Annotated in this window: 53 protein-coding genes (2 of these 53 cut by a window edge); 29 read left to right on the top strand and 24 right to left on the bottom strand. The window is 46.6% G+C overall.

Going from position 1 to position 57,671, the window contains the following annotated elements; all coding sequences use genetic code 11:
• Both DESPODRAFT_RS09015 and DESPODRAFT_RS09010 read left to right on the top strand, forming a co-directional pair.
• On the top strand, positions 1–801 hold the 3' portion of the coding sequence (locus tag DESPODRAFT_RS09015; protein ID WP_004072967.1) for an indole-3-glycerol phosphate synthase TrpC. Its footprint begins 3 nt before the window's first position; only the last 801 of its 804 coding nucleotides appear in the window; its start codon lies off the left edge, out of view; it ends in the stop codon at positions 799–801.
• 5 nt (positions 802–806) lie between these two features.
• Positions 807–1,484 (top strand): phosphoribosylanthranilate isomerase, encoded by a 678-nt coding sequence (locus DESPODRAFT_RS09010; protein ID WP_004072966.1) that lies wholly within the window; start codon positions 807–809, stop codon positions 1,482–1,484.
• Here DESPODRAFT_RS09010 and DESPODRAFT_RS09005 read toward each other — a convergent pair.
• From DESPODRAFT_RS09005 to DESPODRAFT_RS21020, 5 genes are all read right to left on the bottom strand, one after another.
• Positions 1,477–2,205, bottom strand: coding sequence for a LysM peptidoglycan-binding domain-containing protein (locus DESPODRAFT_RS09005; RefSeq protein ID WP_004072965.1), 729 nt, complete (start codon positions 2,203–2,205; stop codon positions 1,477–1,479). The two genes, DESPODRAFT_RS09010 and DESPODRAFT_RS09005, sit on opposite strands and share 8 nt — an antisense overlap.
• A 114-nt stretch (positions 2,206–2,319) precedes the next feature.
• Positions 2,320–2,790 (bottom strand): hypothetical protein, encoded by a 471-nt coding sequence (locus DESPODRAFT_RS09000; RefSeq protein ID WP_040015915.1) that lies wholly within the window; start codon positions 2,788–2,790, stop codon positions 2,320–2,322.
• A gap of 13 nt (positions 2,791–2,803) precedes the next feature.
• Complete coding sequence (locus DESPODRAFT_RS08995; protein ID WP_004072963.1) at positions 2,804–3,994, bottom strand: YkgJ family cysteine cluster protein; 1,191 nt, start codon at positions 3,992–3,994, stop codon at positions 2,804–2,806.
• 321 nt (positions 3,995–4,315) lie between these two features.
• Positions 4,316–5,170 (bottom strand): IS1380 family transposase, encoded by an 855-nt coding sequence (locus tag DESPODRAFT_RS21025; RefSeq protein ID WP_052314677.1) that lies wholly within the window; start codon positions 5,168–5,170, stop codon positions 4,316–4,318.
• Positions 5,155–5,676: a hypothetical protein gene (locus DESPODRAFT_RS21020; protein ID WP_052314674.1), complete on the bottom strand. Its 522-nt coding sequence runs from the start codon at positions 5,674–5,676 to the stop codon at positions 5,155–5,157. The genes DESPODRAFT_RS21025 and DESPODRAFT_RS21020 overlap by 16 nt, the downstream gene beginning before the upstream one ends.
• 282 nt (positions 5,677–5,958) lie before the next feature.
• On the opposite strand from DESPODRAFT_RS21020, the gene DESPODRAFT_RS08985 reads away from it, so the two are divergent.
• On the top strand, positions 5,959–6,822 hold the full coding sequence (locus DESPODRAFT_RS08985) for a formylglycine-generating enzyme family protein (protein WP_004072962.1): 864 nt from the start codon (positions 5,959–5,961) through the stop codon (positions 6,820–6,822).
• A gap of 173 nt (positions 6,823–6,995) precedes the next feature.
• Here DESPODRAFT_RS08985 and DESPODRAFT_RS08980 read toward each other — a convergent pair whose 3' ends face one another.
• Complete coding sequence (locus DESPODRAFT_RS08980; protein ID WP_004072961.1) at positions 6,996–7,328, bottom strand: hypothetical protein; 333 nt, start codon at positions 7,326–7,328, stop codon at positions 6,996–6,998.
• Between the two features lie 23 nt (positions 7,329–7,351).
• A complete protein-coding gene (locus DESPODRAFT_RS08975) occupies positions 7,352–7,630 on the bottom strand; it encodes an FtsB family cell division protein (protein WP_245532047.1) in 279 nt (92 codons plus the stop codon).
• Between the two features lie 385 nt (positions 7,631–8,015).
• On the opposite strand from DESPODRAFT_RS08975, the gene rpsT reads away from it, so the two are divergent.
• Positions 8,016–8,267, top strand: coding sequence for a 30S ribosomal protein S20 (rpsT, locus tag DESPODRAFT_RS08965; RefSeq protein ID WP_004072958.1), 252 nt, complete (start codon positions 8,016–8,018; stop codon positions 8,265–8,267).
• 95 nt (positions 8,268–8,362) lie between these two features.
• Here rpsT and lptE read toward each other — a convergent pair whose 3' ends face one another.
• Both lptE and leuS read right to left on the bottom strand, forming a co-directional pair.
• A complete protein-coding gene (gene lptE / locus DESPODRAFT_RS08960) occupies positions 8,363–8,875 on the bottom strand; it encodes an LPS assembly lipoprotein LptE (protein ID WP_004072957.1) in 513 nt (170 codons plus the stop codon).
• A gap of 3 nt (positions 8,876–8,878) precedes the next feature.
• Positions 8,879–11,479 carry a leucine--tRNA ligase gene (leuS, locus tag DESPODRAFT_RS08955; protein WP_004072956.1) on the bottom strand — a complete coding sequence of 867 codons (2,601 nt, stop codon included), beginning with the start codon at positions 11,477–11,479 and terminating at the stop codon, positions 8,879–8,881.
• 283 nt (positions 11,480–11,762) lie between these two features.
• Between leuS and DESPODRAFT_RS08950 the strand changes: the two genes are divergently transcribed.
• The 7 genes from DESPODRAFT_RS08950 to DESPODRAFT_RS08915 are packed head-to-tail and all read left to right on the top strand — an operon-like array spanning position 11,763 to position 23,460.
• Complete coding sequence (locus DESPODRAFT_RS08950) at positions 11,763–12,269, top strand: BrxE family protein (protein WP_004072955.1); 507 nt, start codon at positions 11,763–11,765, stop codon at positions 12,267–12,269.
• The gene (locus tag DESPODRAFT_RS08945) at positions 12,266–13,054 is read left to right on the top strand and encodes a BrxA family protein (protein WP_004072954.1); all 789 of its coding nucleotides are present in this window, start codon (positions 12,266–12,268) and stop codon (positions 13,052–13,054) included. Before DESPODRAFT_RS08950 ends, DESPODRAFT_RS08945 begins: the two co-directional genes overlap by 4 nt.
• Positions 13,035–13,607, top strand: a complete 573-nt coding sequence (locus tag DESPODRAFT_RS08940) for a BREX protein BrxB domain-containing protein (protein ID WP_004072953.1) — start codon at positions 13,035–13,037, stop codon at positions 13,605–13,607. The genes DESPODRAFT_RS08945 and DESPODRAFT_RS08940 overlap by 20 nt, the downstream gene beginning before the upstream one ends.
• Before the next feature lie 23 nt (positions 13,608–13,630).
• Positions 13,631–20,317 (top strand): BREX-1 system adenine-specific DNA-methyltransferase PglX, encoded by a 6,687-nt coding sequence (pglX, locus tag DESPODRAFT_RS19975; RefSeq protein WP_004072952.1) that lies wholly within the window; start codon positions 13,631–13,633, stop codon positions 20,315–20,317.
• A 16-nt stretch (positions 20,318–20,333) separates the two neighbouring features.
• Positions 20,334–21,575 (top strand): AAA family ATPase, encoded by a 1,242-nt coding sequence (locus DESPODRAFT_RS08925; protein ID WP_004072951.1) that lies wholly within the window; start codon positions 20,334–20,336, stop codon positions 21,573–21,575.
• Positions 21,575–22,201 carry a DUF4276 family protein gene (locus DESPODRAFT_RS08920; protein WP_004072950.1) on the top strand — a complete coding sequence of 209 codons (627 nt, stop codon included), beginning with the start codon at positions 21,575–21,577 and terminating at the stop codon, positions 22,199–22,201. Before DESPODRAFT_RS08925 ends, DESPODRAFT_RS08920 begins: the two co-directional genes overlap by 1 nt.
• Positions 22,198–23,460 carry a hypothetical protein gene (locus DESPODRAFT_RS08915; RefSeq protein WP_052314681.1) on the top strand — a complete coding sequence of 421 codons (1,263 nt, stop codon included), beginning with the start codon at positions 22,198–22,200 and terminating at the stop codon, positions 23,458–23,460. The genes DESPODRAFT_RS08920 and DESPODRAFT_RS08915 overlap by 4 nt, the downstream gene beginning before the upstream one ends.
• On the opposite strand, the gene DESPODRAFT_RS21015 is transcribed toward DESPODRAFT_RS08915, so the two are convergent.
• Entirely contained in the window at positions 23,365–23,970 is a 606-nt protein-coding gene (locus DESPODRAFT_RS21015) for an IS630 family transposase (protein ID WP_040016018.1), read from the bottom strand. The two genes, DESPODRAFT_RS08915 and DESPODRAFT_RS21015, sit on opposite strands and share 96 nt — an antisense overlap.
• Positions 23,883–24,377, bottom strand: coding sequence for a helix-turn-helix domain-containing protein (locus DESPODRAFT_RS21010; protein WP_040015913.1), 495 nt, complete (start codon positions 24,375–24,377; stop codon positions 23,883–23,885). Before DESPODRAFT_RS21010 ends, DESPODRAFT_RS21015 begins: the two co-directional genes overlap by 88 nt.
• Before the next feature lie 103 nt (positions 24,378–24,480).
• On the opposite strand from DESPODRAFT_RS21010, the gene DESPODRAFT_RS08900 reads away from it, so the two are divergent.
• The 9 genes from DESPODRAFT_RS08900 to DESPODRAFT_RS08860 all read left to right on the top strand — a co-directional run bounded on the left by DESPODRAFT_RS08900 (position 24,481) and on the right by DESPODRAFT_RS08860 (position 33,783).
• Positions 24,481–25,854, top strand: coding sequence for a PglZ domain-containing protein (locus DESPODRAFT_RS08900; RefSeq protein WP_052314680.1), 1,374 nt, complete (start codon positions 24,481–24,483; stop codon positions 25,852–25,854).
• Positions 25,855–25,857: 3 nt separating this feature from the next.
• Positions 25,858–27,972 carry a BREX system Lon protease-like protein BrxL gene (brxL, locus tag DESPODRAFT_RS08895; protein WP_004072948.1) on the top strand — a complete coding sequence of 705 codons (2,115 nt, stop codon included), beginning with the start codon at positions 25,858–25,860 and terminating at the stop codon, positions 27,970–27,972.
• A gap of 206 nt (positions 27,973–28,178) precedes the next feature.
• Positions 28,179–28,658 (top strand): 30S ribosomal protein S6, encoded by a 480-nt coding sequence (gene rpsF / locus DESPODRAFT_RS08890; RefSeq protein ID WP_004072947.1) that lies wholly within the window; start codon positions 28,179–28,181, stop codon positions 28,656–28,658.
• A gap of 23 nt (positions 28,659–28,681) precedes the next feature.
• Positions 28,682–28,939, top strand: coding sequence for a 30S ribosomal protein S18 (gene rpsR / locus DESPODRAFT_RS08885; RefSeq protein ID WP_004072946.1), 258 nt, complete (start codon positions 28,682–28,684; stop codon positions 28,937–28,939).
• Between the two features lie 31 nt (positions 28,940–28,970).
• Positions 28,971–29,903, top strand: a complete 933-nt coding sequence (locus tag DESPODRAFT_RS08880; RefSeq protein WP_004072945.1) for a DUF2232 domain-containing protein — start codon at positions 28,971–28,973, stop codon at positions 29,901–29,903.
• Positions 29,904–29,949: 46 nt separating this feature from the next.
• On the top strand, positions 29,950–30,408 hold the full coding sequence (rplI, locus tag DESPODRAFT_RS08875; RefSeq protein ID WP_004072944.1) for a 50S ribosomal protein L9: 459 nt from the start codon (positions 29,950–29,952) through the stop codon (positions 30,406–30,408).
• Positions 30,409–30,485: 77 nt separating this feature from the next.
• Positions 30,486–31,865 (top strand): replicative DNA helicase, encoded by a 1,380-nt coding sequence (gene dnaB / locus DESPODRAFT_RS08870; RefSeq protein ID WP_004072943.1) that lies wholly within the window; start codon positions 30,486–30,488, stop codon positions 31,863–31,865.
• 1 nt (position 31,866) lies between these two features.
• The gene (hflX, locus tag DESPODRAFT_RS08865) at positions 31,867–33,483 is read left to right on the top strand and encodes a GTPase HflX (RefSeq protein WP_004072942.1); all 1,617 of its coding nucleotides are present in this window, start codon (positions 31,867–31,869) and stop codon (positions 33,481–33,483) included.
• Between the two features lie 81 nt (positions 33,484–33,564).
• Complete coding sequence (locus DESPODRAFT_RS08860) at positions 33,565–33,783, top strand: hypothetical protein (protein ID WP_004072941.1); 219 nt, start codon at positions 33,565–33,567, stop codon at positions 33,781–33,783.
• 12 nt (positions 33,784–33,795) lie between these two features.
• On the opposite strand, the gene dnaA is transcribed toward DESPODRAFT_RS08860, so the two are convergent.
• Positions 33,796–35,214: a chromosomal replication initiator protein DnaA gene (gene dnaA / locus DESPODRAFT_RS08855; protein WP_004072940.1), complete on the bottom strand. Its 1,419-nt coding sequence runs from the start codon at positions 35,212–35,214 to the stop codon at positions 33,796–33,798.
• A 484-nt stretch (positions 35,215–35,698) separates the two neighbouring features.
• On the opposite strand from dnaA, the gene pdxA reads away from it, so the two are divergent.
• Positions 35,699–36,733: a 4-hydroxythreonine-4-phosphate dehydrogenase PdxA gene (gene pdxA / locus DESPODRAFT_RS08845; protein ID WP_004072939.1), complete on the top strand. Its 1,035-nt coding sequence runs from the start codon at positions 35,699–35,701 to the stop codon at positions 36,731–36,733.
• Positions 36,723–39,548, top strand: coding sequence for an excinuclease ABC subunit UvrA (gene uvrA, locus DESPODRAFT_RS08840; RefSeq protein ID WP_004072938.1), 2,826 nt, complete (start codon positions 36,723–36,725; stop codon positions 39,546–39,548). The genes pdxA and uvrA overlap by 11 nt, the downstream gene beginning before the upstream one ends.
• Here uvrA and DESPODRAFT_RS08835 read toward each other — a convergent pair.
• On the bottom strand, positions 39,545–40,102 hold the full coding sequence (locus DESPODRAFT_RS08835; RefSeq protein WP_004072937.1) for a type I restriction enzyme HsdR N-terminal domain-containing protein: 558 nt from the start codon (positions 40,100–40,102) through the stop codon (positions 39,545–39,547). The genes uvrA and DESPODRAFT_RS08835 overlap by 4 nt on opposite strands.
• 344 nt (positions 40,103–40,446) lie before the next feature.
• On the opposite strand from DESPODRAFT_RS08835, the gene DESPODRAFT_RS08830 reads away from it, so the two are divergent.
• Positions 40,447–41,682 carry a DUF4388 domain-containing protein gene (locus DESPODRAFT_RS08830; protein WP_004072936.1) on the top strand — a complete coding sequence of 412 codons (1,236 nt, stop codon included), beginning with the start codon at positions 40,447–40,449 and terminating at the stop codon, positions 41,680–41,682.
• 102 nt (positions 41,683–41,784) lie between these two features.
• Here DESPODRAFT_RS08830 and DESPODRAFT_RS08825 read toward each other — a convergent pair whose 3' ends face one another.
• From DESPODRAFT_RS08825 to DESPODRAFT_RS08800, 6 genes are all read right to left on the bottom strand, one after another.
• Complete coding sequence (locus tag DESPODRAFT_RS08825; RefSeq protein ID WP_040016276.1) at positions 41,785–42,060, bottom strand: hypothetical protein; 276 nt, start codon at positions 42,058–42,060, stop codon at positions 41,785–41,787.
• 74 nt (positions 42,061–42,134) lie between these two features.
• Positions 42,135–42,527 carry a hypothetical protein gene (locus DESPODRAFT_RS08820; RefSeq protein ID WP_004072934.1) on the bottom strand — a complete coding sequence of 131 codons (393 nt, stop codon included), beginning with the start codon at positions 42,525–42,527 and terminating at the stop codon, positions 42,135–42,137.
• Complete coding sequence (locus DESPODRAFT_RS08815) at positions 42,524–43,015, bottom strand: hypothetical protein (protein ID WP_004072933.1); 492 nt, start codon at positions 43,013–43,015, stop codon at positions 42,524–42,526. Before DESPODRAFT_RS08815 ends, DESPODRAFT_RS08820 begins: the two co-directional genes overlap by 4 nt.
• Before the next feature lie 15 nt (positions 43,016–43,030).
• Positions 43,031–44,878, bottom strand: coding sequence for a hypothetical protein (locus tag DESPODRAFT_RS08810; protein ID WP_004072932.1), 1,848 nt, complete (start codon positions 44,876–44,878; stop codon positions 43,031–43,033).
• An 11-nt stretch (positions 44,879–44,889) separates the two neighbouring features.
• Positions 44,890–45,495 carry a GTP-binding protein gene (locus DESPODRAFT_RS08805; RefSeq protein ID WP_004072931.1) on the bottom strand — a complete coding sequence of 202 codons (606 nt, stop codon included), beginning with the start codon at positions 45,493–45,495 and terminating at the stop codon, positions 44,890–44,892.
• 60 nt (positions 45,496–45,555) lie between these two features.
• Positions 45,556–45,936 (bottom strand): roadblock/LC7 domain-containing protein, encoded by a 381-nt coding sequence (locus DESPODRAFT_RS08800; RefSeq protein WP_004072930.1) that lies wholly within the window; start codon positions 45,934–45,936, stop codon positions 45,556–45,558.
• Positions 45,937–46,130: 194 nt separating this feature from the next.
• On the opposite strand from DESPODRAFT_RS08800, the gene yihG reads away from it, so the two are divergent.
• The 6 genes from yihG (at position 46,131) to DESPODRAFT_RS08770 (ending at position 52,906) form a co-directional block, all read left to right on the top strand.
• Positions 46,131–47,045 (top strand): 1-acylglycerol-3-phosphate O-acyltransferase, YihG family, encoded by a 915-nt coding sequence (gene yihG / locus DESPODRAFT_RS08795; protein WP_004072929.1) that lies wholly within the window; start codon positions 46,131–46,133, stop codon positions 47,043–47,045.
• Positions 47,046–47,374: 329 nt separating this feature from the next.
• Complete coding sequence (locus DESPODRAFT_RS08790; RefSeq protein WP_004072928.1) at positions 47,375–49,129, top strand: acetate--CoA ligase; 1,755 nt, start codon at positions 47,375–47,377, stop codon at positions 49,127–49,129.
• 237 nt (positions 49,130–49,366) lie between these two features.
• Positions 49,367–50,503 (top strand): cyclopropane fatty acyl phospholipid synthase, encoded by a 1,137-nt coding sequence (gene cfa / locus DESPODRAFT_RS08785; protein ID WP_004072927.1) that lies wholly within the window; start codon positions 49,367–49,369, stop codon positions 50,501–50,503.
• Between the two features lie 281 nt (positions 50,504–50,784).
• Positions 50,785–51,564 (top strand): DUF4198 domain-containing protein, encoded by a 780-nt coding sequence (locus tag DESPODRAFT_RS08780; protein ID WP_004072926.1) that lies wholly within the window; start codon positions 50,785–50,787, stop codon positions 51,562–51,564.
• A 25-nt stretch (positions 51,565–51,589) separates the two neighbouring features.
• Positions 51,590–52,249 carry a cobalt transporter CbiM gene (gene cbiM, locus DESPODRAFT_RS08775; RefSeq protein WP_004072925.1) on the top strand — a complete coding sequence of 220 codons (660 nt, stop codon included), beginning with the start codon at positions 51,590–51,592 and terminating at the stop codon, positions 52,247–52,249.
• A gap of 36 nt (positions 52,250–52,285) precedes the next feature.
• Complete coding sequence (locus DESPODRAFT_RS08770) at positions 52,286–52,906, top strand: NikL family nickel/cobalt ECF transporter subunit (RefSeq protein WP_004072924.1); 621 nt, start codon at positions 52,286–52,288, stop codon at positions 52,904–52,906.
• 160 nt (positions 52,907–53,066) lie between these two features.
• On the opposite strand, the gene DESPODRAFT_RS08765 is transcribed toward DESPODRAFT_RS08770, so the two are convergent.
• The 5 genes in view from DESPODRAFT_RS08765 to DESPODRAFT_RS20600 are tightly spaced (at most 53 nt apart) and all read right to left on the bottom strand, a layout consistent with a single transcriptional unit that may run on beyond the window.
• Positions 53,067–53,990 carry a formylglycine-generating enzyme family protein gene (locus tag DESPODRAFT_RS08765; RefSeq protein WP_083843557.1) on the bottom strand — a complete coding sequence of 308 codons (924 nt, stop codon included), beginning with the start codon at positions 53,988–53,990 and terminating at the stop codon, positions 53,067–53,069.
• 53 nt (positions 53,991–54,043) lie between these two features.
• A complete protein-coding gene (locus DESPODRAFT_RS08760) occupies positions 54,044–54,289 on the bottom strand; it encodes a hypothetical protein (RefSeq protein WP_004072922.1) in 246 nt (81 codons plus the stop codon).
• The gene (locus DESPODRAFT_RS08755; protein ID WP_004072921.1) at positions 54,289–55,293 is read right to left on the bottom strand and encodes an RNA-directed DNA polymerase; all 1,005 of its coding nucleotides are present in this window, start codon (positions 55,291–55,293) and stop codon (positions 54,289–54,291) included. The genes DESPODRAFT_RS08760 and DESPODRAFT_RS08755 overlap by 1 nt, the downstream gene beginning before the upstream one ends.
• Positions 55,290–55,754, bottom strand: a complete 465-nt coding sequence (locus DESPODRAFT_RS08750; RefSeq protein ID WP_040015911.1) for an HRDC domain-containing protein — start codon at positions 55,752–55,754, stop codon at positions 55,290–55,292. Before DESPODRAFT_RS08750 ends, DESPODRAFT_RS08755 begins: the two co-directional genes overlap by 4 nt.
• Positions 55,751–57,671, bottom strand: partial view of a formylglycine-generating enzyme family protein gene (locus DESPODRAFT_RS20600; protein WP_216594051.1) — the 3' portion only. 719 nt of this gene lie beyond the right edge of the window; the window shows 1,921 of its 2,640 coding nt (coding positions 720–2,640); its start codon lies off the right edge, out of view — the gene reads right to left on this strand; it ends in the stop codon at positions 55,751–55,753. Before DESPODRAFT_RS20600 ends, DESPODRAFT_RS08750 begins: the two co-directional genes overlap by 4 nt.

Here is a 57,671-nt window from a genome sequence, read left to right as displayed (position 1 = left end):
AAAGGATTTCTCAACGCTGTTGTTGATGTAAAAAAAGAAGAAATAAACCAGGCCAAAAGCAAAGTACCCTTAACCGCCATTCGCCATGATGCCGAACACACCCCTACCCCGGCTTCTTTTGCTGATGCCATGGCAGATTCAACCCGTGAAGCGATCGGTATCATTGCCGAGGTCAAAAAAGCATCCCCTTCCAAGGGAGATATCAAAATTGATCTTGACGTGGCCGCCTATGCCGGGGCCTACACCCAGGGCGGGGCAAGGGCCATATCGGTGCTTACGGAATCAAAGTACTTTAAAGGCACCTTGTCCGATCTTGAACTTGTGTGTCAAAACACAGATCTGCCCGTACTTCGAAAGGATTTTATCTTTTCCGAATACCAGATTTATGAAGCCAAAAAGGCAGGGGCGTCTGCGGTTCTTTTGATCACCACCCTGCTTGATCCCGCCCAGCAGGCAGAACTGACCCTTCTTACCCGGGAACTTGGCATGGAACCGCTGGTGGAGATTAATTCAGAATTTGAATTTGAACAGGCATACAAAGCCCAATCCCGGGTGGTGGGCATTAACAACAGAAACCTTGCGACCCTTGAGGTGGACACAAGTGTGGCAAAACGTGTGGCAAAAATTTTTCCCGATGAAATCATCCCCGTGGAGGCCTCGGGCATTTCCGGTCGCCCCGGCATTGAAGCCGGCATTGAAAACCGTATTTTCAATTTCCTTGTGGGAGAGAGCATTGTCCGTTCAAAGGATCCGGCCCGGTTTATCAAAACCCTTCTTGGCCTCAACGAAGAGGGTGATTAACGGCCATGGCTCAAATTCCCGCACCCATATGGCAGATACCCGCCCAAAGGCACCGTGTGCTTGTAAAAATATGCGGCCTGACCCTTGTGGACAATGCACTTGACTGCGTGAAAGCCGGCGCGGATATCATTGGGCTTGTTTTTTTTGAAAAAAGCCCCCGGCATGTCAGCACAGCCAAAGCCCGGGAAATTGCCCGGGCCCTTCCCAAAGGCGTGCCGGCCTGCGGGGTGTTTGTCAACGAAACCTATAATTCGATCATGCAGACCGTTTCTGCCTGCGGACTTGAAATCGTGCAGCTGCACGGCGCAGAACCACCTGATCTTGCTGAACGATTATCCGCCCAAAACCTTGTGGTAACCAAAGCTTTTTTTGCAGCAAAACCTCCTAAGCTTTGTGACACAGAAAAATATCCATCCGCTGATTTTTGTCTGGCTGAGTACGGCAAAGGGATACTTCCCGGAGGCAATGCAGAAACCTGGGATTACAACCAGGCCCTTGACATGGCAAAAAAAGTGCGTTTGATGCTGGCCGGAGGGCTTAACCCGGCAAATGTGGCGGATGCGGTTGCGAGGATACATCCCTATGCCGTAGATGTCTCTTCAGGTGTTGAAAAAACAAAGGGCATTAAGGATATTGCAAAGGTAAAAGCCTTTGTCAGGGCTGCAAAATCTGTTTCTATCTGACCAATAACTTACTGCCGATATGTATCTTATCCTCAGGTGTCAGATTATTCAGTTTGCGTACGGCTTCCACATTGGTTTTATATTTCTGGGAAATCGACCACAGAGTTTCACCCTTTTGAACCGTATGAAACTGGTTGGTCTTCTTTGGTTTGTCAGCGTTTTTCTTTGCCACCTGAACCTTTTTCTCGGACGCGGGTGCAGACTTCTTCACTTTAGGCTCGGATTTGACAATCTTTTTTGGAGGAGGCGTCGAGGCAACAACAGCCACCTTTCTTAATCGGCCTTCAAGTTTGTCCACACGTTCAATCAGAACATCAAGCTTCAGGTTGACTGCCGTTTCAATTCGAGAGATCCGTTGATCAAGGCCTGACACGGCCCGTAATGCAGCTTGGTTTTCATTCTGAGCCGAAGAGGATGCTATTTTTGCCAAAGCAATCTCAAGGGCTGAGATACGATCTTCAAAACCCGGGGCGATATGATCTTCCCCTTTAGCTGAAACAGCTTCCTGTTCAGTGCTATTTTGTGTCGATGATCCCCTGAAAAAAAAGAAAAAAACCAGGATTGTAACCACCAGGGCGGCGATAATAATCATGTTAAATTCATTTTTTTTCATCAATGAGGTGCCTCGGTCGATGGTGAACACCCCGGGTTCATTTTTTTCCTGGGTTGTCTCTTTGTCTGTGGTATAAATGTTGGATTCAGGGGTGGTTTTCTGTTTCATTTGTCGGCTCCTGGAGAAAAATATTTTAATGCCTTTTAATAGCATTTCAGTTTGTTATTTCAAGCCCAAACAATAATTTTACGTTTATATAATTTCATCGTATAAGAATACGGTTTATACATTTGGTCGGACCAAATCAGTATACAGCAAATTTTTCAGATAGTTGCCTGTCAAGTACACCTTATCGACCGGTCTGGCATACCGGATATAAAAATTGAAATCCTGGAGCCTGGCATAAAATTGTAAAAAAACGGCCTTATCGGTTTCCAGATTGACCCGGCATTTATCAAACAATTGAAAGGCACTTGCGGCATGATGAACCATGAGATAAAAGCAGGCGGCTGACAAGTACTTGCAGTTTATCTGCCTGTATAATTCCGGATAAAATCTGGAAACATAGAGGCTGCCTGAAAAAACTTCATGGGAAACAATCAGCGTTTTTGAAATCTGCTTTCCTGTATGTCTGCTGCAAAGAAAATATTCCAGACAGGTGTCGTCCCTGGAAAAGGTGAGTAAAAACCGATTGTTGAATCTTGGAATCTGCTGATTTAAAAAATTATTTTCCCCGGCGTTTACTGTGATCATTTTAAAGATCCGGCTATCCTTGTCTGGGAATCCGGCACAAATCTGAATCCCCTTTGAAACCAAATTGTTCATACCACTCACTCAACACCTTGAAATCGCTGTTCGAACATTTGTCATTGGGGGTGAAGGCGGGGTTGGCACTAAGTCGGACGTTAAAACAGTCCGCTTTCCGGCACAACTCCACAAGCATCAGTGTTCCGTTACCGCTTTGGAGAACAAAAGCCTTTAGATGATGGATATGGACGGTCCTGCTTTGGGTACCAACCTCATTCAATGCGACGGCACCAATGGGCTTTCCATAAACATTTTGAAAAACAAACGAATGGACCCGGGAATGAGTTCCTGCATATCCATACCCGGCAAGGCGACTTTTGTACTTTCCGTAAAAATAATTGATGTATTCCTGTTCTCGGGATACCGGTAATGTCTGAGCAGCTCTATCCGAATGGAGGTCAAAAGATCGACAATCACTCAATGAATCAACCTGTGATGATGCAGGTCCCAACTGGGTATTTACATTTAAAATATCTTGTCCTGAAAGCCACAACGGTAATGGATCAGTTGCTTTAAGACAGTTGAAGAGAGCCCCCGTCATTTCAAAGGGAGCTGTCTCAAGTTTCAACTGCCCGGCAATATCTGTAAAAAGCGATCTGGAGGATTCAAATACAAAATTTCTGGCAGAAGAAGATTCAATTTCATCATCAAATTTTCCCGAATTAAAAATTTTTCTGCAAAGCGATGAATCTATGCTGTTCCATGCACGGCAGATAAAAGGGCGAACCTTATAAATGCTGCACATGCCGTTTTCTAAAAAAATACAAGGCAGCTCATCCTTGATTGAGAAAAGAAGGCCAATGGATTTTCCCCGGGTCCGTTGAAGCCGCAGTTCGATTTTCTCCATGAGCAGCAGAGTCTGTTTTCCGGTAAAACATTCATTGATAAAGGACAGAATAAGCAAGGATTCAATGGGCAGCACATGTATCTGGGAATGACAGCAGTAACTGCAGCCTGGCCCGCAAGCCACATCAGGGCTTTTATTCGAACTTTCAAGGGCGTCGACAATATCATGGGCGTATGCCATGACCTCTTTTAACACGGGAAGAATCGCGTCATTTATAAAACCGTTGTAAATTTTTTCCCGAAAATGGTCTTCCAGAATATCTTTGAATGCATTTTGGCATGAATCGCCTATGATTGCTCTCATATATCCTCTCCAATGTAAGACAGAGAGGATTCTGTACCAAACCAAAAGGCTGTCTGAACTTACTTAATCCTGGATTCCCGGCATAAAATTTGCTTAGCCAACCCTTGCGCTCTGATACATAAAAATCTGCTGAGGCTTGGCCTCTGCAAACCCTGACCCAAGATCATATTTGATGACTTATTGGCCAGCAATCTTAGCTAATCCATTTTTTTACTGAACTATACTTGATTACCCATGGTCAAATCACGCCAGATAGGCACAGTTCACCATTAGCGCTCTGCGCATAACTTCTCCATCCCGATTTTTTACCCAATAATGTGCTTATCCTGGAGAACAACGTAACCGGTACAATACGTTCTCAGCCAATTGGGCAAACGGGTTGATCTTACCAAATGAAATGCTCCACCGCCGACCACTATATATTAAACGGCCAGCCATATACATTAAATCCTGCATAACTGTTCTTAACCTCCTTCGTGAGACTTTTTTTCTACGGTTGATCGGAAGATTGTTCTCATCCTGCTCCTCAAGGCTAATTTGGCCTATGATTCTAAGAATGTTATACGCCAAAAGAGCAAGATGGAGAATCAGGCTGTTGCTGCTAAAACGGCAACTGGGGAAGCGTTCTAACCCAAGATCACTTTTGATTTCTGAATGAAATTGTTCACTGGTTCCATGATCATGGTATAAATTGATGACCTCTTGGGGGCTCAGCCCGGCGATGGTAACCCAATAGGTCTCGACTTCAATTGTGGGAAAAAGCAGGGGCTCCCCTTTTTCTTCATATCGTTCAGTCACTTTGAAGACAATCGGACGTGGCAATGCCCGCCCTTTTGGGTCAACAGTTGTTTGCCCGACCCACACACTTTTGTGTCCACAGCGAATCAATCTAACGCTTTCAGTATTCTGGGCCAGGATAAGCCAACCATCCAAAGATTCTTTACGTAAATTGCGCTTAACCAAGACATCAACACCTTCGCATGTTTTTATTACTTCAAAATTATCCTGACTGTCATTTCCTGAATCAAGACGGATAAGAAGAGGTTCCTGGGTAATCTGCCTGGTTAATTTTAATATTTCTTGAATGAATTCCGGGGTGTTTTTTTGACAATGCTGGCTGCCTTCTCTAAGCTCTACATTGATTAAGTATCCTTCAGTTCCTAAATATCCGAACATTGGTGCATAGCCATCACAGCCTTTGTATGTCCTGGAAACTCCCTCTTTTTCGTTTTTGAATTGTCAAAAGGGCTAACGTCCAGATCTAAGGGAATATAATTGCCGACACTCGTCTGAACCGGTGAAATGGCGGGTGCTTTGCCTCGAATCATTTCAACTGAAGCCTCCTTGATAAGTTCATTGGCAGATTCCCCGATCAGGTCAATGCGTTCACGCAATGTTGATTGAGAAGGACAATTGCTGATTCCCAGAGATTGTGTAAAGAAAAATGGATCCTGCCTGAAAATTTCAATAGCGATATAGTCTGGCTTACCAACACAAATAAGTCCCAACATGGACGAAAGGATCTCTCCATGAGAAATATTAGGATCAACACAATGTACATCCGGTAAATTTTTGAACCGCTGGGCAAAATTAATCGACTTAAGCAATGCACCTACAGGGAGCAATCCGCTTTGACTGACAAGGTTTTCATTTCCATGTTTTACATTGATAGTGGTCGGCATCGGTCTTCACCTCCGAAGTGAATGTTTTTTTAATGCCATTGTATTAATTTTATATTAAAATTTCAATATGTTATAATTAAAAAAGCAATCTTTATGCCGCTAACTCAGGTTAATGATAATAATAAAAAGTGACGACACATTATATAATATTAAACCCGGCGTCAATATACCATTTCCATCCGAATGGATATAACCTTGAACCCCGGGTTTTAAATATGTTAATGTCAACATTATTATCCGCGGGGCATAACTCAAAACCAGACAAGCAACCAGGAACTTGTTATGAGGTTGAAATCCTTGTTCGCCATTCCGTTTTTTCTTTTGATCTTCGCACTGATTCATGCGTCTGTGCTTTCGGATGCACGTGCCCAAAACTTTTTTATCAATAAGATCGGAATGAAATTTGTTCTCATTCCGGCCGGATCCTTTATAATGGGAAGCCCTGACTCGGAAAAGGGGCGGCAAAAGGACGAAAAACAACACAAAGTGATTATCAGCAAAGGCTTTTATATGTCAGAAACCGAAGTAACCCAGGGTCAATGGGACCGCCTTGTATTTCCGAACCCGTCATCCTTTAAGCTGGGCAGTTACTATCCTGTGGATACCGTGTCATGGCATGATGCCATTGAATTTATTCGGTTTTTAAATAAGAGAGAAGGTACCCATACATACCGTTTACCCACAGAGGCGGAATGGGAATATGCCTGCCGGGCCGGCAGTCTGACGGCTTTTGCCACAGGGGATGTGACCACCTTCTCCTGCAAGGAGCCGGAAGCAGCGCTTGTTGATCATGCCTGGTACTGCTATAATTCCGGCGGGTTCTCACCGGCAGGAGATTTCAAACCCCATCCCGTCAAGCTTCTTAAGCCCAATAAATGGGGGCTTTACGACATGCACGGAAATGTTCAGGAGTGGGTCCAGGATTCCTGCAAGTGGCGCACACTGTGGAGTGCAGGCACAGGAACCATTACCCGCACCTATGTTGACGGCATTACAGATCCTTTGGAAACAAAAGGGGAACACCGGGTGGTCAGAGGTGGTGGATGGTTTCAAAATAGTAAATACCAGCGATGTGCTTACCGCACCAATTACAAGCCGGTGGCCCGGCGTAACAGCCTTGGATTCAGAATCGTCCGGGAGCAGTGAGCCGGCAAATTGAACTTCTTGAATTCTCAATTTGTTTTCCGGGCTGCGCGAACAGCCTGAAAAGATAAACCCCTGCCCCAAGCATTACAAAATCCCTGACAAGCAGCCAGACTGAGGACCAGAGACCCTTGGTGTCCCCCCCTTTGAGCATCCTAAAATATCTTGTTTACGAATCATAACCGGGCTTTAATAGCTTTGAATGTATCCACCCGTTTCTGCATGACAATAAGCTTAAGCCAGACTTCAAGCATACGAGCCATTCCAGCCTCTTTGGTGCCGGCTTGGAGCTGATCGGGCTTTAAAACATCATGGTTTGGTGCTTTTAAATTTTCTGCGGAACTTGCGGTTTTCTTTTGTGCGTCAAGGCGGGAAATGGTGTCAAGGATATTCTGAGCGTCAGGGTTCCGGCTTGTATCAATGGCCCTGTAAATTTCAAGGGCATCGTCTATATATCCCTGTTTCTCGTACAGGCGGGCCAGGGCAAGGCTTGCAAAATTACGGGTCATTTTTCAACTCCTTTGTCCGATTCTTAATTTGGGGGTTTCTCTTTGAAAACCAGTTCATCCTGGGCAGCCATTTCATGCTCATGTTTGGCCAAGTGCTTAATATATTCAATATCGGTTTTAAGTTTGTGTATCTCTTTTTCCAGCTTTGAATTTTGACTCTCGGCAATGGCAGCCTGGGCTTCAAGCTTTTCCTGCCTGGATTTAAACCGAGCATAGTCCACGACCCCTCTTGTGGAAAAGAAAAACATAAATAAAAGAATCACCGCTCCGCCCATGGCCAGGTAGAGACATATTTTTTCCATGCGGGTCATTTTTGTTTTAAAAAAATCCTTGTGAGTATTAGCATTTCCGGATTCGATGTAAGGCGGGTTCCCACCAGATAGCAGCCGGCCCCGATACTGATGCTGGCAACAATGCCTGCTGCCTGAATTATCCGGGAGGAATCCGACCAGAAGCCCCATATCCATCGAACTAAAAAAAACATTATAACAGACATGAAAACCGCTCTGCAAGCGCAAACCAGGACAGCCCTGCCCCGGACCCCAAAAGGTCCGGATGCGGCGAGCAAAATAAAATGGGCCACAGGTTTTCCTTGACATGTTTAACTCTTTTATATATCTTACCGAATTTGATATAAGTTTTACTATTTACTTTTAATTCTCTATTTTATGAAGGAGCTAGACCAAGTTGGCGAACCATAAATCAGCAAAAAAACGCGCAAAACAAAACCAGGTCAGGCGGATGAGAAACAAATCCGTAAAAACCTCCCTTAAAACCCTTGAAAAGAAACTTCGTGCAGCTAAAGAAGCTGGTGAGAATACCGAAGAACTGATGAAAAAGACCCAGTCAGCCATTCACAAGGCGGCTAAAAAAGGTATTGTTCACAAAAAAACCGCTTCAAGGAAAATCTCAAGACTGTTCAAATTTGCGAACGCATAAGTTGCGCGCTTTTGCACCATTTAAGCTCAGCCGGTCCAGATTATAAACCGGTGCCTGCCTTTTATAAGGACAGGCGCCGGTTCGTCCTGCTGCAGTTAAAAATCGTTTGTCATCCGGCTGACCAGGCGTTCGGCCACACGCTCGGCAATGAGATCAATCGCCTCCCGTTTATTGGCCTCATCATCCACGGAACTGATAGATACTTTATAAGACTCCGTGGCTGAGAAATTCTTTACTGACCAGAGAACCTTTCCTTCAGCTCCGGTCAGAACCACATCAACCACAGCCTTAACTTCCCTTTCCGTGACATCTTCCGAAGAAGATCTGGACAATGTGGAAAAAGTGATGGATTGAACCGCACCGGATATCTTTCGGGTGGCATTACCGCCCCCCACAACAATGGTATCCGTTTTTGCGGTAATTTCCCGGATCAGTTCGTTGGTAAAAGAGATCCCGGCCCTGGATTCGGTGCTCTTGTTTTCAAATACAGCCACAGAGACCCGGGTGATATCATTATCAATCAAACCACCGCCATCCAGTCCGTATCCACACCCCGGGCCGATTAGCAAAAATAAGACTAGCACCAGACATGCGATACATTTTTTCATAAATTACACCACGATATTAACAAGGGTCTGTTTTTTACGAATCACAATGATCTTACGGATCTCTTTTCCTTCGATGTACTTGACAATTCTTGAATCCCCAAGGGCGGCAGCTTTAATATCATCTTCATTTGAATCGGCACCCATGGAAAATTTTGCCCGCAATTTTCCGTTAACCTGAACCACAACAACCACCTCGTCGGTCTGCATGGAATCTTTTCTGAATTCAGGCCAGGGCTGTTCGAGAATTGAACCCTTGTTCCCCATATGGGCAAACAATTCCTCGCAGAAATGGGGAATGATGGGACTGAGCAAAAGCAGCACATTTTCAAGGCAGAACCAGATCACGGATTTGAGTTCATCATCCGCCTTTTCCAGTTCAATCGTGTACATGGCATTGACCAGCTCCATGACCGCAGCAATGGCCGTATTGAAATGAAAATTGGTTTCGATATCCGCGGTCACCTTCTGGATCGTCTGGTTGGCCTTGATATACAATTCCTTTGCCTGATCCCCCTTCAGTGAATCCGCCGGCCCTTTGTATGCATCAACACCCTGAATGGTTTCCATGCAGGTCAATGCCAGACGCCAGACACGATTGACAAAACGGTTACTGCCTTCGACACCATCCTCACTCCACTCCAAATCCCTTTCAGGGGGGGCGGCAAACAGACAGAACAACCGGGTCACGTCAGCCCCATATTTTTCCAGAAGCTCATTGGGATTGACCACGTTTTTCTTGGACTTGGACATTTTGATCACACGTCCGACATCCACATCCTTGCCACACATGGTGCAGACAAGATTGCCATCCTGTTTCTCGCCTTGCTCGGGAAAGAGGTATCCGTGCTCTGGACAAGTCATGGTCTCCTTACATACCATTCCCTGGGTCAAAAGCCGGGTAAACGGTTCTTTAAAAGGCACAAGCCCCAGGGTATTGAGAACCCGCAGAAAATACCGGGAATAGAGAAGGTGAAGCACGGCATGCTCCACCCCGCCGATATACTGATCCACGGGCATCCAGTATTCCACCGCCTTGGGGTCAAACATGCCCTTGTCATACCGGGGGGAGCAGTAGCGCAGGTAATACCAGGAAGACTCAACAAAAGTGTCCATGGTATCGGTATCCCTTTTGGCATCTTCCCTGCCGCAGGCAGGGCAGGTGGTCCTGGCAAAATAGTCCAGGGTCGGCAAAGGGGACTGGCCCTTAGCCAGCAGGTTGGCATCTTCGGGCAGGATAATGGGCAGATCCGTCTCCGGCACCGGAACCACCCCGCACGAGGGGCAGTGAATCACCGGAATGGGGGTGCCCCAGTACCGCTGACGGGAAATCCCCCAGTCACGCAGACGGAAAGAGACCGCGCGCTTACCGATGCCTGATGCTTCAAGCCAGTCCGCCATTTTCTCAATGGCTTCCTTGCTGTCCATGCCGTTAAATTGTCCGGAATTGATCATAATGCCGCGGCCGGTATAGGCCTCGGTCATGGTTGCGCCGTCAAGGATCTCTCCTTCCGGCTGCACCACCACCCGGATCTCAAGTCCGTATTTTCTGGCAAAATCAAAGTCACGCTGGTCACCTGAGGGAACGGACATAATGGCACCGGTACCATACCCCATTAAAACAAAATTGGCCGTATAGACAGGGATCTTTTCACCGGTGGCCGGATTGATACAATAGGTGCCGGTGAACACCCCTTCTTTTTCGTATTTTTCAATGCCTTCGGCAGAACGCTCCTGCCTGGACACCTTCTCAACAAAGTTATTTACAGCCGCTTCCTGGTCCGTGCCGCGGGACAGGGTCTCCACCAGGGGATGTTCCGGCGCCAGACACATGAAGGTGGCGCCGAAAATGGTGTCAGGGCGGGTGGTGAACACATTGATCACCTCGTCACTGCCCTCCACCTTAAAGTCAAGCGCTGCACCCACGCTTTTGCCGATCCAGTTTTTCTGCATGGTGGTGACATTGTCCGGCCAGCCGGGAAGTTGATCACAATGGAGAAGCAGATCTTCGGAATAATCGGTTATCTTAAAAAACCACTGCCATAATTTTTTCTGCTGAACCACCTGGGAGCAGCGCCAGCACTTGTCCTGCTCAACCTGTTCATTGGCCAGCACCGTCTGGCATTTTTCACACCAGTTAACATAGGACTCCTTGCGGTAGGCCATGCCCTTTTCAAGCATTTTTAAAAACAGCCACTGTTCCCAACGGTAGTATTCCGGCCGGCAGGTGGCAATTTCCCTGTCCCAGTCATAGGAAAACCCCATTTTCTTAAGCTGGGCGCGCATGGCCCGGATGTTGTCATAGGTCCAGGCTGCCGGATGGGTATTGTTATCAATGGCAGCATTCTCGGCGGGCATACCAAAGGCGTCCCATCCCATGGGATGAATGACATTGAAACCTCTCATGCGCTTGTAGCGGACCACCACATCTCCGATGGTGTAATTGCGCACATGCCCCATATGAATCTTTCCCGAAGGGTAGGGAAACATTTCAAGCAGATAATATTTTTCCCTGGACGAGTCTTCTTCCACTTTGAAAAGCTGAGTGTTTTTCCAGTATTCCTGCCATTTGGGCTCGACCTGGGAAGGGATGTACCGTTCCTCCATTATTTTAATTCCTTTCGAAAAATATCTATATTTATAGTTGAACCTTTTTAGATGCCACAAGAGAGGCGAAATAGCAAAGATATTTATAACAAAAACTTTAAATAAAACAATGATGCTTTTTATTTTCTATTACATGAATTATTGTTCTCGGAACCTCTCTACTTACAGTATTTTGAGGACCAAATTTATTTCTCCAACGCAAAAATTGGGGAAATCAGCATTTTGTAACAGCCTGTCGAGTCGTATACAGTATGAATAAATTTGATTTAACAAGGGATGATTAATGAAACCGGACTCAATGCAGCGTATATGTGAAACCAGGATACTGGTCGGCTTTTTAGGTGAAAAACAGCAGACATCCTGGTGGGGTTCTTCTTTTTTGTCACCATCAAGCAGAGCGTTTCTTGGGCCGATTTACCCCAATTCCATTGATGTGGCTCAATACAGCGGCGTCTGTCAGGCGGCGTCGATTGTCCATGACGAACATATAGGCATCGGTAAGCACTATCACCTTTATCGACTCCCGGATTCTATCGAACGGGCACTGTTTCAGTGCATACAGGCGCATAAAGTCATTAACAACATGTCTGACTTCCTGAAAAGCCACGACACAGCAGTTGAAAGACTTAAAGAATTGGGTGAAGATACTGTCAAAGAATCAGATGGACCTGTTACCGTGGGCCAATACGCGGATAATAAATTGGATACATTGATTCAAATATCCCGGTCGCACTATATCTCAGCCTTTCAAGGTGATTATAAAACGTTTCCTTACATGAGATGTATATGACCGGCGGTTCAAAAATAAGATATACGACACAACTTCAGGCGGGCTTGGGCCTTATTGAAGAGACAAAGTCGTTATTGTCGATTTACAAACCCGGGATGACAGTGACTGAACTCTATGATGCAGCCTTAGAGTCCGGACTGTTTCCCATGGTTTCTGCCAGGCGGTTGAAAAATATAATTGGCGAATGCTTTTCACCCAGATATCTGAAAACAGACTCAGCAAGATTTCTGAAACCGATTAGCCAAAATGCACCGGCACATGTTTTTAACCAGCATCTATTCGTGTTTACTGCGCTGGCCAACCAGATTCTTTTTAACTTCATAATAGAGATTTACTGGAACCGGTATGCCGGCGGACGAGACATGCTTTCAATTGATGATGCCAGAGATTTTGTCAGCCAGGCCGTCAATGAAGGGAAAACCCAAAAGCCCTGGTCCGAAACAACCATACGCAGAGTCTCATCTTATTTGATTGGATGCTGCGCAGATTATGGTATGTTGTCATCCAAGCGATCCCCTGTCAGGCAAATCCAATCCATCCGTCTTGAGGAATATACCCTGCTCTTTTTTTCATATTGGCTGCATTTTCAACAGATGGGTGACAATCGCATCATCAAACACGATTTATGGCAGCTGTTTGGATTGACGCCGGATGATGTTAGAGAGGAGTTGAAACGAATTTCAAAAAAAGATTGGCTGATTGTTCAGTCAGCCGCAGATGTAACACGAATCAGCTGGCGTTTTAACAGCTTGGAGGAGGTCGTTGATGTCATCACTGAAAGCTGATTTTAATGAATTGATCAAACGGATCAAAACGGGACGGGAGCTTGGGCATGCCAGTTTCGAGCCCATATTTTACCTGGTGTTCTCCCCAAAGCAAATCCTTGACGTTAAACGTCAAATGCCTGCCTGGACGGCCAAACTTAAAAATGAAGGATGGAGGGTGAACATCTTTTCCATGGCCGTTGAAATAAACAAGATCCTTGAGGCGGCACCGCTGCGAAAAATCTGGCTGGCAGCCGACACCAAAGCACCTTTGCAGTGGGACAAAACCAATAAAGCTCTGGCCAATGCCCTGGGCAACGGTACGCTGCAAAAAAAACTCGAAGCTGTGCTCGAAGACCTGGAATCAGATCCCCGGAATATCCTGTTGGTTACCGACATTGAAGCATTGCATCCTTATATGAGGATAGGCGCCATTGAAAGCCGGCTCCAGGGCAAATTCACGCTCCCCACAATATTTTTTTATCCAGGAACACGAACGGGCAAAACCCAGCTGAAATTTTTAGGATTCTATCCGGAGGACGGCAATTACAGATCGGTTCACGTTGGTGGTTGATACTCAAAATTTAGGAACCTGCCATGGAAATTAAAAATTTATTCGATACAAATAAGGACATTTACCGCACCATTGAAAAAGTAATCACCTATGGTGCTTCCCAGCAAGCCCGTCTCAAGGCTGAAATCTCAGAATACGTGGTCACCGAAAGCATTGAAGAGCAGTTTGAAAAACTGCTTGAGAAAATGCAGGCGGCAATGGAAGCAGGTGGTGAAAACGAGGTGGGTGTCTGGGTGTCCGGTTTTTATGGATCCGGTAAAAGCTCTTTTACCAAGTACCTGGGACTGGCCTTTGACGAGAACGTAACCATTGACGGCATTGCTTTTATCCAGCACCTGCAGGACCGCCTGAAAAAATCAACCACCCGGGCATTACTCAATACGATTGCCAGGCGGTTTCCCGCTGCAGTCCTGATGCTTGATCTTGCCAGCGAACAGGTGGCCGGTTCCACCATGGAAGAGGTTTCCACGGTTCTTTATTATAAAGTACTCCAGTGGGCCGGATATTCGCGCAATTTAAAGGTCGCGGCATTTGAACGAAAACTTAAAAAAGAAGATCGCTACAATGAATTTTTAGACCTGTTCAAAACGTACACCGATGGCCAGGCCTGGGTAAATTACCGCAACGACGACCTGGTAGTGGACAGCCTGATCCCGGAAATTGCCCACCAGATTTACCCATCTCTTTTTAAAACACCGGCTTCATTTTCAACAGAAACAAGCGAAGTGATTCGCTTTGAAAATGACCGTGTTGAAGAGATGCTTGAAATTGCCAGGGAAGCTACCGGCAAAGAACACATCATTTTTATCATTGATGAAGTCGGCCAGTATGTCGGATCCAAGAAGAACCTTATTCTCAATCTCGACGGGCTGGCTAAAAATTTGAAAAATATCGGTAACGGCAAAGTATGGATTATCGGAACCGCCCAGCAGACATTAACCGAGGATGATCCCAATGCCTCTTTGAATTCACCTGAGCTTTACAAGTTAAAGGACCGGTTTCCCATTCAAATTGATCTGGAGGCCAATGATATCAAAGAGATCTGCTACAGCCGCCTTTTAGGGAAATCTCCGGCCGGTGAAAATGAGCTGGGAGAGCTGTTTGATAAACACGGGCAGATGCTGCGCCATAACACAAAGCTGGTGGACGCCCGGGTATATGGCGCGGACTTCGACCGAAAAACATTTATTGATCTATATCCTTTTTTACCGGCTCACTTTGACATTCTCCTGCACCTTCTAGGGGCGCTGGCAAAAAGAACCGGAGGTATCGGGCTCAGGTCAGCCATTAAGGTGATTCAGGATATACTTGTGGAGGGGGCTGACAGCCGGACACCCGTTGCCGATCAACCGGTGGGCTGGCTTGCCACAACCGTGACCATTTATGACACCCTTGAAAAGGATATCCGCAGGGAGTTCGCCTCATACCATCAATCTGTGGGCAAAGTGGTCAACAATCGCTTCCACGACTCCATAATACACCAGGATATTGCCAAGACTGTCTGTGTCCTTCAGATCCTGGGCAATCTGCCTGTTTCCGCTGAGAACGTTGCAGGCCTGATGCATTCGGGAATCAGTGATGTTTCCTGCCTGGATCAGGTAAAAGTCGCCGTGGAAGATCTCATCAACGATCCCATTGTTCCATTTGGAGAACAGGACGGGCAGCTTTGCTTTTTCAGTGAAAAACTCAATGATATTGAACAGGAACGCGCCACCGTCCCCTTACGGCCGGTTGAGCTTCGACGGATTCAAAACGAGGCATTAAAAGAGATCTTTTCTCCGCTTCCAAGCACACAGCTGGCCGGAAGCCTGTCTGTGCAAACCGGTCTTAAAGCCCTTTCATCCAGCGGCCTGCCCGTATCCATTGCAGGAGACAGGAATACCATCCAGACCTTTATCGAGATTGTGGACCCCAAAGCGTATGATACCACCAAAATACGCCTGACTGATGAAAGCCGTCATAATTCAGCGAAACACCATATCTTTCTTGTTGGCCAATCAACACCTGAAATGGAAGAACAAATCAATCAGATTTACCGCAGCCGGGAAATTGTCAGCAAGTACCGCAGCGAACCGGATCAGGAGGTAAAAGAGTACTGCAACGGCCAGGCAAACCGGGCCAACCGCCTGATGATTGATCTGGAGCGACTGATTAAACGCAGCCTGCTCCAGGGGTCTTTTATCTTTAAAGGGGAGGTCTCTGCGGTGGAAAGTATTCATCCAGAGCTGATCGAAGCCTGCCGTAGACATCTGTCCGGGGTGGCAGAACAGGTGTTTGACCGGTATGCCGAAGCCCCTTACAGGGGCGGAACCGATCTGGCCGAAAAATTCCTGCGCCTGGGCAATCTCACCGGTGTCACCTCGCAGACCGATCCGTTAGGGCTGGTGCAGACCCAGGGCGGACGACCGTCCATCAATACCGACCATAAAGCCGTTACAAGCATCCGGGACATGATTGAACGCCAGGGTGCCATAGAGGGAAAACGGCTCATAGAAATTTTCACCGGCGCGCCCTTTGGCTGGTCCCAGGATACCCTGCGGTACCTGGTGGCGGCCATGCTGGTGGCAGGAGAGATCAAACTCAAAGTGGCAGGCCGGGAAGTAACGGTAAAGGGACAGCATGCCATTGACGCCTTGAAAACCAATAACACGTTTAAATCCGTGGGCATATCCCTGCGGGATGAACGCCCGAGCATGGAAATCCTGGCAAAGGCGGCCGACCGCCTGACAGAGCTGAGCGGGACCATTGCCGATCCTGAAACCCTGACCTTTCTGGACAACCAGGGAGAGCAAACCGCCTTAATACTGCGGGAAACCCTGACCCATTATCTTACAACCATTCCGGGCAAATCCCAAAATACAAGAACCTCTCAGACACTGGACCGCATCATCCGGGAGCAGGCATTTACGGTCCTGAACCGGTTGAGCGCGCTTCGCATGGCCGGAGCCCGGGGCTTTTTGATTGAATCCATTGCCAACGGCTACAGTTCCAAAGGATTTCAACTGTATAAAAATCTGGCAGGCACAGCCCTGGGCAAAACCGAGCAAACCGTAACTGGAGATACCTATCGCCAGTATCTGTTCAGCCTGTTTGATGAATTCAGTGGGGAGTTGCCTGTGTTGTTCGACCGATACAGCATCCAGGGGCGGTTATTTCCCCGGGAGTCAGCCCTGCTGGCCCTGCTGGAGCAGATCAACCATTTTGAGATTGAGCATCTCTGGGCCGAAGATGAGACCATTGGATGGATTTATCAGTATTTCAACTCCCAGGAAGAACGCAAAAAAATGCGGGCCGAGTCCCAGGCCCCCCGGAACAGCCGGGAACTGGCGGTGCGCAACCAGTTTTTCACCCCCCGCTATGTCGTGGAGTTTCTCACGGACAACACCCTGGGCCGAATCTGGTATGAGATGACCCAGGGGAAAACGTCTCTTGTGGGCAGTTGCCGATACCTGGTCCGCAGGCCCAATGAATTTTTTTTGGCAAAGGGTGAGGAAGCACCGGATACGGACGAAGAAGCGCATGAAAGTTTATCCCAGGAAGAACTGCTCAAGCAGCCGGTTTACATTCCGTTTCGGGCGTTGAAAGATCCCCGGAACATACGCATGCTTGATCCTGCCTGCGGCTCCATGCATTTTGGACTTTATGCCTTTGACCTGTTTGAAAAAATTTATAAAGAGGCGTGGCAGCTGGAAACGGAGTTGGGGCCGAATAAATTGGAACGGCCAAAAAAATTCAAGCCGTTGCAGGATTCCTTTGCAAATTTTGAAGAATTCCAAAAAGCCATCCCCAAACTGATTCTCGAGCATAATATTCACGGTGTGGATATTGATCCCCGCGCCGTCCAGATTGCAGGGCTTTCCCTCTGGCAGAGGGCCCACCGGGCCTGGCACCAGATGGGAATAAAACCCAGTGACCGTCCCATGATCAGAAAATCCAACATCGTTTGTGCCGAACCCATGCCCGGGGATAAAGAGATTCTTAAAGAGTTCACTTCAAAGCTGCATCCCCCCGTGTTAGGGCAATTGGTTGAAACCATTTTTGACAAGATGGAACTAGCTGGAGACGCAGGGACTTTGTTGAAAATTGAAGAGGAGATCGCCTCAACCATCAGTAGAGCCAAGGATGAATTCAATCAGGAAATTTTACGGAGTAAAGAAGAGGAAGGATTTCTTCCTGGTATGGCGCCCAAAAGGCAGTCCACCCTTTTTGATTTTGCGGAATTGCCGGATAACACCAATTTTTGGGAGACTGCTGAAAAACGAATTCTGGATGCATTGGGAAACTATGCGGATCAGGCGGAGTTTGACAAAGGGCAGAAGCGGCTTTTTGCTGAAGATACCGCTAAAGGATTTGCTTTTATCGATCTTTGCCGGAAGCGGTTTGATGTGGTGTTAATGAATCCGCCGTTCGGGGCTCCGGCAGATTCTGCCAAGGGATATTTAAAAAAAACATATGCAAATCATGTTCAAGATTTGTACTGCCTCTTCATAGAAAGAGGTATAAAAATGTCACTCTCTTCTAATGTTGGGGCAATAACATCTAGCTCTTTTTTAAAATACAATGATTATTCATCTTTTAGAGAATGTCTACTTAATAAAAATCTTATTGACGAACTTCTTGATCTTGGTTGGGGAGTGTTGGATGATGCCTATGTAAGTGCCGCAGCCTATGTTCTCTCTCAATCCGATACTAACCATTGGATCTTTACAGACTACAAGAGAATCGAAAAAAAAGAAGAGCAACTACTCTCGGATATTTTTGCGATTCACAAAGGCAACAAAAATACATATCTCTACTTTGTTGAGCACCAATTATTTCATAAAATAGATAGTTCTCCTTTTTGTTATAGTTTTCCTGCTGATTTCTTTAAATGGGTAGAAACATCAAAAAAATTAATCGATTTAACTGAAAATAATGGGATTGGGGCTGGGCCGCATAATTTCTTTTTTAGATTGCACTGGGAAGTAGATAAAGAAGATTTAAAAGTGCATGGTAGATGGCCTATGCTTCCCAATGGTGGGCAATTTTCACCATACTATCGGAGTAATAATCTCGTAATAGATTGGCGACAAAATGGTGAATTTATCAAAGAACACTTGAGGAAGAAATACCCTTATCTAAAAGGAAATGTTGGTATAAAAATCCAACGAGAGGACATGTATTTCCGAGAAGGAATTACTTACGGCAAAAAAACAGACAGATATAATGCTCAATATATGCCGAGAAATTGCATTCCATCTTTTGAAGGAATTGCTATTTATCCAAAAGATAATAATGACATTATGTGGATTTTGGCCTACTTAAACACTCGATTTGTTGCATATTATCTTAATCTCACTAGTGGATTACATAAAAATTCTATTTATTTGGATAGATTGCCACTTCCAGATCTAAATGACCCCAAAAAAAATGAATTGGCTAATAGAGGGCGTGAAATATTAAAATTAACAAAAACGTTTAATATGTTATTTGAAACTGACAAATCTTATAATCGAGAAGCCGTCATTTCCCAAATTAAAAATTTTGATAGTTTCAAGTCCTTGCTTTTATGGATTTTTCAAACAGAACTTAAAATTGCAACATTGAATGAGGAAATTGAAAATCTAACGATTGCCGACATTCCAATATCAGAAAATATTAAAAATGAAATCTATGAAGATCAAGGAAGCTTATATTTTGAGAACGCTAATGACGTAAAAAGGCAGGCATTGGGCATCCCGAAGAACTTCGGGATTTCAGACTTATTAGCTGATATGAAGTCAGAACAAAAGTTTGAATTTAGTAACTTCACGTCTAAATATTGTATTCCTGCAGAAAAAATATTCTGGCTTCAACAATACTTATTGTCGCTTGCTTTAGGGGTCTGGGTTGATAAAGAAACAAAAGGAATTTTTTCTCTTGGGGATGATACTGAAAATTCTTTAGATATTACCTTAAGCAATTTTCTTGATATGGAATTTAAAGGTTTAAAAGATTTTAAATTATTGGAGATTGATGATCGAGAATCAATCTCCAATAATTTAACTAACAATAAATTTTTTGAATACCATTATAAAGAATATAGCGCATCGAATCGAAATGCACCCATCTACTGGCCTCTCCAAACCCCATCCCGTTCCTATACTATATGGGTTTATTACCACCGCTTAACAGCGCAAACCCTATACACCTGCGTAAATGATTTTGTAGACCCAAAGCTTAAAATCCTTACAGAGGATCTGACTGATCTTCGCAACAAATCAACCCGCAACAGCACCGAAGAAAAGGAGGTGGCCAGGCTCACCGACATGAAAGTCGAGTTGAAAGATTTCAGGGATGAACTGCTGAGGCTTGCCAAATTCTGGCAACCCAATCTGAACGATGGAGTCCAGATCACGGCAGCACCCCTGTGGAAACTGTTCCAGCACAGGCAATGGCAGCAAAAATTGAAAGAGACCTGGGAAAACCTGGAAAAAGGCGAGTATGACTGGGCGCATCTGGCATGCAGCATCTGGCCGGAACGGGTGCTGGAAAAATGCCATACGGACCGAAGCCTGGCCATTGCCCATGATGTGGAAGACGATTTCTGGGAAGAGATAAAGGTGCCGGTCATACGCCGGGGCAAAGATACGGGAGAGACAAAACAGGAGTGGCATCCCAGAAAACTGTCGGGAAACCAGTTGCGGGATCTGATCCAACAGATCATTGAAACAGGTCAATCATCCCGGTAAACAGGAGATAAAATCCATGCAGAATATATCTTCAAAGAAAAAAGGCATTCCGAGGATTGAATCGGTAAAGGTACAAAACTACCGGGCGCTGAAAAATGTCACCCTGGATAAACTCACCCCCATGACCGTGCTGTTAGGCCCCAACGGCAGCGGAAAATCCACCATATTTGATCTGTTCAATTTCTTGTCCGAATGTTTTCAATATGGCCTGCGCCATGCCTGGGACCGCCGGGGCCGGGGGAAAGAGATTAAATCCAGGGGCGCTGACGGTCCGGTTGTGTTTGAGCTCAAGTACCGGGAAGCGCCGAAAACCCCCATTATTACCTATCATCTGGCCATTGACGAAGGGCAAAAAGGCCCGGAAGTGGTGGATGAGTGGCTGCAGTGGCGCAGGGGCAGCAAGGGTCAGCCCTTCCGGTTTCTGGAGTTCCACCGGGGCATAGGCAAAGCCGTCAGCGGAGAGGTTCCGGATGTGGATGATGTCCGCACCGAGTCCAACCTGCGGTCCCCGGATCTGATCGCGGTCAACACCCTGGGACAGCTGTCGGATCACCCCAGGATTGCGGCTTTGCGTGAATTTATTACGGACTGGTATGTGTCCTATCTTTCCATTGATCAAACCCGCAACCAGCCCGAAGCAGGCCCCCAGGAGAGGTTGAGCAAGACCGGGGACAATCTGCCCAATGTGATCCAGTATTTAAAGGAGCGGCATCCGGACCGGCTGGAAAAAATATTTGAGATCCTTCGCAGAAGAATCCCCCGGCTGGAGCGTGTGGATGCCGATCCCATGCCGGACGGGCGCCTGCTGCTGCAAATTAAGGATGCGCCTTTTGAAAAACCGGTGCTCTCAAAGTTTGCCTCGGACGGGACCATGAAAATGCTGGCGTACCTGACGGTGCTTTATGATCCGGAACCACCGCGTTTTGTCGGCATTGAAGAGCCGGAAAATTTTCTTCACCCCCGTTTGCTGCCGGAACTGGCCGAGGAGTGCCGGGCTGCGTCTGAAAACGCACAGTTGTTGATTACCAGCCACTCTCCGTTTCTGCTCAATGCCATGCGGGATACAGAGGTGCGTATCCTGTACCGGGATGACAGCGGTTTTACCCAGGCGGTCAGGGTGTCTGATATCCCGGGCATGCCTGAAATGATAGAAGCCGGCGGTTCCATCGGACATCTCTGGATGGAAGGGCACTTTGGTTTTGGTGATCCCCTGGTCAACTTCGGCGCGCCCAGGCCCGGAAAAAAGGGGGAAAAATAATGCTGGAGAAGCTGATCGTTTTTGTGGAGGAGTATTCCATGGAAGCGGCATTGGACATCTTACTGCCCGGCATGCTGGACGGGATCGACTATCAGATTATCCGATTCCAGTGCAAGGATGATCTGATAAAACAGCTGCCTTCACGGCTGAAAGGGTACAGCGCATGGATGCCCGAAACCTGGTCGATCCTGGTTTTGGTGGACCGGGACGATGATGATTGCATGATTTTGAAACAGCAATTGGAACAATATGCCCAAGACGCAGGACTTTTAACCAAAAGCCACGCCCAGGCCGGTGAAAATTTCAAAGTGACCAACCGTATTGTGATCGAAGAGCTGGAATCCTGGTACTTCGGGGATTGGGCAGCGGTTAAAACGGCTTATCCCAGGGTACTCGGCACCATCCCGGAAAAAGCACCGTATCGAAATCCCGATAACATCCAGGGCGGAACCTGGGAAGCCTTGGAACGAATTTTAAAACGAGCCGGTTATTTTTCAGGGGGCCTGCGCAAAGCAGAGTGCGCCAGACAGGTTGCCCGGTGTATGGATATTCATCAAAACCGCTCCTTAAGTTTTAATAAGTTCTGCGGGGCTGTACAGTCTATTGTTGCAGGAGCTATTGCATGAGCATCAAATCGTTTATTCAGGAAGAGATATTAATGCCCCGCCTGCAAAAAGCGCAGGTGCTGGCTGTATATGATCCGGATTGCCGCTATGGCGAGTTGTGTCTCGGGATGGCCGATGATAAACGCCGGGTGGTGGATGCAGGCCCCTCCAGTATCACCAGCCGGGCTGCTGCCATTGAAGGTCTGTCAGCCCTGGGCCGTCATGAAATAGACCAGCTGCTAATTTATGTGCCGGCTGCCAAACCCGTTGAAGAAGAGGAGAAGCAAAGAGATCCTTTTGCACTCTATCTGGCCTGCGGAGCAGTTTTCCCCGATGGTGACGGAGATACCTATTTGAGCATCTGCCTCAAGGCCAAGCCGGATCACGCGACCCAGGTACGGGATGTGTTTGCAAAGGATGAAAACCCTGGCTTTGCGGTGATTGATGCCATTGGCGGCGGTTTTAACTGGCCGAATTTAAGGGCGCTTTTGTCTGTGGAATCCACCCGGGATATCCTGTTTGCCCTGCTCAGTCCCAGTGACCGGCAGCAGGATGCGCTTAAAGGAAATGACGCCTGGGTTGGGGAGGTAAAAGACCTTTTAAAAGGGAGCATAGGCCTGAGTCTGAAGACAAAAGGGAAAACCTGGTCAACCATTGCAGACGAACTGTGGCGTTATCTTCTGTTCAGCGAATTTATGTTTGATTTGCCCGAATCCCTGCCGGAAAGCTTAAGCAACGTTCCTCATGCGCCCGGGGCGGCCAAACCCTTGATTGAAGATATCTGTGAACGGCTGCGCAATGACCGGCGCACCCAGAATGTTTACGTTTTGCGGGCTGAATCCATAGAGAGCAAGTCCGAAGGGCTGAACCTGGTTGAGGCATGCAGTCATATAAAAGATCTTGGGATCAAAGATACCTTTCCCTTTGAAGAGCGGACTTTTTTAAGGAATGCGATTACATCTTTACTGGACGATGATATTGATCAGGCCCGGGAAATTATTTCAGGCCATGCGGCCTCTGTGTGGAACGGCAAAGGAGAAAGTCAGGCACAGTGGTATTTTTTGCGTTCTGCAGTATCCCTGATAGAATGCTGCCAGGATAATGATCGGGCATTGCAGGATCATGGGAAATCCATGGATGCACTGATCGACTTTTATAAGTACATGGACAAATATAAATCCAGGTTAAGAAAACGAAATTGTAAATTCCTTACCGACGCTTGCCAATATATTATTCAACTCAGTTTTCAAAAATTCAAATCCTTTATAAGCAGATGTTGATAGCCAAAAGTACTTGATATGTTTCCATAAAATTTCAATCAGATTCAACTCCGGTGAATATTTGGGGATAAAGTATAGAAAAAGGCCTCTTTCTTCCCATGTCCCAATTTGAGATTTAAAAATGGCGCTGTGATGTATTGGAGCATTATCCAGAACAACAATGGTTCTTTTTGTTATGTAACGTGAAAACGCATCAAAGCAGGCGGTTACAATATCTGAAGTAACTGAGCAGTCAAAAACGCAAGGAAAGAAATCATTTTGCTTATTCAAGAATCCCAACACATTGATTCTTGAGGTTTTTCCACTCGGAAGCAAAAGCTGCTCATCCTCATCTTGCCAGGCATATGGAATCTCAGGCACGCCGGTAAAGCCAGATTCATCAAAATAATACAAGTCAATGATATTTGCCTGATCTTCATCTTTCAAGATTTCAATTTCCTTTTGCGCTTCCCTGAACTCGTTCTCATTGCGTTTGCTTTTGAGAGATTTCCGTCCTCGACACCAACGCAGTTTTTTTTTATAATCCGTTTCAGGGTTTTTACGCTGACTTTTTTACCAAATTTTTCCTGTATTTCAGTAATGGCACTTTTAAGTTGTCTTGGATTTTTCTTCACAATATCAATAACTTCATCATGCATCTCACTATGGATCAGCGGCGTTCTTCCAGAACGTGGTTTATCAATTAAAGAGTCAAATTGATATTTTTCCCATCCATCAATCCACTTCGAAACTGTTTCCTGAGTGGTCAAACATATTTGTGAAATCTGACTGATACTATACCCAGAGTTGCTCAATCGGATTGCTTGAGCCCTGAGTTTAGTACGGTTTGACTCTTCATCCGAAAATTCAATAAGTGACAGCCATTTTAATGCCAACGGCTCAATTGGAGAAATAAATTTTTTACCCGTACGTCTCATCTGATATCCTTGCTATGCAAATTTAAAAAAACAATGATTTGTTGCAAAGCAAGATTATACAGGAATTATATTTGTCCACCTACTTATCAGCCGGTTCAGGGAGGTGGATCAGCGGCACCGCGAATTTGAGCAGGCCGTCAGTGACTATGCCTGGAAAGATATCCAGGGGATTTTTAAACCGGTACAGGCCTTTGCCAGAAAGCAATACAGCATACTCGCCAGCAAAGTTCAGTCCTTTTTTACCAGGTATTTTCAACAGACGGGCTGGCCTGTCACCGGAAGAATGGCAAATACCGCAGTGTTTGATAAAATGGTGGCACCGAAACTCGAGATCAGCGGCCGCAAAATCGCGTTTATCATGGTGGATACCTTGCGGTATGAGTTAGGTGTTGAATTGGAAAAACAGCTCTCGGAAGAGACACAGGCCCGGATTACCCCGGCACTGGTGCAGCTGCCAAGCATTACCCCCGTGGGAATGGCCGGTCTTTTGCCCGGGGCATCTGCTGATTTTAAATTGATCAGAACCGATGCCGGATTTGCACCCCAGGTCAATGGGGCTGTCGTGGCCAATGTCACCCAGCGGATGGATTTTATTAAAAAGAAATACGGGAGTCGTTTCCAGGAAACCCGGCTGGAGGAATTTGTGCGCAAGCGGTTTGACATTAGCCCGGATACAGATCTGCTGGTATTAAGATCCGTGGAAATTGATTCGCATTTTGAAAACAATCCGGATACGGCACCCACAGAAATAACCAATGCGCTTAAGCGGATTCGCGTGGCGGTTCACAAGCTTCGGGAAGCGGGATTTGAAGAGGTGGTCATTGCCACAGACCATGGTTTTTTTATGAACACCCATGCAGGCCCGGGGGATACCTGTCAGAAACTGCCCGGTGACTGGGTGAACATCCATGACCGTGCCTTGTTGGGTGACGGCCAGGCCGATGCAATGCATTTTTGTGTGGAGGCTGAAAAGGCCGGCATCCAAGGCGATTACAAATGTTTTGCCGGTCCTTTGAGCATGGCATCCTATAGAGACGGTTTGCTTTATTATCATGGCGGGTGTTCGCTTCAGGAGTGTGTGGTGCCGGTGATCCAGTTGCAGTTAAAACAAAGCACCTCTTTTGAAGCGAAAGAGGTTTCCATTGAGCTGAATTATAAAAACGGCGCAAAACGGATTACAACGCGACTGCCGGTCATAGATGTTCAGGCGATTTCCCAGAGCCTTTTCTCCCCGGATAAAGAATTTGAAATTTTGCTGGAGGCCCATGACAAAAAGGGGAATGTTGTTGGGGAGGCAAAGCCCGGAGGGCCTGTCAATCCGGCAACACGCGCCATTACGCTTCAAGCGGGCGGAAAAGAAAAGGTGGCGATTAAAATGAGCATGGAATTTGAAGGCAAATTTAAAATCAAGGCGCTTAATCCCACAACAATGACAGCCTATGACCAACTTGATTTGGAAACAGATTATACGGTGTAAAATATGGACGCATTAGATAAAAAGCTGATTTCAGAGTTTGGCGGGAAAGTGGTTCGCAAAGACCTGCTCCACCGCATCAAAAAAGGCACCAATGTGCCCACCTTTGTGCTGGAGTTTTTGCTGGCTCGGTATTGCGCCAGTGATGAACCCGCTGAAATCCAGGCCGGGCTTGAAGCTGTTCTGGAAACGCTCAACGACAATTATGTGCGTCCCAACGAGGCCAACAAAGCCCAATCCAAGGTGGCTACCAAAGGCAAATACCGGTTTATCGATAAAGTCCATGTCAACTATGTGGAAAAAGACCGGCGGCATTGGGCTGCGCTTGAGAATTTCGACTCCAGGCGGATTGCCATTGCCCATAAATATTTTGATGAGAATGACCGGTTGCTCCAGGGCGGTTTGTGGGCGGAAGTCACCATTGCCTACAATGAGATTGAAGATGATGCCTATGCGTTTTATGTGGAAGACCTGCGTCCGATTCAGCTCAGCCGTTTCGATTTTAACCGGTATTGTGAAGGAAGAAGCGCGTTCAGCCGGGATGCGTGGATAGATATTATTCTGCGCTCCGTAGGACTGGAACCCACGGTTTTATCCCATCGTCTGAAACTGCACTTCATTGCCCGGTTGTTTCCGCTGGTGGAGCCCAACTTTAATTTTATTGAGTTGGGTCCCCGCGGCACCGGCAAATCATACTTTTTCAGTGAATTTTCTCCGTATTCAACTCTGATCAGCGGCGGCCAGGCTACCAAGGCAACCTTGTTTTATAACAATCAGCGAAAAAAGATAGGACTGGTCGGGTTCTGGGATACCGTGGCTTTTGACGAAGTCGGAGGGATCAAGGTAAAAGACCAGGATACCATTCAGATCATGAAGGATTTTATGGCCAACGGCCGGTTCTCCCGGGGAGTCGAGGTAATTGCCGACGCATCCATGGCCTTTGTCGGGAACCTGGACCTGTCCGTCCAGCAAATTGTCCATTCAGAGGTTTATGACCTTTTTCAGCCCCTTCCCAAAGAATTTGATTTAGCCGTAATGGATCGATTTGCACTTTATCTGCCCGGCTGGGAGATGCCTAAAAACAGCAGTGAGTTTCTAACCAAAAACTATGGGTTTATCACTGACTATCTTGCCGAAGCATTTCACCATCAGCTCAAGCACACCAACCGGTATGAAGAGGTCAGCAAACGCATTCGTCTTGGAAAATCCGTTGAAGGTCGGGATGAAAAAGGCATAAAAAAGACGGTGGCATCTTTCCTGAAGATCCTTCATCCGGCCGGAGACGTCTCAGATAAAGAATTTGAAGAATATGTCACCTATGCCATTGAATGCCGCCGGCGTGTTAAAGAACAGATGAATAAACGCAAATCAGATGATGAGTTTGCAAAAATCAATTTGTCGTATATTAACAATCAAGACGAAGAAATTGTTGTGTACTGCCCGGAATCAAAAACAGCCGAAGCCACCCAGGATCCTGTCAGAAAGGATATCCACGATGGTGAAGGGGCCAAGGAAAGCAGTCAGCGCAAACCCGCAGAAAAAAAGATTGCTCCAGAACCAGAGCATAAAAAACTGCCGGAACCGGAAGAACAACCAAGTCCGGATATCATCATAAAAGAGAACGCCCAAGAACCCAACGCGCAACATTTTACCATCCAGTATGGTGCGACAGGCTACAGCTATGAATCCATTCTCTCCCCGTATCTGACAGGGGCTAAAACCATAGAGATAGAAGATCCTTACATCCGGGCAAACCATCAGGTCCAGAATTTCATCAGGTTTTGTGAAGCAGTTGTCAAAACACCGACAATCCAAAAAATTTCACTTTGCACAGGTTACGATGATCAGACTGATTTAAAAGAGCTTTCAGACCGGCTCAATGATGTAAAACAAAGTCTTATAGAACTGGATATCCAACTTGATATCAACATAAACGAACATCTCCATGACCGTGAAATCAGGATCGACAATGGCTGGACAATTAAAATCGGCCGTGGACTGGATCTGTATCAAAAACCAGATTCCTGGTATAGCGTTGGTGTTTATGACCAATCCCTTAAAAAATGCCTTGAAACCAAAATTGATATTTTTAAACGAGACGCAGAGCCGGGGGAACAGTAAGCTGTCCACCCTGTAAAATGTGACAACCATCAAGCCGCATGCAATTCTCCTGGAAAAAATCAGACATTCATATTGACCTCATATATCTTAGATGATATAGAAAGTGGTTTTATTGTCTCATGATAGACAATGCACATAACTATTTTATCCTTGCTCCGGGTTATTAACAAGGTTGATCCGGGGCTTTATATCCACGAGGAGGAAAAATGAGGAAGTACGAGACCGTATTCATTGCTGATCCTGACATGTCGGATCAGGCCCGTGAAGAACTGTTCGAAAAAGTCAAAAATATTATTGACAAGGAAGGTGGCATTCTTCTGAACTTTGATGAATGGGGCGTAAAAAAACTCTCCTATGAAATCAAAAAGAAATTGCGCGGGTATTATGTCTGCCTGACTTACGGCGGCACCGGCGAACTTGTCACGGAGCTTGAGAGAAACTTTCGCTTAAGTGATCTTGTTATGAAGTTTATGACTATCCTTATCACGGAACACGTCACCGAAGAATCTCTTAAACAAGACGCTGAGCAGTTTAAAGAAGCAGCCAAGCAAGCTGCATTAGCCACACCCCAGGAAGAAGATCAAGGGGGCGCGGATGAAGAAGACGATTTGGATGAAGATAATGCAGATGATCAGGACGATGAGGAAGAGACCGAATCTGAACCTGCCGAAGAATCCAAAGAATAATTCAAGCACAAAGGAGATCAAGTATGTTTAAAGGTCATAGAGGCGGCGGAAAAAACAGGTTCTATCAGCGCCGGAAAATATGCAGGTTCTGCGTGGACAGCTCCATGGAAATTGACTATAAAAATCCCAAAGCACTCAAACAGTTCATTACTGAACGGGGCAAAATCATCCCCCGCCGTATCACAGGAACCTGTGCGAAACATCAGCGCAAGCTGACAATCGCCATCAAGCAGGCCCGGCAGATTGCTCTTCTGCCGTTTGTGGGACGCCCCTTAAATTAAAACAAAAAAGATTTTCACAGGTTCTTGGAATATGCCATTATCCATCACACACCCCGTTTTCATCAGGGATACTTTGACAGGCATTATTTTCTGTCTGTTGATTTATGGTGTGATGTTGACATTCCCCCTGCTTGGTGTATTTGTTCTTCTGTTTCTGCCTATACCGGTGCTTTTTTATCGCCTTAAACTCGGCAGAAACAGTGGGGCTCTGATTGCAGCCACAAGCTTCTTTATACTTGTACTCATGGCCAAAGGCGTCGCTTTTGACACACTTTACGTTGGACTGCTCCTGGCAACGGGTATGATTTTAGGGGAATGCCTTGAGCGGCATATGAGTATTCAAAAAGCCATGGGATTGACCTCTCTAATAGCTGCAGGCCTTGTCTGTGCAGCGATTATGGCCTACACCACCAGCCAGGGACGGACATTATCCGCAATAATGACCGATTACATGAATCAGTCTTTGAGTATTGCCAAGCAACTCTCTCCTGAAATCGGAATGGATCCGGACATGACCCAAAAGCTGATATCATCCATGATGATTGTCATGCCGGGCATGTTCATGATTTCTTTTATGACAACCCTGTGGTTGAACATCCTGATTATCAGAAAGCTTTTAAGACTCAAGGGCATCACTATCAAAAGCATTGAGCACCTTAATCTTTACAAAGCACCGTACATACTGGTATGGGCATTTATCGGCTGCGCAATCGCTTTGATGATTCCCGCAAGTCCTGTGAAAATCGTTGGCATCAACTGCCTGATTGTTTTAATGCTTGTTTATTTTTTTCAAGGAATTGCAGTTGTCTCCTTTTTTTTTCAGCAAAAAAATACACCCATGGCGCTGAGAGGATTTTGTTATTTTCTCATTGCCGTGCAAGTGTATGTTTTAATCCTTGTCATTGGCCTTGGTTTTTTTGACAACTGGATTGATTTCAGGAAACTTTCTGCATCACCAAAATAAAACTATGCCGGACCGTAAAAAACAACGGCCGGATTGGAGGTTTACAATGAAAGTAATATTAAAGGAAACCATCGACACTTTGGGTATCGCAGGTAGCGAGTGCAAGGTGGCGGAAGGCTATGGACGCAATTATCTGCTGCCCCAGGGTAAAGCGGTTCTTGCCACCCCTGCCAATCGCAAGGTTATGGAACAGGCCCGGGCTAAACTTGAACTTCAGATTGCCAAAGAAAGAAAGATTGCCGAAGAGATGGCAGCAAAAGTTAAAGACGTTGCGATCACCATCAAGGCCAAAGTCCGCGAAGAAGTTTATCTTTACGGTTCCGTAACCACCCATGACATAAAAGAAGCGTTGGATGCACAGAATATTGACGTTGAACGCCGTTCCATACTGCTTGCAGAACCTATCAAGGAGACTGGTGAATACAAGGTACCCATCCGTTTATATAAGGATGTTGAACCGGAAATCACCGTGACGGTTGTAGCAGAAGAAAAACAGGACAAATAGTTCCGATATATCTCTGCAGACCTTTAGAATCCAACAGGAGTCCAAGGGTCTGCAGAGATTTTTTTTAAAGGTCCGTGATGGCAAAAAAAGAACCCGTTAAATCAGACCACCTGCTTAACCGTACTCCGCCCCATGATACAGATGCAGAGGCATCGCTTCTGTCTGCCATCTTTATCAATAATGACAGCCTGTTTGACATTATTGAAATCCTCACTCCCGATGATTTTTACAAAGGAGCGCATAAAAAAATCTTCAGGGCCATCACAGAACTTTCCAGAAAAGAGGAACCTGCAGACCTTGTGACCGTTGCCAATCACCTTAATGAAAAAGATGAATTGGAAGGAGTTGGCGGGCCTGCTTTTCTTGCTGCAATTTCCGATGCCGCTCCGGTGGCGGTCAATGCCGTCCATTATGCCAGGATCATCCGTGAAAAATCCACTTTGCGGCAGCTTATCAATACCTGCTCTGCAACCATTGAACGCTGTCTTGAGGACAGGGGGGACTTTAAAGATATACTCGATGAGTCCCAGGCATCAGTCCTAAAAATTGCCGACCGTCAGTCCGGCAGTTCTTTTAAGCCCCTATCAGAGCTCATCAATCTGAATATTGACCAGTTAGAAGAGCTGCAGGGCAAGGAAGGCGGACTTGCGGGGCTTTCAACCGGATATCCAAGGCTGGACAGGATCACATCCGGACTGCAGCGTTCGGACCTGATTATTCTGGCTGCCCGCCCCTCCATGGGAAAAACTGCTTTTGCCCTGAACATCGCCAGAAATGTCGCGTTTCACTACCGCAAACCCGTGGCTGTGTTTTCCCTTGAAATGTCCAAAGAACAATTATCCATGCGGCTGTTAACTTCCGAAGCACGGGTGGATGCCAACCGGCTTCGCAGTGGGGTATTCAGTCCTGAAGACTGGCAGAATTTCACGGATGCCGCAGGCATTCTCAATGAGATTCCCATTTTCATTGATGATACGCCTGCCATATCGGTGATGGATCTTCGGGCCAAAGTCCGAAAACTGTTCCAGGCAAACAAAGAGATCGGCCTTGTGGTCATTGATTATCTGCAGTTAATGAAATCGTCCATCCGTTCCGACCGAAGGGATCTTGAGATTGCCGATATTTCAAGGGCGTTGAAATCCCTTGCCAAAGAACTCAGCGTTCCGGTTCTCGCGTTATCCCAGCTTAACCGAGCCCTTGAACAGCGCTCGGATAAACGGCCCATGATGTCTGACTTACGCGAATCAGGCGCCATCGAACAGGATGCGGATATTATCTCCTTTATTTACCGGGACGAGGTCTACAATAAAGAGCCGGACAATCCCAAAAAAGGAACTGCAGAGATCATTGTTGCAAAAAACCGTAACGGGAGCATTGGTACGGCACATATGGTGTTTAACGGCCAGTACACCCGATTTGAGGAACTGGCACCCGAAGCATACCAGGGGTTTAAATGAAATGAAACGAATTGTATACGGCAACCTTGACGGGCTCAACAAAGCCCAGATAAACCGGATTGAAAATCTTTACAATATCAAATCACCGCCGGAATATATTCTTTCCCCGGAGGCCGCCATTGAAATTGTTGACATAAGCCGGGATATCCGCCGCCAGGTCGGCCTTCTGCTGGATCGAAACGGAAAAGTCATCTGTGTCATTGCAGGGGAACCCCAACGCATTGTTATTCCGGTCACACCGGATTATCGACCCGGACCGGGCCGACTTAAGGGGCTGCGCTGCGTTCATACGCATCTGTCCCACGAGGCCTTGACACAGGATGATCTCACCGACCTTGCCCTTCTGCGCCTGGATTATATAACGGCCATCTGCCTGAATGCCGACGGAACACCCGGCCCTGTGTACTCTGCGCATATTCTGCCCGATCCTGAAGCAGACCCTTACAGAATTTTGCCCGCCACATCCCTTGACCATCTGGATACAGACTGCCAGGCTCAGATTCTTGAACTTGAATCCGAACTTTCCCGGCACAACCGCCTGTACAGCGGAGAAACCGGCCAAGAAAACGCCTTTTTGATCAATGCGGCAACGGAAGGTATCAGTTCCGCCCATATTTCAATGGATGAGCTCAAGGAATTATGCAAAACAAGCCGAATCAAGGTGGTGGGATCGGCCATTCAGCAAAGAAAAAAAATTGACCCTAAATTTGTGGTGGGCAAAGGTAAATTATCTGAACTGATTATTAAGGCCATCCAAAATTATGCCACATTACTCGTCTTTGACCAGGAGCTCAGTCCCTCCCAGATACGTTCCATCACCGATTTTGTGGAGATGAAGGTCATTGACCGCACCCAGCTGATACTGGATATTTTTGCCAAACAGGCCAAATCCAGTGAAGGCAAATACCAGGTGGAATTGGCCCAGCTTGAATATATGCTTCCCCGCCTGATCACCAAAAACACGGCCATGTCGAGGCTGACAGGCGGAATTGGCGGCAGAGGCCCCGGGGAAACCAAGCTTGAGGTCAACCGGCGCCGTGCCAGGGAGCGTATCACCCGGCTGAAAAAAGAGATCGAAAAAATCCGCAAACAGCGAAAACAGCAGAAAGCCAGACGAAAAAGAAAAGATCTGCCTGTCATCTCCATTGTAGGATATACCAATGCCGGCAAGTCAACATTGCTCAACACCCTGACCCAGAGCAGTATTATCGCAGCAAACCGGCTGTTTGCCACCCTGGACCCCTCCTCACGAAGGCTGAGGTTTCCCCGGGATAAGGAAGTGATCATCACGGACACAGTAGGCTTTATCCAGAATCTGCCCAAGGAGCTTTTAGAAGCATTTCACGCCACATTGGAAGAACTTGAGCAGGCAGATGTGATTCTTCATGTCATTGACATTTCAAATCCAAGGTACATGCAGCAAAAAGAGACCGTGGACCAATTGCTGAAATCTTTGAATCTTAATAAAATCCCCACACTGTATGTATTCAATAAAATGGATCAGGCTGATTTGAGCAATTTTGATTCACCCTGGCTTTTAAACCAGGGCATTCTGGTTTCAGCACTTGAAAAGGCAAGCCTTGCACCTTTGGTGGAAAAACTTGAAGCCATGGTATAATTTTTACCAATCCCGGATTGAAAAAAAGAGATATATATTTTAACATATCTAATATAAAAACCACTTGCCTTGGGATTTCATATGGAAATACATTTAGACCGGTTAATAGGAAAAGCGAATATTACAGAAGACTCAATGGACATTCCGGACTGCTTTGGGGAATTTGATAAAAACTCCCGGCTCTGTTTTGATTATTGCGCGATATCTATAAAATGCTGCATTATGCAGTTCCGTCATCCCAAAATTGATATTTTGGAAAAACTTTTGATCTACAATGATTACGCCGCAAAACCCAACTGATTATCGTGTAGTTTAAAAGCTACCGGATTCAAGCTTGTCGGCCAGATACCGGATCTGTTCGTAACGTTGACCTTTTTGTTCCATTTCCTTTTCAACCGCATTAATGGAATAGATGGCCGTTGCATGGTACCGTTTAAAACTGGCACCAATTGTTTTTATGGGCTGATCCGTATACTTCTTTGATAGAAAGATTGCCACCTGACGAGGTTTGACAATACGTTGCTTCCTGGATTTAGACACAAGTTCCTGTTCGGAAACTTCAAACGCTTCACAGACCATTTTTTTAATCAGATCAATGGTTATGCGTTTTCGCGTCCCGGTCATTTTTTCAAGCACGTTCCTGGCAAGCTCAATATCAATTTTCCGGTTCATCAGCTGCCCCCGGGTAACAACGCTTAAAAGCGCACTTTCAAGCTGACGAACATCATTACACGCTTCCTGGGCAATATATTCGGTCACAGGTGTGGGCAGGACACACTGAATAGCCTTGGATTTCTTATTTAAAATCTTTACCCGTGTTCCAAAATCCGGTGCCTTGATCTCCGTGACAACCCCCATATTCAGCCTGGATTTCAGGTTGTCATTTAATTTAGGGATCTCATCAGGCCGTTCACAACCTGAAAAAATAATTTTCTTATCTGCATCAATCAGATAGTCCAGGGTCATGGCAAGTTCTTTCTGGGTGGCGGACTTTCCTGTCAGAAAATGGACATCTTCCAGGATCAGCACATCACATTTAAGACGGTATTTTTCCTTAAACTGGTCAATACTATTATTTCTCAAGGAGTAGATCATTTCATTGGTGAAATCTTCGGCCGTGACATAAAAGACCCTTTTGCCCCCGTCTTGCGAGAGCATGTGGTGGCCGACCGCCTGGGACAGATGGCTTTTTCCAAGACCTGTCTTGCCCAAAAGAAAAAGTACGCCGGTCCCGTTAAGTTTACCCTGGGCCAGATATAAAGAGGCCGTATATGCAAAACTGGAATTGTCCCCCACAACAAAATCGTCAAATGTAAAATTTTTTTTAAGCATGCGCCCGCAATGAAATGCCGGTGTCATGCCGGGCAACTGTGGATGAAAGTCTGATGGAAAACTCAGAGGTGACAGGATGCCGGGCATCACTCCGCTTGTTGTTTGTGCCCGGTTTTTTTGAGTCTGGCCAAAATTTGAATTTATTTGACCTGATCTTAATTTTTTTTTGCCAACCTTGAATTCAATTCGGCCTTTTTGGCCTAAACGCAAAAATCCCTCTTCAAAATAGCCCTGATAATTTTCTTTGAGCCGTTTGACATAGAAGTCATTAGGCACTGACAAGACAATAGTTTCAGCATCATGGGTGGACAACACCACGGGTTCAATCCACATGCGGTAACAATGGTCTGGAACTAGTTCTTTAATATGTAATTTGACTTCTTTTAAAAACGAATCCATTTAAACAATACACAGCCTTCCAAAACAATACAAAGTGGCTAAGAGGTTTGACATTAAAAGCGGTTATAATGATTGTAGTATGTTGGTCTGCTTTTTATGTGAATTTGAGTTATTGGTCAAATGGAATAAAGATAGTTAGATCACAGTTAGAATAATGTGTGGTATATTTTTTCAACATCTTGTTTTTATATAATATTTTCTGTGGAACAAAAGGAATGCCCCCTAATTACAATGGGTTCGACAAATCCCTATTTTCAAAAGGTATTTTCTAAAAAAATAACTATTCGTAAAGACCATTTAATTTTTTTTCTTCGATTTTTAACGATTTCCTTTGAATTGCTTCAAATTAAACAAAAGTCTAAAAAAGCGATCAACCCCCAAATTTATAAGGGTTTCACAAATTCGTCCCTAAATTGTATTTACACCCTGTTGAGTCAATAGTATATTTCAAACTTTAACATATAAATGAAAGCAGTATCTAAGTATGAATACCCAATCAGACCGGCCTATTCTTGGCATAAGCATGGGAGATCCGGCAGGGATCGGTCCTGAAATAGTGATTAAAAGCCTTGCCGATCCTGAAATCCTAAATTTATGTACGCCTGTTGTCTTAGGTGATTTTAAAATATTAAAACAAGCAGATTTTAATTATAAAATATTACAAAAGTTAGTCATAACAGACGATTTAATCAGCGATTTTTCTAATTTTCCCAAAGGGTTTCTGCTCCAACTTTCCAGCCTGAACCCGGATGTCACTAAACTTGGGCACCCCACCCCGGAGACCGGCCGCGCCATGGAAACCTATATCAATACCGGGGTGGATCTTGCCCTGTCCGGTGCCATTGATGCCCTGGTTACAGGCCCCATTACCAAAACAGGCCTGAAACTGGCCGGATCACCCTTTCATGGTCACACAGAGTTGATTGCACATAAAACAGGCACTGAAAATTTTGCAATGATGATGGCAGGACCGCGCCTGAAAGTGGTTTTAACGACTATTCACATCCCCTTGTCCCAGGTGCCGGGACGGCTAAGCAGCATGGAAATAACAAGGATCATCAATCTGACCCGGGAGACCCTGATCACAAGATTCGGTATACCCAACCCCAGGCTTGCCGTGGCAGGCTTGAATCCCCATGCAGGGGAACAGGGCATGTTCGGTAACGAAGAAGCGGATGTCATTTTACCGGCAGTTTTGCAGGCCCGGGAAAAAGGGTTTGACATCACAGGCCCTCTGCCCCCGGATACCGTATTTTTCCACGCGGTTGAGGGTCGTTTTGACGCCGTGATTTGCATCTACCACGACCAGGGGCTCATTCCTTTCAAGCTGGTGCATTTCAGGGACGGGGTTAACACCACCATCGGGCTTCCCATCATACGCACATCCGTGGATCACGGTACCGCCTATGACATTGCCTGGACAGGTAAAGCAGACCCCACAAGCATGAAAGAGGCCATTAAAATGGCGGCTGTCCAGGCGGTGAATCAAAAACGGCATGGCAATCGTAATGGCAATTGATCACATCATAATTAAAGGCGCCCGGACCCATAATCTGAAAAATATTGATGTCAGCTTCCCCAAAAACAGCCTGACCGTGGTCACCGGGCTTTCGGGTTCCGGCAAATCTACCCTGGCGTTTGACACCCTTTATGCCGAAGGCCAGAGACGCTATGTGGAATCCTTATCCACCTATGCCCGCCAGTTTTTGGGCCAGATGGACAAACCGGATGTGGATGCCATAGAGGGCCTCTCCCCTGCCATTGCCATTGAACAAAAAACCGCCTCCCACAATCCGAGATCCACGGTTGGGACCGTCACGGAAATATATGACTACCTGCGGCTTCTTTTTGCCAGGGCCGGCAAACCCCACTGCCATATCTGCGGCAAACCCATTTCATCTGCATCCATTGATCAGATCATACAAAGCATCCTTTTTCAAATGCCTGAAAAAGCACAGAAAATTATGGTGCTGGCGCCTGTGGTCACAAACAAAAAAGGCGGGCACGGCCAGCTTATCCATCATCTGAAAAAGGAAGGGTTTGCAAGGCTTAAAATTGACGGGCAAGTCTGCTTAATTGAAGACGCACAGGCGCTTGATAAAAAAAAAGCGCATTCCATCGACGTAGTGGTGGACCGGCTGATTTTAAAACAAGGAATCGAACAAAGGCTGACTGATTCCGTTGAAACCGCACTATCTCTGGCAGAAGGCCAGGTGATCATTGACAATCTGGATCTAAAAAAGCAGACCCTTTTCAGTGAAGCCGCCACCTGTCACACCTGCGGTATCTTTTATCCGCAATTTTCTCCAGCCAGTTTTTCCTTTAATTCCCCCCAGGGGGCATGCACCCATTGTGACGGACTTGGCCATCTAAAGGAGTTTCATCCGGCAAAAATTGTCCCGAACCACCATCTGTCCCTGCGCCAGGGGGCGGTTCTGCCCTGGGCCGGAAAAGATTCCGTGCGTCATATGGAATTTTTAGATGCCCTGGTAACCCATTATAATGAAGATATCTACACCCCTTTTAAAGATCTTTCCACGGACTTTCAAAAAATTATCCTCTTTGGTTCCGGCACCCATAAAATCCCCTTTTATGTTGAACAGGCCGGGAAAAAAATCGTTTATGAAAAACCCTTTGAAGGCGTGATCGAACAACTTGCCCGCCGGTTCCGGGATACAAAATCACCCTCTGTCAAACAAGAGCTTGGCAAATACATGGGCCATAAGGTCTGCTCCAAGTGTAACGGTTCCCGCCTGAATCCCGGCGCTTCGGCAGTACAGGTGGCAGATAAAACCATCCAGCAGATTGCCGCCATGTCCGTCAAACAGGCCGCTGATTTTGTTAACTCGCTACATTTGTCCGGCAGGGAAAAAGCCGTGTCTGAATCCATTCTTGGAGAGCTGTCTCAACGGCTTTCCTTTATGGAAGATGTGGGCCTTGATTATCTGACCCTTGATCGGTCCGCAGCAACCCTTTCGGGCGGAGAGAGCCAGCGCATCCGGCTGGCCAGCCAGATCGGCTCAAAACTTTCCGGTGTCCTTTATGTGCTTGATGAACCCAGCATCGGTCTTCACCAGCGGGACAATGCGCGCCTGCTCAGTACGCTGATGCACCTGAAGAACCTTGGCAATACCGTGCTGGTGGTGGAGCATGATGAAGAGACCATGCTGGCTGCGGATCACATTATTGATGTGGGTCCCAAGGCCGGGGTTAAAGGCGGACATGTGATGTTTTCAGGGCCGCCCGAAGACCTGGTCAAGGCATCCTGTCTCACCGGGCTGTATCTGTCCGGAAAAAGAAAAATTTCTGTGCCTGAGCACAGACGTACCGGCAGCGGGAAATTTTTAACTGTCCAAAAGGCAAGCGAAAACAACCTTAAGGATATTGATGTCTCCTTTCCGCTGGGATGTTTAACCTGTGTAACAGGGGTGTCAGGATCAGGAAAATCAACCCTGGTTCTCTCAACCCTTTACCAGGCCCTTGCAAGCAGGATAAACAGGTCTGAAAGACCCGTTGGAAAACATCAGGCAATTTCAGGCATGGAATATATCGACAGGGTCATCCATATTGACCAATCCCCGATCGGCAAAACCCCGCGATCAAATCCGGGCACATACACAGGAATTCTGACACATATAAGGGAGTTGTTTGCCAAGACCCCTGAGGCAAAGGCCCGGGGATACAAGTCCGGGCGGTTCAGTTTCAATATCAAGGGCGGCAGGTGCGAATCCTGCAAAGGGGACGGCATCGTCAAAATTGAAATGCATTTTCTGCCTGATGTTTATGTGACCTGTGATGTCTGCAAAGGCAGACAATTCAACCGGGAAACACTTGAAATAAAGTACAAAGGAAATAACATCGCCCAGGTTTTGGACATGACCATCAATCAGGCCTTTGAGTTTTTTGACAATATGGCATCAATTCGGCACACCTTTTCCACACTGGTGGAAACAGGGCTGGGGTATATAAAAATGGGCCAGGCCGCCACAACACTGTCCGGCGGGGAGGCCCAGCGCATCAAGATTGCCAGGGAACTGTCCAAGAAAAGCACCGGAAAAACCCTTTATATTCTGGATGAACCCACCACAGGCCTGCATACCGATGACATCAAACGGCTTTTAGCGGTTCTGGACAAACTTGTGGATGCAGGCAACACCGTAGTGGTCATTGAACACCACCTTGATGTCATTAAATGTGCAGATTATGTCATTGATCTTGGACCTGACGGCGGAGACCAGGGTGGACAGATTATTGCCCAGGGCACGCCTGAACAAGTGGCCCGTACACCGTTGTCCCATACGGGTTTTTACCTGAACCGGGTTTTAGCCGATTAACATTCGTCACATGCATCGTCCATCATACAGGCCCCGTCCACCATGCAGGCAAAAACGATTTTTTCTGCCTGACCGGCCATTTTGGCGGACACGGTTTCAAATGTTTCTGGTAACGATGTGATAATAGAATGATCGGGGCCGGGAATGGCAAAGATCCCCTCCCCTTCGACCTTTCCGGTTTTTCCTGAAATCAATTCAGCATCCTGGCCATTGGTGACCACCACAATAGGGATCTGGTAATCAAAAATCAACCGCGACAATGCCAGGGTCGATAAACGCCGGGTCACAAGGGAGCCTGGGGCATAATTGATCATCATGACAGCGCGTTGATTTCTGTAAACCAGAAAATCAACATTCACAACCGCACTGCGTGAAGCGGTATGAATGGTTATTTGCCGCCCTGCCTCAATATCAGATTTATCAAATCCCAGACCGTTTACCAGATGCCGGGCAATTTGTTGGCGGTACCGTTCATCGTGTGTATCCGTAATGGTTTTGCCACTTAAAAAATCAACAAACTCACCCAGAATCAGGTGATGGGAATTTTCACTCATAAAAACACCTTTAAATTTGGACAGGCTTTGGGTTCCGATTTTGATCGTTTTTTACAGCCTACGATAGACCATCTTTTATACATGGTATTTCACCATCTGGCCGGTATCCAGTCAAGTCCAATTTGAAGGAAATTTTTAAATATCCTGCCATTTCCCTGAATCAAGCACATTTGGCTGAGTTGCAGGAAAAAATTAAAAATTCATACTCCTCACATAAATTGGATAAATTTTGGATACAGATGGTATTGACCAAATCGTTTATGGCATAGTACTATTTTTATATTGTTTAACATCATGTTAAGGGATTTTTAGCCCTTGCACCGCCTCAGAAAGGATTAAGGCTCATGAATCTTCAAGGGGATTTTGAAGGGCTGACTCTGGCAAGTATACTTCAGCTTCTGTGTAATGATCAAAAAACAGGCATTCTCACCGTTACGAACGGTGAAGATAGCAGCCGGGTATTTTTTGACCAAGGCACCATTGTCTATGCCACCTCCCATCTCAAGCAGTCACGCCTTGGGTTTCTGATGCAAAATTCAGGTGTCATATCAGGCCAACAGCTCTCTAAGTGCCTGGCTTATGCGAGGGACAATAAACTTCATTTAGGAAAGGTGCTCGTGCAAAAGGGCTACATTTCCGAGGAAACCTTAAAAAAATACAATACCAAACAGGTGGAACTCATCCTTTATGACCTGCTGCTGTGGGAAAAAGGAAAATTCGAATACAAAGATGACCGGCTGAATCTAACAAATATGATTGTCACCCAACTCAATCCCATGAAACTGATCCTTGAAGCATCCCGGCGCATTGACGAGCTATCGGTCCTCAAAAAGGTTATCCCTTCAGATAAACTGGTGTTTAAAATGTCCGGCAAGGTCCGCAGCAAAGAGGAGATCAAGCTGAACGCCAACGAATGGCGTGTACTTTCCCTGATTGACGGTACCCGTTCCGTGCGCCAGGTGATCACGGAAAGCGCCTATGATGAGTTTGCCGTATATAAAATTATTTTCTCTGTGATCTCATCAGGCCTTATTGAACAAAAACAAGAGGTAGTTCAGGTCAATGGAGATGACGGCAATAACCTGTCAGGCATTCTCACGATGTTCAATGATATTTTTAAAGCCATTGAAAAGAATCTGTCAGCAGAAATCGGGGAAAAAACCATGGAAATTTTTAAGGAGACCCAATCTGACCTTCCCCCGGATTTTAAAACGATACTGATGGATTACAGGATTGAAAACCAGAAAAATTCCAATCTTCAGGTTGTGGAAACCGCTATAGCCCGTCTTGATACGTTTCCGGACAATCAAAAGGACTTTCTTATTAAAGGATTTGTGGCCTATTGTAGTCTGATTCTTAAAAAAGCCTTTGATATTCTTGGAAAAAAACCCGTAAACAATATTCTGATAGACATTGAAAAAGTGCTGGACTATATCAACAAATACCAGAGCAGTTCCAATGATAAAGACAGAATCGTTACAGATTTAAACGCCTTGATCAGCCGAACCCGGGCAGATTTCAACCTCAGCGCAAAAAATACAAAAGGTAAAAAAAGCCTGTTTTCATTATTTTCCCGATAGCGTTGTTTTATAAAAAAGTCTGGGTAAGTTACTCAGATCTTTAAAACTTTGTTGTGGGTTATGCCCGGCAGTTGATATGTCAGGTCAGCCCATGGCTGTTATTTAGGAATTTGCAACCTTTGACCCACCATAGGCCAGAAAAGAGAGTGCCGCTGTTCGAAAAAGTGCCCGGATGGTTTCTAAAATTTCCTGGCTCACAAAATTGCCTAAAATGGTGACATAATCGGCAATAAACAGCAAGCACACCGTCACAAGAATCAGATTGATTACTTTTCCCACTTTACCACCGGCATATTTAATGCGGGCTTTATTGAATACAAAAATAATGATCAGATAAATAATAAGCGTAAACACGGATATGATCATTTGAGTGGTCATGATATCCACTGGTTATTCTCCTTTGATTTATTTATGTTTTTTATATGAAAGTCTGTGTAACCAACAAAGATCTTTCAACCTTTGTTGTGGGCTATACTTGGCGGTTGATATGTCAGGTCAGCCCATGGCTGTTCTTTGGATAAAATTGCAAATATCTCTTTTGCTATCCGGTCAGTATCAGGGTTCTGGGCCCCGACTTCGGTGACAACCCCAAGCAAATGTCTGCCAAAGGGAAAAATAAAAACCTGTGTATTGTTCTGTCTTAAAAAAGCAGCATACCTGAACTGCTTTGGGCTGATGGATAAATAAATGCTGCCACAGGCAGCAATTGCTTTGGATACTTTTTTATCTGCGCCGGGTTCCATTTTCGAAGAGAAATTCCGGTCAAGCACATTCCCGTTCCCATCCACAAGAAAAAAGGCATTCACACCTTTTATCCTGCTGATATTTGAAAGGGAACCCTTCATATCTGCCACTCTTTTTTGTGCGTGTACTGCATAAAAAAACGGCAAAAAGGTTCGGGCAAGTTCGGTGTCAGGGCAACAAGCACCAGATACTGTCCCTTTTTTTCTCTGGCCACAAAAAAATACTTGTCTGATATCAAAACGGTCATGGACCGGATATCGGGCATGGCCAACAGTCCTTGTTCCAAACTTTGGGACAGACGCGATCCAAGACTGTGAATATCTTCGGGCAAAAGCAGATCAGGCATCCGGCAGATGGTAATCCCTTTGCTTATATCATAGATAAAGCCCCCCATCATCTGCGGGTACCGGTCAAGGACCTGAAACAAATTATCAACCGTATTCTCCTGTTGTTTTTTTTGCTGCAGCAAAGGCAGAAGATAATCATTATGATATCCGCATGCATGGCAGATGAAAACTGCCCGGCCCTTGACAATATGTGCCGGACAAACCTGGTTTCTATCACCGCAGTCCTCACAGAATACGATCATTCTATTCCTTGAAGGCTATCCCTTGAATAAAGTCTTTAACCGGGCAAAAATCCCTTTTTTCTTTTGTTCCCCATCCTTTTCCTGGGTTTGATCGGGTTCTGCAGTTGTCATGCCGTTCAACCCGTCATCGAATTCGGAATCGCTCATGCCGTTTTCCCCGGTATCAGGCACTGCCTGCCGGTGAATAAACCGGGCCATGGAGGAGACAAGATCAAGAAGCCTGACCTTGTCGGAATCCGGGGCCCAAATATCATTTAAGCTTGCAATCTTTTCCTGAACCTGTTCAAACACGTCCAAACGACTCAATGTGTCAGGGTCGAAAAGCAATTTTTGAAGGTCATCCAGATTCGGGTCCGGTTCCTGATCGGTCATATTCCCATCCGTATCATCTTCGAGAGAGATCTCTTGAACCGCGTCATCATCACCCGGCTGTTCTTCCGGATGAATTTCATCCTCTTGGCTATCGGGAACAGGCGCAATCTGCCCCGAAGAATCGGCTGGTTCCTCTAAAAGATCAATGCCAGCGGAGTCGATACCGGGATCATTACCATCAGAAAAATCAACCGGTTCCGCTGAAAGATTACTTTCACCCCCCAACTTTTCAGCATGGTCCAAGGATTGGGAATCGGGCGGATCCTGAACTTCCATGACGCCGTCATCTGAGGTATTAAGGTTGAAAAAGGCATCAAGCCTGCTTTCAATCTCTGGAATGGGTGTATTGCCCATTCTTTGGGGCGTGACCTGCTGAACCCCGGCTTTTTTCTCTGCCGCACCGATTACACCGGGCATGCTTGGGGCATTTTCCTGATCCGGACCATGTATACTTGAAAGATGAATGGCATCAAGCAGTTCATCCGCCGCTGATTCCTTCATGGAAAACAAATCCCCCATAACATCCCGTTGGGGTGGCAAGGAATCCTTCCCCGTTGATCGAGTGCCTTTTCTTGCGCCAAGCGCCGATGCCGGGTCTGTCATCGGGTCATCCAGGGTAAAGAACGGGCTCTCTTCCTGGTCAGATGCTTGTTCATTTATATGGGATAAAGCGGGTGCAAAACCGTCATCCTCAGCGTGCTCCGGAATATTGCCCGGGGCAGCCGGTTGCCCTTGGCCGGGATGTTGAATTGTCCGGACTGCTGAAGCGGTATGATCTTCCGCGCTTGGACCAGGGCTTAAACCGGCATCAATCTTGCGTTTAAATGCCTTGTACGCCTGGATATTTTCCTGCACCAGCTCTTTTTTCTTATCGGGTGGCATACTGGGATGGCCTACCAGCAATTCGTACTGATGGAATACCCGGCGCAGCAGAGAAACCGAATCCTGGTGGGCATTGGCTTGATGCTGGGCAATGTGGGCACCAATCTCATGCATAATACGCAGAAAGGTATAATGTATTTTATCGGATTTAAGGCGTTTTTCAAGCCGGATGAGTACACGATCAAACCCCTCCATGGTGGTATTTGAAATTTCCCAGTCCACGGAAAGAATGACGGCTTTGAGTTCTTCCATCTCGCAATCAAGGATAAGCTTTCCAGATTCAATGGCAGATTTCACGGACTTAAATGTCTGCTTGCTTCTCGATAATATCTGTGCCTGGCCTTCAACAGAGCTCGAGATTAAAAGGCTTTTCAAATTATCCGCCAGGGTCCCAAGGGCAGGGAGGGTTTCGGGGTGTGCCTTATCCTTTCGCGCATCAAGATATTTTATCAAAGAGCGCATCATTTTAATAACGAACAGGGCTTCTTGTTTTCCGACACAATCAGTTTCCAGGGAGTTAAGGCTGTCTGCAAGCACTTTTACATCAGCAGTCTCAACCCCGTTTGTCATATATTCGATATTTTTCTGTATCTGATCAACAAAATCCAATATCCTTCTCCTTAAAATATCTGGTCCTGGATAGACACCAGGGTAGTGGATATAATTTTTTTCAAGGTAGGTATTACATTACCCCCGTTCGATGCACTGGCCTCAAAGGCCGGCACCTTAAGACGGCTGTTCAGATCTCTTTGCAGCGTTTTTGAATCCAGGGTCTCAACATCGGATTTACGCAGATCCACTTTGTTGTACTGCATGACCAAAGGCATTTTAAAAAGATCCAGCTGATAGGTTTGAAGATTTTCATATAACTGGTTAAGGGATTCAATATTTTTTCTGCGCTGACTCTTTTGAACATCCGCCACAAACACAATACCGTCAACCCCCCGCAACACAAGCTTGCGTGTGGCATTATACTTTACCTGCCCGGGCACCGTGTACAGTTGGATGGTTACGTCAAAGCCCTTGATCTTACCGACATCAAAGGGAAGAAAATCAAAAAATAACGTCCGGTCATCATTGGTTTTCAGACTGACCATTTCCGTTTTTATCTGTTCCTTGTATGTCCGGTTAATGTATTCAAGATTGGTCGTTTTTCCACCACGCCCAGGGCCGTAGTAAACGATCTTGATTTGAACCTCCCGGGTTTTTACATTGATAAGCGCCAAATCTGTTTCCTTTTTGATTCAGGATACCTTATTTTTTTTCCTGCAGTTAAAAATTCGTCTTTATGAAAGCACCCGATTGATCTCTTCTATGGTTTCTGCAACTTTTAAACGCACCAGGCCAAGGGAAATGTTTTTACCAAACATTGAAATTAAAAGGGTGTCTTCTGTGACTTTGCTGAAGTGAATGCTTAATTTTTCCCCTTTATGAAATAAAAGGGAAAATTCAGATTCGCCAACCAGCCGTGCCATGGCATCCACGGCGGCAAAATTGCCTGCAGCAAGCGCTGCAAAGGAAGTGGCGTCCAGGTCGGTTTTGCCGTTACTGTGTTTTGCTATGGCATTGCCGCTTAAATCCATGAAAATCACATGATCAATCCCAGCACCGATGAGGTGTTCTAGGATGGCGTTGTCTATCGCATTTAACTGTTCTGTATCATACATGGCAGATTATCCGGAAAATTGTTTGGCCCAATTATGACTGACATAAAATTTAAATTGAATTAAAAAGAATTATACCGGATGAATAAAAAGGAATCAATCTATGGGTTTGAATCTCAAAAAAGAATTATTGACCTTATACGCACAAAACCATTATGAATGGTCCTAAAAATTTTATGAAAAGGGTCGGGTCACTCATGCTGGATTTTCTTCCCTCCTCGGTTAAAGGGGTACTTGCTTTTATTGGATATCTAATAAACACGATTTTTTTGACTGTTCCTTTAATTCTAATAGCCCTTTTAAAATTCATCCTACCCTTTAAAGATGTGATTATATTACTCGATAAAGTCCTTATTTGGATTGCAACCCTGTGGATAAGTATCAACGGCATGAATTGTGATCTGTTCAACAGGATAGACTGGCAGGTAAAAGGATTGGCCCAGCTGAAAAAAAAAGGGTGGTATCTTGTCATATCCAACCACCAGTCCTGGGTCGACATCCTGGTATTGCAAAAAATCTTTAACCGCAAAATCCCCATGCTGAAATTTTTCTTGAAAAAAGAGCTGATCTGGATACCTTTTCTGGGGCTTGCCTGGTGGGCTCTGGATTTTCCATTTATGAAACGGTATTCAAAAAAATTTCTTGAGGCCAACCCCCACCTGAAGGGAAAGGACCTTGAAAGCACCCGCAAGGCATGTGAAAAATTCAAACACACCCCGGTCTCAGTGATGAATTTTGTGGAAGGCACCCGGTTTACCCCTAAAAAACATGAACATCAGAAATCACCTTTTGACCGGCTTCTTTTGCCCCGAGCCGGCGGTATCGCCTTTGTACTAGGCTCCATGGGCGAATACTTTCACAGTGTTGTTAATGTCGCCATTGCCTATCCGGGCGGGGTGCCGACCTTCTGGGATTACATTTCAGGGAAAACAAAAAAGATCATTGTAGACGTAGATGTTTTCCCCGTGTCCGAACAGATGGTCGGTGATTACTTTAATGATGATGGATATAAGGAACAATTCTGTGATTGGCTTAATAATATCTGGCAGGAAAAGGACAAAAAACTGGGGGAACTGTTTCTTCTTGAATCGACGGACAGGCCATCATCCTGAAAGGACTTGCTTGGTCATAAGATCGGCCATGAGCCTTAACTTACCAATCTTAACTTTCTTCTCCGCCTCGCAGGCAAAGGCATTTTTTCAACAAACCATTCACATGTAGGTTTAAATCTTACATATAGCGAATAAATTAATCCATAACACCGTACACAATACACTGACATAAAAATTAAGCCTTTAACCGATTGGTAGAAAACCGCCAGCCTGGTATAAATGAAAGTTTTCTAAATTACCGCCCTTTCTTGCGGTTTTTTTGCCTTAAATGGCAGGGCAGGCGGGGCCTTAAAACAGGATGTGAAATAAACTTAACCGGGAGAAAACCAATGACGTTGAAAAGCTTTTATAAAGAGGTGATGGCACTCAATGGGATCCAGGATATGGGGCAACGTGAAATCCAGGCAAAAGCATTTTTTAAAAAACTGAATTCAGCCGAACTGCCCAAAACCTTTAACTGGGCCCAGGAAATTTTCGAAGATATACACGTCAAAGAGCGCCCGGAGCAGTTGGCGCTTATCTGGGCAGACCTGCATACAGATGAAGAAGAGCAGTATACATATACCCAATTGGCTGAAAACGGCAACAAGATGTTAAATTATCTGCGTAAAAAGGGGGTTGAGAAAGGCGACAATCTTTATATGCTGACGCCCATTGTCCCCCAGACATGGTTTGCCTCTTTTGCCGCCATAAAAGGCGGTATTGTCTCCGTTCCCACAGCCACAACCATGACCGAACGTGAAATCCAGTTCCGTTTTGAAGCGTATCCGCCGGATGTTATTATTGCCCATGAGAATCTGGCCGACCTTGTGGACGATGCCCTGGTTAAGGCCGGGTACACCCCCAAGGCTAAAATTATCCTTGGGGCTAAAGAGGGGTGGACATCCTATCCTGAGATTGCAAAGGAATCTGCCCAAGCATCACCTGCAACCATTAACCGTGAGGATGTTCTCTTCTGCTTTTTCACCTCCGGCACCACAGGACTTCCCAAACGGGTGGGGCATTCCGCCACCTCCTATCCTTTGGGCCATCTGTCAACAGCCGTTATCATTGGGCTTGAACCCGGATGCGTTCATCACAACTTGAGTGCGCCCGGGTGGGCTAAATGGGCATGGAGCAGCTTTTTCAGCCCACTTAACGTCGGCGGTACGGCCACAGGGTTTAATTTCACCTCGCTGGATATTAAAAAATACCTAAGTTTTGTGGCCAAATATAAAGTCAACTCATTCTGCGCACCGCCCACGGCCTGGCGCGCCTTTGTGGGCCTTGATCTGGCAGCGTATGATTTTTCGGCCCTGAAGTACTCGTTGAGTGCAGGCGAACCGTTGAATCCCGAAGTTATTGACCAGTGGCGGAAAGCCACGGGCACTGAAATCCGGGATTTTTACGGCCAGACCGAATCCACAGCCATGATCGGCAATCCGCCCTGGATGGAAGGCAAAATGCGCTTGGGGTCCTTTGGATATCCCTCATTCATGTACGATGTCATTCTAGCCGATGACGAAGGAAAAGAGATCACAGAACCTGACATCACCGGCCATATCGTAATTCGTCTTTCCAACTGGCGTGCCATTGGACTGTTTCAGGAATATATCAACAACGAGGCAAAAACATCTGAAGCATTTAAACACGGACTCTATTTCACCGGTGACAAAGCCACCTTTGACAAGGACGGCTACTGGTGGTTTGTGGGCCGCGCCGACGATGTCATCAAAACCAGTGATTACCGGGTAGGTCCCTTTGAGGTGGAAAGTACCCTGATTGAGCACCCGGCCGTCATGGAGACTGCCGTGGTGGGTGTGCCGGATCCCAACCGTCACCAACTGGTAAAAGCATTTGTTATCCTGGTTCCCGGACACAAACCATCAAAGGAACTGGCCCTGGAACTGTTCAAACACACCATTGATGTGCTGGCCAAATTTAAGATTCCCAGAATCATCGAATTTGTGGAAGTTTTGCCCAAAACCATCTCCGGAAAAATTCGGCGTATAGAGCTTCGGGAAAATGAAGAGAGCAAAACTGAGGGCCAGGTAACTGAATTCTTTTATCATCAGTTCCCGGAATTAAGTTCCAAAAATAAATAGTGACGGTCACAGGCAGCAGACTTTAAAAAACCTGCTGCCTGTTTTTTTTCAACAACACCGTTGGATTTTCTAATAAAGTTGAAAACCTCTTTCTTTTATGCCAAAATACAACTCGTTAATTACCAAGGCCTTGAGCCTGCATAATTAAACAGGCTTTCCGGGTCTTTCATTCATTTGGCCCTTTGAACTTGCATTCCTCCCAAAAAGCAGGATCAGGGCCGGAAAGGAAGGAGAACCATGAAAGGAGAAAGAGCACAACAAATTATCAAATCAATCTTAAAACCAATGGATATCCAGATCAATGGGGATCGTCCCTGGGATATTCAAATCAACAACCCTCAATTTTACCAAAGAATCATCTCGGGCGGTTCCCTGGCCTTGGGGGAAAGCTATATGGATGGATGGTGGGATTGCAAGGCCCTGGATGAATTCTTCAAACGAATTCTTGAATTCCGGTTAGATAAAAAAGTAAAGTCCATGAAGCCGGCCCTCCTTTGGGAAATTTTCAAAGCCAGGGTTATAAATGTTCAAAGCAAAACCCGGGCATTTATCATCGGACAAAGGCATTACGATATCGGCAACCCCCTTTTCAAAATCATGCTGGATAAAGGGCTGAATTATTCGTGCGGATACTGGCACCGGGCAGACAATCTGGATGACGCCCAGACCGGAAAGCTGGATCTGATATGTCGAAAAATCGGTCTCAAACCTGGAATAACAGTTCTGGATATCGGGTGCGGATGGGGCGGGTTCGCAAAATATGCGGCTGAGACTTACGGCGTAAAAGTCAAGGGCATTACCGTTTCAAAAGAGCAGGCAGAATATGCCCGGGAACAGTGCAAAAACCTTGAGGTAACAATTGAACTGTCCGATTACCGTAACTTGAATGAAAAATATGACCGGATTGTTTCCATCGGCATGTTTGAACATGTGGGATGGAAAAATTACAGAACCTTTATGAAAGTGGTTCATCGGTGCCTGAAAGATGACGGGCTTTTTCTTTTGCACACCATCGCAGGAAACACCTCTGCCAAAGGAACGGACCCCTGGATCAACACATATATTTTCCCCAATTCCATGGTCCCCTCCGCCAGGCAGGTCTCCCACGCCGCAGAAGGATTATTTATTCTGGAAGACCTGCATAACCTGGGCCGTTACTATGATAGAACCCTCATGGCCTGGCATGAAAATTTTACCAAGAACTGGAATTTAATCAAAGACCAATACGACATGCGGTTTTTCCGCATGTGGACCTATTATCTGCTCTCCTGCGCAGCCAGTTTCAGAACCCGGCGGAATCAACTGTGGCAGATTGTATTTTCCAAAAACGGAATTAACCGGGTGTTCCGCAGCGAAGGAGAATTGTTTATATGACTATACGGCAAGAATTGCCGATAAACCAGGCAATTCTTGCTGTTCAAAAGCGGTCATAAACAGGTCGGATCAGGCAGAGCATGAGCAACCGGTTAAAAATTTCCAATTGATTCAATTCTTTTTTTAAGATACAAAAAGAGATTTTGTAATGCAGGCATGAAGCCTGTGGTTCAAATTAAATTTCATTATTTTTTCGGACCCGGCCAAGAAGGTTGAAAGTTAAGTTTTTAATATTATTTAGTATTTTTAACACTTCAAGGATTCACAGGAGGGAAAAAACAATGAAAAAAGCGCTGATCACATCCGGACTCATATCTCTTGTTCTTATTTTTACTGCCGTAAGTGTCCAGGCACACTACGGAATGGTCATTCCTTCGGACAACATGGTTATGCAGGACGAAAACCGCACCGTCCATATCACAGCCTCTTTTTCCCATCCCTTTGAAGGTGTCGGGATGGAACTTGTCAAACCCAAGGTATTTGCCCTGCGCGCCAACGGTGAAGCACAGGATCTTCTGGGCACATTGAAACAGGCAAAAAAGATGGATCACACCGGCTGGGAAACAGATTACATAATCAAAAAACCAGGCGTTTACATGTTCTACATGGAGCCCGTGCCATACTGGGAATCTGCCGAAGACTGCTTTATCATTCATTATACCAAAACCGTAGTGACCGCGTTCGGTTATGACGAAGGATGGGACCAGGAGATCGGTCTGAAAACAGAAATCGTTCCTTTGTCCAAACCGTTTGCACAGTATGCCGGTAATATATTCCAGGGTATTGTAAAGTTAAATGGCAAAGCCGTGCCTTATGCAGAAGTTGAGGTGGAATATTACAACGAAGACGGAAAGTCCCAAGCCCCCACTGATTATATGGTGACCCAGACCATCAAAGCCGATGCCAACGGCGTATTCACCTATGCTGCACCCAAGGCCGGATGGTGGGGATTTGCAGCACTTAATGAAGCTGATTTTACCCTTAAGGCTGACGGGCAGGAGAAGGGTGTTGAGTTGGGTGCGGTCATCTGGGTAAAATTCGAAAACTGGAAAACAAAATAATATATTTGAGCAATAAGAAGGCATTATGCATATTTCTGAAGGTTTTCTTTCCGCACCGGTTTTAGGGGTTGGGATAGTTTTGGCTGCAGCAGGCACTTCCGTGGGCTTGAAAAAACTTAAAGAAGATAAAATTCCCCAGGCAGCAATTTTGTCGGCCGCTTTTTTTGTGGCCTCCCTGATTCATGTGCCCATGGGGCCTTCCAGCGCCCACCTGATTCTCAACGGAAGTCTTGGCCTGATGCTTGGGTGGGTTGCCTTTCCCGCCATTTTGATTGCGCTCCTGCTCCAGGGGGTGCTGTTCCAGTTCGGCGGGATCACAACCCTGGGGGTCAACACGATTATCATGGCCACACCGGCAGTGCTCTGTTATTACCTGTTTGCAGGATTTGTCCACAAACCGGGTGTACTCTCCCATGCCGCCTGCTTTGCCTGTGGATTTTTAAGCGTTTTTTTCAGCAGCCTGCTTGTCGGTACAGCCCTGATGTTTACCCAGGAAAGTTTTTTAGAGGTGGCCTGGGCCGTTGTTATAGCCCATGTTCCGGTTATGTTCATAGAAGGCCTTGTGGCGATTTTCTGTATGGGTTTTCTTAAAAAGGTGCAACCCGAACTTCTGCCCAAATGGCCTGCGGCACAGCAGCAGGCCGCATTGGACAATAGAGCAAAAATGGTTGAAAAGCAGGTATAATCTTCATATTACGACTATTTTTAATGGTAACCAATAATGATGTATCGAAAATATTTTATAAGATTTTCCTGTCTGATCCTTTTTTTCTTTCTTTCAAGGGGCAATGCCCTGGCACATAAGGTCACGGTATTTGCCTGGGTGGAAGGAAACACCGTTCTGGGAGAAAGCAAATTCAGCGGCGGGAAAAAAGTACGGGACTCAGAAATTATTGTCTGGGACTTGAACGGAAAAGAACTTTTGCGCACGCGGACCAATCAAAAAGGTGAATTTTCATTTCCCATCCCGGCAAAAACAGCCATGCGCATTGAACTCATTGCCGGCATGGGACATAAGGCCGAATGGACCATTCCCCTTGAAGATATAGACGAACCCGCCTCAGACCGGGATGCACAGAGACCTTTGCCTGAACCCGCAGGGCAGACAGACCCTGGAGAGGCGGTACACCCGGCAGCCGCCATTGACCCGGTCCAGCTTGAAGCCATCGTGGAAAAGGCCGTAACAAAAGCGCTGGATAAAAAAATTACGCCGTTGACCAGAATGGTGGCAGACCTGGAGCAAAAAGGCCCGACCATGAATGAAATTGTTGGCGGCATCGGATACATATTCGGCTTGATGGGGGTGGCTATCTATTTTTCTTCCCGTAAGAAAAAGTCGTGATACGGCTGCCGCCAGTTTCACCGGCACCGGCGGGCTCCAGGAGGTCAATTCCGTGTCGGCATCCCGGGAGCGCGCTTCCAGGTCACGAAGCGCTGTTTCATCTGTATCAGGGGAGGTCAGATCAAGTCCATAAAAAAAGCAGGGCCGGCGCACCTGGATCTTAGGGGGCAGGTCTTGCATTATTTGACCCTTTCTTTCGCTCGTCCCTCGCTCCTTTGCCCGGACTCCAGCCGGTGCCTGAACCTGACCGGTCTTGAGGACCTCGGGCAAGACGCAGGCCGCTGCCGGCGTTGAGATCAGCATGGGGCCTGCTGCGGCGGCAAGCGGAACGCAGGGCCCTCCCGTAGGCGACCCAGGAACCGCCGCGACAGACGCGAGAATTAGTGTCACCATCCTCCCAGGCACTGCCGTCATCCGGGGCACCGTTGTAATTGTCATGCCAGCGATCTTGACACCACTCCCAGACATTGCCGTGCATCTGGTACAGGCCCCAGGGATTTTGCTCAAAAAACTTCACCGGCACCGTTTTCTGACGGTACTCCCCTTTGGGACCTTTATTATAAGGTCGAGTTCCAGCATAGTTGGCTTTGTCCGGGGTCAATTCACGTCCAAACCAGAACGGGGTGTCTGTTCCTGCCCGGCAGGCATACTCCCACTCCGCCTCCGAGGGCAATCGGGCCCCAAGCCCGGAAACCAGACTGTTGAGCCTGTCAATAAACGCATTGGCATCATCCCAGCTCACGTTTTCCACCGGGTGTTCGGGTCCTTCTTTTTCAAATATGCTTGGATTTTTTCCGGTAACAGCCTGCCATAATTCCTGGGTGCAGGCGGTCTCCCCAAGCCAAAAGCCTTTTTCAAAGGCAACCCGATGCAAAGGCCCTTCATCATCATATCGTTCAGGTTCATCTTCAGGTGATCCCATCATAAACTCGCGCGGCGGTATCCAACGAAATCGGATCTCGATCTTATTGACAAAAATCCCCTGCCAGATCCCATAGTGGTCCTGGCCGTAGCTGTGGGCCCAGTTCTCTGGAAAAATATCCGGCAAAATAGACAATATTTCGGATTGCTGGTTTTTTTTCATGTGTTCCATAGTAACAAAGGCGGCTGCCGGGGGGCTTTTGCATTATAACCGACTCACACCCCGGACAGCCTTGGATTTTGCACAAAAGCGATATCACCTGTGCCCGGATGCTGTCTGGTCCTTTTTTTGCCGTCCGGCTGAAAGAGGAATTCGGGCAAGACGCAGGCCGTTGTTGTCGTTGAGATCAGCATGGTGCCTGTTGTTGCGGTAAGCGGAACGCAGGTTCCTCCCGTTGTTGATCCAGGAACCGCCGCGACAGACGGGCCAAGCGTTTTGCCGACAGTCACCCGAACTTTCATTATACATCCAACAGCGGTCCGGCCGCAATAACGGATTTCCTGAAACCCACAGACCGGGTCTGGGCGGTCATGCCGTGGACCGCATCATATCCCCGCTGAAGCGCCAGGTCCGATATATTTCCGTTGCGCCATTGATCCTCCCATTGCCTTAATCGGCGACGGTAATTTCTTTTTTTCCTTCTGGACAGCAGGATGGAAAAAGGCAGAATCCTGTAACCGCAGTAGGTAACCCCGTGCCGGGAGGGCTGGATCTGCCATGTATCCTTGACCTTCAGCGCCTGGCCGGACAAAAAATTTACGGCGATTTGAAGGCTTGTTTTTGCTGCGGTTTTATCTGCAGTGAACCAGATCATGTCATCCATATACCGGCAATAGGATTTGATATAGGGAGGCCCTTGAATGAACCGGTCTGCCGTCTCAAGAAAAAAATTGGCAAAATACTGGGAGGTCAACGCCCCTATGGGAAGCCCCTGTCCCGGCCGTTCACTGAAACTGTCGATGATCGCGTCCAACAGATCAAGAAAGGCTTTGCCTTTGAATCGGTTGTGAAGCTTTTGCTTGAGCCGGTCATGGGGCATCCGCTCAAAATATTTTTCTATGTCTATTTTCACATACCACCCAGACCGCCTCAAACCGCGTTGAACATAGCGGGCCGCCGCGTGAACCCCTCGGCCGGGCATACAGGCAAAACTGGAATGGATCTGGGATCTGATCAGGTTTTCACCGATCAGATTCATGATGGCATGATGAAGCACTCTCATCTCAAAACTCAAGGCTGTGATGTTGCGGGGTTTGGGGTCCATGATCTGAAACCGGCGGTATTGATCCAGGGAAAACGATCCGGACTGAATCCGGTCTCTTAAATTTGTGATATTACCGTCGACGTCGGACAGGAAACCGGCCACATCCGGCCTGGACCGTTTTCCCCTGGCCGCCTTGTATACGGCAAGACTGAGATTTTTCCAGGCCAGGAGATCCGCCATATCCACCCGCTGCCGTTTCACCCGGCGGTTTGCCCATGCAACTGCCGCAATATGGATAAAAAGGCAGGACCGTATTTTTCCATCCTGGCCTGGCCGATGCCCGGAATTCGGGCCATGGCCTCTTGGGTCACCACCTTTTGGGTCACCATGTTGGCCAGTTGTTCGTTGGTGAATATCGAATAGGCCGGGCGGCCTTCCTCTTTGGCCCTGGCGTTTCTGAGTTCCCTTAACCGTGCATACTTTTGAAAGTCCTGGTCATTGAGGACTTCCTTGTAGTCCACCCGGGACTGGACATCCGTCCCTTCAGTGCTATTGGGCCTGGATTCCAGGTAATGGATGCAGAAACACCAACACCCCCTAAGGCCCTCCTTTGTAAACTTCTTTTCCACGGAAACCACCCGGTGGGAGGAGAGGAATCGGTTTAATTCATCTTCAGCTGCTTCGGAACCGAATATCGGTACGTTAAAAAATTTATACTTCATTGGGAATCTCCTCTTGCACCGCCGGCCGGGGTCACGGTCCCGGTTTGCTCGTCCCTCGCTGCACCAGGGCCATAACCCGTCCGGCTCCTGCCGGTTCCTGCCTCCGGCACCAAAGGACCTCGGGCAAGACGCAAGCCGTTGTTGTCGATGAGATCAGCAAGGGGCCTGAAGTAGCGGTAAGCGGAACGCAGGTACCTCCCGAGGTTGATCCAGGAACCGCCGCGACAGACGCGAGACTCATTGTCACCATCCTCCCAAACACTACCGTCATCCGGAGCACCATCGTAATTATCATGCCAGCGGTCCTGACACCACTCCCAGACATTGCCGTGCATCTGGTACAGGCCCCAGGGGTTTTGCTCAAAAAAGTTCACCGGCACCGTCTTTCGACGATACTCCCCTTTGGGGCCGTTATTATAAGGATAATTGCCATTATAATTAACCCTATCCGTGTTCAATTCCCATCCAAACCAGAACGGGGTGTCTGTTCCTGCCCGGCAGGCATACTCCCATTCTGCTTCCGAGGGCAAACGAATATCAAGACCAGGAACCAAACGGTTAAGCCCATCAATAAAATCATTGGCATCATCCCAGCTCACGTTTTCCACCGGATGTTCAACTCCTTCTTCTTTAAATCTGCTTGGGTTTTTCCCGGTAACGGCCCGCCATAATTCCTGGGTACAGGCGGTATCTGCAAGCCAGAACCCTTTTTCAAACGCCACCCGGTGCAAAGGCCCTTCATAATCACTTCGTTCAGGTTCATCTCCAGGAGATCCCATCATAAAATTCCCCGGGGGAATCCAGCGTAACACAAAGCCGATGCCTTTTACCTTCACCTCGACAAAGAGTCCGTACCGATCCCGCCTAATCCCCGAGGCCCATTCCGGACAGGGCATCATGGCCACCGTTGTTCTCCCGGTATCGGTTTCCACCACAATTTCGACTGTATTTTCCGGCAATTCAAAAGGCTTATCCAGCGTCATGGACTGTTTGATTGCTGCTTCATCTGTTCTGAAAATGACCTGGGATTTAGAACCGGCGGATAACTCATGGATCAATCCGGGATGGTGCGAGGGCCTTCCGGAAGAAAAAATTTCCAGACGATTTTGATGCACACTCAGGCAGACCGGCCCTGTTTCCCTGGATTTTACAGCCCATTCCGGAACCTGTGTCAAATCCACCCCGCCGGGAACCTTTTGCGGTTTGATTGTTTCATTGTAAATTCCGAACAATGTATTGAGTTCAGGCACCCACGCTTCTTCCCCTGCCCGGTCCGCCACCCGGCCCACCCAGGCCATGATCCTGTTTTTTTCTGTTTCCGGGGTATCGGGATTCTGCTGAAAGAGAACCAGCTTTCTTAAAAACGCCGCCTGATCTCCATCAAGGAACTTTCCCGCCTTCTGCCGCTGTTCGATACGCAGCTCCATGGGCATCCGGGATTCAAAGGATTGAATCAGGGGCCAGATCCGGTCAAGATCCAGATTCAAGTCCTGTGCTTTTTTGCTGTACTTTGCCCGGCTCTCTGGATTGCGCCACTGAAATCTGAACACATTGCCTTCCAGGGCAAAATGACGGCAGGCCAGGCTTTCGGTCGAGACACTGAACCCAAGCCGGTTTCTAACCCTCCGGATCAGGGCCGGTGTGAGTTCAACAGCCAGGGACAGGGCCGCCAGAAGCATCTCGGTCTGATCGCGGGTTTTCATGCTTGGGCCGGCGCCCCGATTCCCAGAATCCCCACCGGGACGGATCACACCGGAATCCCAGTAGTGCAGGGAAAACAAGGTGGCTGTTTCCATTATCCAGTCCGAAGGATGGGCCGTCACCAGGGCATCGATCCGGACGTGTTTCTGTTTCATGCGGCGTCCGAACCCATGCCAGAATCCCGCGTTGATGCCCTGTTTGTCTAAAAATCCCAGG

The sequence above is a fragment of the Desulfobacter postgatei 2ac9 genome (genome assembly GCF_000233695.2).
In the GTDB taxonomy this organism is placed as follows: domain Bacteria; phylum Desulfobacterota; class Desulfobacteria; order Desulfobacterales; family Desulfobacteraceae; genus Desulfobacter; species Desulfobacter postgatei.
Note: the sequence above shows the minus strand (reverse complement) of the source record. Positions and strands in the feature narration are given on the sequence as shown.

Coding starts and splice junctions, on each gene's coding strand:
- DESPODRAFT_RS09010 (WP_004072966.1), top strand. CDS start 807: ATGGCTCAAATTCCCGCACCCATATGGCAGATACCCGCCCAAAGGCAC.
- DESPODRAFT_RS09005 (WP_004072965.1), bottom strand. CDS start 2,205: ATGAAACAGAAAACCACCCCTGAATCCAACATTTATACCACAGACAAA.
- DESPODRAFT_RS09000 (WP_040015915.1), bottom strand. CDS start 2,790: ATGATCACAGTAAACGCCGGGGAAAATAATTTTTTAAATCAGCAGATT.
- DESPODRAFT_RS08995 (WP_004072963.1), bottom strand. CDS start 3,994: ATGAGAGCAATCATAGGCGATTCATGCCAAAATGCATTCAAAGATATT.
- DESPODRAFT_RS21025 (WP_052314677.1), bottom strand. CDS start 5,170: ATGTTCGGATATTTAGGAACTGAAGGATACTTAATCAATGTAGAGCTT.
- DESPODRAFT_RS21020 (WP_052314674.1), bottom strand. CDS start 5,676: ATGCCGACCACTATCAATGTAAAACATGGAAATGAAAACCTTGTCAGT.
- DESPODRAFT_RS08985 (WP_004072962.1), top strand. CDS start 5,959: ATGAGGTTGAAATCCTTGTTCGCCATTCCGTTTTTTCTTTTGATCTTC.
- DESPODRAFT_RS08980 (WP_004072961.1), bottom strand. CDS start 7,328: ATGACCCGTAATTTTGCAAGCCTTGCCCTGGCCCGCCTGTACGAGAAA.
- DESPODRAFT_RS08975 (WP_245532047.1), bottom strand. CDS start 7,630: ATGGAAAAAATATGTCTCTACCTGGCCATGGGCGGAGCGGTGATTCTT.
- lptE (WP_004072957.1), bottom strand. CDS start 8,875: ATGAAAAAATGTATCGCATGTCTGGTGCTAGTCTTATTTTTGCTAATC.
- leuS (WP_004072956.1), bottom strand. CDS start 11,479: ATGGAGGAACGGTACATCCCTTCCCAGGTCGAGCCCAAATGGCAGGAA.
- DESPODRAFT_RS08950 (WP_004072955.1), top strand. CDS start 11,763: ATGAAACCGGACTCAATGCAGCGTATATGTGAAACCAGGATACTGGTC.
- DESPODRAFT_RS08945 (WP_004072954.1), top strand. CDS start 12,266: ATGACCGGCGGTTCAAAAATAAGATATACGACACAACTTCAGGCGGGC.
- DESPODRAFT_RS08940 (WP_004072953.1), top strand. CDS start 13,035: ATGTCATCACTGAAAGCTGATTTTAATGAATTGATCAAACGGATCAAA.
- pglX (WP_004072952.1), top strand. CDS start 13,631: ATGGAAATTAAAAATTTATTCGATACAAATAAGGACATTTACCGCACC.
- DESPODRAFT_RS08925 (WP_004072951.1), top strand. CDS start 20,334: ATGCAGAATATATCTTCAAAGAAAAAAGGCATTCCGAGGATTGAATCG.
- DESPODRAFT_RS08920 (WP_004072950.1), top strand. CDS start 21,575: ATGCTGGAGAAGCTGATCGTTTTTGTGGAGGAGTATTCCATGGAAGCG.
- DESPODRAFT_RS08915 (WP_052314681.1), top strand. CDS start 22,198: ATGAGCATCAAATCGTTTATTCAGGAAGAGATATTAATGCCCCGCCTG.
- DESPODRAFT_RS21010 (WP_040015913.1), bottom strand. CDS start 24,377: ATGAGACGTACGGGTAAAAAATTTATTTCTCCAATTGAGCCGTTGGCA.
- brxL (WP_004072948.1), top strand. CDS start 25,858: ATGGACGCATTAGATAAAAAGCTGATTTCAGAGTTTGGCGGGAAAGTG.
- rpsF (WP_004072947.1), top strand. CDS start 28,179: ATGAGGAAGTACGAGACCGTATTCATTGCTGATCCTGACATGTCGGAT.
- rpsR (WP_004072946.1), top strand. CDS start 28,682: ATGTTTAAAGGTCATAGAGGCGGCGGAAAAAACAGGTTCTATCAGCGC.
- DESPODRAFT_RS08880 (WP_004072945.1), top strand. CDS start 28,971: ATGCCATTATCCATCACACACCCCGTTTTCATCAGGGATACTTTGACA.
- rplI (WP_004072944.1), top strand. CDS start 29,950: ATGAAAGTAATATTAAAGGAAACCATCGACACTTTGGGTATCGCAGGT.
- dnaB (WP_004072943.1), top strand. CDS start 30,486: ATGGCAAAAAAAGAACCCGTTAAATCAGACCACCTGCTTAACCGTACT.
- hflX (WP_004072942.1), top strand. CDS start 31,867: ATGAAACGAATTGTATACGGCAACCTTGACGGGCTCAACAAAGCCCAG.
- DESPODRAFT_RS08860 (WP_004072941.1), top strand. CDS start 33,565: ATGGAAATACATTTAGACCGGTTAATAGGAAAAGCGAATATTACAGAA.
- dnaA (WP_004072940.1), bottom strand. CDS start 35,214: ATGGATTCGTTTTTAAAAGAAGTCAAATTACATATTAAAGAACTAGTT.
- pdxA (WP_004072939.1), top strand. CDS start 35,699: ATGAATACCCAATCAGACCGGCCTATTCTTGGCATAAGCATGGGAGAT.
- uvrA (WP_004072938.1), top strand. CDS start 36,723: ATGGCAATTGATCACATCATAATTAAAGGCGCCCGGACCCATAATCTG.
- DESPODRAFT_RS08835 (WP_004072937.1), bottom strand. CDS start 40,102: ATGAGTGAAAATTCCCATCACCTGATTCTGGGTGAGTTTGTTGATTTT.
- DESPODRAFT_RS08830 (WP_004072936.1), top strand. CDS start 40,447: ATGAATCTTCAAGGGGATTTTGAAGGGCTGACTCTGGCAAGTATACTT.
- DESPODRAFT_RS08825 (WP_040016276.1), bottom strand. CDS start 42,060: ATGACCACTCAAATGATCATATCCGTGTTTACGCTTATTATTTATCTG.
- DESPODRAFT_RS08820 (WP_004072934.1), bottom strand. CDS start 42,527: ATGAAGGGTTCCCTTTCAAATATCAGCAGGATAAAAGGTGTGAATGCC.
- DESPODRAFT_RS08815 (WP_004072933.1), bottom strand. CDS start 43,015: ATGATCGTATTCTGTGAGGACTGCGGTGATAGAAACCAGGTTTGTCCG.
- DESPODRAFT_RS08800 (WP_004072930.1), bottom strand. CDS start 45,936: ATGTATGATACAGAACAGTTAAATGCGATAGACAACGCCATCCTAGAA.
- yihG (WP_004072929.1), top strand. CDS start 46,131: ATGCTGGATTTTCTTCCCTCCTCGGTTAAAGGGGTACTTGCTTTTATT.
- DESPODRAFT_RS08790 (WP_004072928.1), top strand. CDS start 47,375: ATGACGTTGAAAAGCTTTTATAAAGAGGTGATGGCACTCAATGGGATC.
- cfa (WP_004072927.1), top strand. CDS start 49,367: ATGAAAGGAGAAAGAGCACAACAAATTATCAAATCAATCTTAAAACCA.
- DESPODRAFT_RS08780 (WP_004072926.1), top strand. CDS start 50,785: ATGAAAAAAGCGCTGATCACATCCGGACTCATATCTCTTGTTCTTATT.
- cbiM (WP_004072925.1), top strand. CDS start 51,590: ATGCATATTTCTGAAGGTTTTCTTTCCGCACCGGTTTTAGGGGTTGGG.
- DESPODRAFT_RS08770 (WP_004072924.1), top strand. CDS start 52,286: ATGATGTATCGAAAATATTTTATAAGATTTTCCTGTCTGATCCTTTTT.
- DESPODRAFT_RS08765 (WP_083843557.1), bottom strand. CDS start 53,990: ATGAAAAAAAACCAGCAATCCGAAATATTGTCTATTTTGCCGGATATT.
- DESPODRAFT_RS08760 (WP_004072922.1), bottom strand. CDS start 54,289: ATGAAAGTTCGGGTGACTGTCGGCAAAACGCTTGGCCCGTCTGTCGCG.
- DESPODRAFT_RS08750 (WP_040015911.1), bottom strand. CDS start 55,754: ATGAAGTATAAATTTTTTAACGTACCGATATTCGGTTCCGAAGCAGCT.